Source organism: Citrobacter sp. MGH110 (assembly GCF_001037515.1).
GTDB lineage: Bacteria > Pseudomonadota > Gammaproteobacteria > Enterobacterales > Enterobacteriaceae > Citrobacter > Citrobacter portucalensis.
In genome coordinates this window covers 2233114-2290784 of the sequence record NZ_KQ089830.1, presented here as the reverse complement: position 1 = coordinate 2290784, position 57671 = coordinate 2233114, and the positions used below count along the sequence as shown (strand labels likewise).

Annotated in this window: 56 protein-coding genes and 7 tRNA genes (2 of these 63 only partly in view); 16 read left to right on the top strand and 47 right to left on the bottom strand. The window is 51.9% G+C overall.

Annotated elements, in window-relative coordinates:
• The 5 genes from ahpF to SK38_RS10995 form a co-directional block, all read left to right on the top strand.
• Positions 1-1319: the 3' portion of an alkyl hydroperoxide reductase subunit F gene (gene ahpF / locus SK38_RS11015; RefSeq protein ID WP_020996553.1), read on the top strand. 247 nt of this gene lie to the left of the window's left edge; the window shows 1319 of its 1566 coding nt (coding positions 248-1566); the start codon falls outside the window, past its left edge; its stop codon occupies positions 1317-1319.
• A 223-nt stretch (positions 1320-1542) separates the two neighbouring features.
• Positions 1543-2097: a TorD/DmsD family molecular chaperone gene (locus tag SK38_RS11010; RefSeq protein WP_008784072.1), complete on the top strand. Its 555-nt coding sequence runs from the start codon at positions 1543-1545 to the stop codon at positions 2095-2097.
• Positions 2094-4364, top strand: coding sequence for a molybdopterin-dependent oxidoreductase (locus SK38_RS11005; protein WP_048235898.1), 2271 nt, complete (start codon positions 2094-2096; stop codon positions 4362-4364). The genes SK38_RS11010 and SK38_RS11005 overlap by 4 nt, the downstream gene beginning before the upstream one ends.
• Positions 4361-4918: a 4Fe-4S dicluster domain-containing protein gene (locus SK38_RS11000; protein WP_048235897.1), complete on the top strand. Its 558-nt coding sequence runs from the start codon at positions 4361-4363 to the stop codon at positions 4916-4918. The genes SK38_RS11005 and SK38_RS11000 overlap by 4 nt, the downstream gene beginning before the upstream one ends.
• Positions 4918-5685 (top strand): dimethyl sulfoxide reductase anchor subunit family protein, encoded by a 768-nt coding sequence (locus SK38_RS10995; RefSeq protein ID WP_008784075.1) that lies wholly within the window; start codon positions 4918-4920, stop codon positions 5683-5685. The genes SK38_RS11000 and SK38_RS10995 overlap by 1 nt, the downstream gene beginning before the upstream one ends.
• 69 nt (positions 5686-5754) lie before the next feature.
• Here SK38_RS10995 and uspG read toward each other — a convergent pair whose 3' ends face one another.
• Positions 5755-6183 carry a universal stress protein UspG gene (gene uspG, locus SK38_RS10990; RefSeq protein WP_003022101.1) on the bottom strand — a complete coding sequence of 143 codons (429 nt, stop codon included), beginning with the start codon at positions 6181-6183 and terminating at the stop codon, positions 5755-5757.
• 183 nt (positions 6184-6366) lie between these two features.
• A complete protein-coding gene (rnk, locus tag SK38_RS10985; protein ID WP_003831264.1) occupies positions 6367-6777 on the bottom strand; it encodes a nucleoside diphosphate kinase regulator in 411 nt (136 codons plus the stop codon).
• 275 nt (positions 6778-7052) lie between these two features.
• Here rnk and SK38_RS10980 point away from each other — a divergent pair, with 275 nt between their 5' ends.
• Both SK38_RS10980 and SK38_RS10975 read left to right on the top strand, forming a co-directional pair.
• Entirely contained in the window at positions 7053-7883 is an 831-nt protein-coding gene (locus tag SK38_RS10980) for an alpha/beta fold hydrolase (RefSeq protein ID WP_048235896.1), read from the top strand.
• Between the two features lie 96 nt (positions 7884-7979).
• The gene (locus tag SK38_RS10975) at positions 7980-8603 is read left to right on the top strand and encodes a flavin reductase family protein (protein ID WP_003022109.1); all 624 of its coding nucleotides are present in this window, start codon (positions 7980-7982) and stop codon (positions 8601-8603) included.
• 41 nt (positions 8604-8644) lie between these two features.
• On the opposite strand, the gene rna is transcribed toward SK38_RS10975, so the two are convergent.
• From rna to citC, 8 genes are all read right to left on the bottom strand, one after another.
• The gene (rna, locus tag SK38_RS10970; RefSeq protein WP_048236469.1) at positions 8645-9451 is read right to left on the bottom strand and encodes a ribonuclease I; all 807 of its coding nucleotides are present in this window, start codon (positions 9449-9451) and stop codon (positions 8645-8647) included.
• A gap of 109 nt (positions 9452-9560) precedes the next feature.
• On the bottom strand, positions 9561-11024 hold the full coding sequence (citT, locus tag SK38_RS10965; RefSeq protein ID WP_003831271.1) for a citrate/succinate antiporter CitT: 1464 nt from the start codon (positions 11022-11024) through the stop codon (positions 9561-9563).
• 25 nt (positions 11025-11049) lie between these two features.
• A complete protein-coding gene (gene citG / locus SK38_RS10960; protein WP_048235895.1) occupies positions 11050-11955 on the bottom strand; it encodes a triphosphoribosyl-dephospho-CoA synthase CitG in 906 nt (301 codons plus the stop codon).
• Entirely contained in the window at positions 11924-12478 is a 555-nt protein-coding gene (citX, locus tag SK38_RS10955; protein ID WP_048235894.1) for a citrate lyase holo-[acyl-carrier protein] synthase, read from the bottom strand. The genes citG and citX overlap by 32 nt, the downstream gene beginning before the upstream one ends.
• 3 nt (positions 12479-12481) lie before the next feature.
• The gene (citF, locus tag SK38_RS10950) at positions 12482-14014 is read right to left on the bottom strand and encodes a citrate lyase subunit alpha (protein WP_003831274.1); all 1533 of its coding nucleotides are present in this window, start codon (positions 14012-14014) and stop codon (positions 12482-12484) included.
• Between the two features lie 9 nt (positions 14015-14023).
• Entirely contained in the window at positions 14024-14932 is a 909-nt protein-coding gene (locus SK38_RS10945; RefSeq protein ID WP_003831275.1) for an aldolase/citrate lyase family protein, read from the bottom strand.
• Positions 14929-15225, bottom strand: coding sequence for a citrate lyase acyl carrier protein (citD, locus tag SK38_RS10940; protein ID WP_003831276.1), 297 nt, complete (start codon positions 15223-15225; stop codon positions 14929-14931). The genes SK38_RS10945 and citD overlap by 4 nt, the downstream gene beginning before the upstream one ends.
• On the bottom strand, positions 15222-16298 hold the full coding sequence (gene citC / locus SK38_RS10935; protein ID WP_048235893.1) for a [citrate (pro-3S)-lyase] ligase: 1077 nt from the start codon (positions 16296-16298) through the stop codon (positions 15222-15224). The genes citD and citC overlap by 4 nt, the downstream gene beginning before the upstream one ends.
• A gap of 391 nt (positions 16299-16689) precedes the next feature.
• On the opposite strand from citC, the gene dpiB reads away from it, so the two are divergent.
• Both dpiB and dpiA read left to right on the top strand, forming a co-directional pair.
• Positions 16690-18351 carry a sensor histidine kinase DpiB gene (gene dpiB, locus SK38_RS10930; RefSeq protein WP_008784080.1) on the top strand — a complete coding sequence of 554 codons (1662 nt, stop codon included), beginning with the start codon at positions 16690-16692 and terminating at the stop codon, positions 18349-18351.
• On the top strand, positions 18320-19000 hold the full coding sequence (gene dpiA / locus SK38_RS10925; protein WP_003831279.1) for a two-component response regulator DpiA: 681 nt from the start codon (positions 18320-18322) through the stop codon (positions 18998-19000). Before dpiB ends, dpiA begins: the two co-directional genes overlap by 32 nt.
• Positions 19001-19116: 116 nt before the next feature.
• On the opposite strand, the gene dcuC is transcribed toward dpiA, so the two are convergent.
• Complete coding sequence (dcuC, locus tag SK38_RS10920) at positions 19117-20502, bottom strand: anaerobic C4-dicarboxylate transporter DcuC (protein WP_003022136.1); 1386 nt, start codon at positions 20500-20502, stop codon at positions 19117-19119.
• A 462-nt stretch (positions 20503-20964) separates the two neighbouring features.
• On the opposite strand from dcuC, the gene pagP reads away from it, so the two are divergent.
• Positions 20965-21528 (top strand): lipid IV(A) palmitoyltransferase PagP, encoded by a 564-nt coding sequence (gene pagP / locus SK38_RS10915; protein ID WP_003831280.1) that lies wholly within the window; start codon positions 20965-20967, stop codon positions 21526-21528.
• Positions 21529-21717: 189 nt separating this feature from the next.
• Entirely contained in the window at positions 21718-21927 is a 210-nt protein-coding gene (gene cspE, locus SK38_RS10910) for a transcription antiterminator/RNA stability regulator CspE (RefSeq protein ID WP_000034825.1), read from the top strand.
• Positions 21928-21979: 52 nt separating this feature from the next.
• On the opposite strand, the gene crcB is transcribed toward cspE, so the two are convergent.
• The gene (crcB, locus tag SK38_RS10905) at positions 21980-22363 is read right to left on the bottom strand and encodes a fluoride efflux transporter CrcB (protein WP_003831281.1); all 384 of its coding nucleotides are present in this window, start codon (positions 22361-22363) and stop codon (positions 21980-21982) included.
• A 90-nt stretch (positions 22364-22453) separates the two neighbouring features.
• Here crcB and SK38_RS10900 point away from each other — a divergent pair, with 90 nt between their 5' ends.
• Positions 22454-23242 (top strand): deaminated glutathione amidase, encoded by a 789-nt coding sequence (locus SK38_RS10900; protein ID WP_048235892.1) that lies wholly within the window; start codon positions 22454-22456, stop codon positions 23240-23242.
• Between the two features lie 128 nt (positions 23243-23370).
• On the top strand, positions 23371-23574 hold the full coding sequence (gene tatE / locus SK38_RS10895) for a twin-arginine translocase subunit TatE (RefSeq protein WP_003022699.1): 204 nt from the start codon (positions 23371-23373) through the stop codon (positions 23572-23574).
• A 98-nt stretch (positions 23575-23672) separates the two neighbouring features.
• Here tatE and lipA read toward each other — a convergent pair whose 3' ends face one another.
• From lipA to SK38_RS10845, 10 genes are all read right to left on the bottom strand, one after another.
• The gene (gene lipA / locus SK38_RS10890; protein ID WP_003022702.1) at positions 23673-24638 is read right to left on the bottom strand and encodes a lipoyl synthase; all 966 of its coding nucleotides are present in this window, start codon (positions 24636-24638) and stop codon (positions 23673-23675) included.
• A 206-nt stretch (positions 24639-24844) separates the two neighbouring features.
• Positions 24845-25486: a lipoyl(octanoyl) transferase LipB gene (lipB, locus tag SK38_RS10885; RefSeq protein WP_003831286.1), complete on the bottom strand. Its 642-nt coding sequence runs from the start codon at positions 25484-25486 to the stop codon at positions 24845-24847.
• Between the two features lie 114 nt (positions 25487-25600).
• Complete coding sequence (gene ybeD / locus SK38_RS10880) at positions 25601-25864, bottom strand: DUF493 family protein YbeD (RefSeq protein ID WP_003022706.1); 264 nt, start codon at positions 25862-25864, stop codon at positions 25601-25603.
• Positions 25865-25970: 106 nt separating this feature from the next.
• Positions 25971-27182 carry a D-alanyl-D-alanine carboxypeptidase DacA gene (dacA, locus tag SK38_RS10875; protein ID WP_003022711.1) on the bottom strand — a complete coding sequence of 404 codons (1212 nt, stop codon included), beginning with the start codon at positions 27180-27182 and terminating at the stop codon, positions 25971-25973.
• A 142-nt stretch (positions 27183-27324) separates the two neighbouring features.
• The gene (gene rlpA / locus SK38_RS10870) at positions 27325-28434 is read right to left on the bottom strand and encodes an endolytic peptidoglycan transglycosylase RlpA (protein WP_032942683.1); all 1110 of its coding nucleotides are present in this window, start codon (positions 28432-28434) and stop codon (positions 27325-27327) included.
• 10 nt (positions 28435-28444) lie between these two features.
• Positions 28445-29557, bottom strand: coding sequence for a peptidoglycan glycosyltransferase MrdB (gene mrdB, locus SK38_RS10865; RefSeq protein WP_003022718.1), 1113 nt, complete (start codon positions 29555-29557; stop codon positions 28445-28447).
• A 2-nt stretch (positions 29558-29559) separates the two neighbouring features.
• Entirely contained in the window at positions 29560-31461 is a 1902-nt protein-coding gene (mrdA, locus tag SK38_RS10860) for a peptidoglycan DD-transpeptidase MrdA (RefSeq protein ID WP_003831292.1), read from the bottom strand.
• A 30-nt stretch (positions 31462-31491) separates the two neighbouring features.
• A complete protein-coding gene (gene rlmH / locus SK38_RS10855) occupies positions 31492-31959 on the bottom strand; it encodes a 23S rRNA (pseudouridine(1915)-N(3))-methyltransferase RlmH (protein ID WP_003022725.1) in 468 nt (155 codons plus the stop codon).
• Between the two features lie 3 nt (positions 31960-31962).
• Complete coding sequence (rsfS, locus tag SK38_RS10850) at positions 31963-32280, bottom strand: ribosome silencing factor (protein ID WP_003022728.1); 318 nt, start codon at positions 32278-32280, stop codon at positions 31963-31965.
• A 254-nt stretch (positions 32281-32534) separates the two neighbouring features.
• Positions 32535-33146, bottom strand: a complete 612-nt coding sequence (locus SK38_RS10845) for an adenosylcobalamin/alpha-ribazole phosphatase (RefSeq protein ID WP_048235891.1) — start codon at positions 33144-33146, stop codon at positions 32535-32537.
• A gap of 96 nt (positions 33147-33242) precedes the next feature.
• On the opposite strand from SK38_RS10845, the gene cobD reads away from it, so the two are divergent.
• On the top strand, positions 33243-34337 hold the full coding sequence (cobD, locus tag SK38_RS10840) for a threonine-phosphate decarboxylase CobD (protein ID WP_048236468.1): 1095 nt from the start codon (positions 33243-33245) through the stop codon (positions 34335-34337).
• Here cobD and nadD read toward each other — a convergent pair.
• The 4 genes from nadD to leuS are packed head-to-tail and all read right to left on the bottom strand — an operon-like array spanning position 34312 to position 39182.
• The gene (gene nadD, locus SK38_RS10835) at positions 34312-34953 is read right to left on the bottom strand and encodes a nicotinate-nucleotide adenylyltransferase (RefSeq protein ID WP_100247219.1); all 642 of its coding nucleotides are present in this window, start codon (positions 34951-34953) and stop codon (positions 34312-34314) included. The two genes, cobD and nadD, sit on opposite strands and share 26 nt — an antisense overlap.
• Before the next feature lies 1 nt (position 34954).
• Positions 34955-35986: a DNA polymerase III subunit delta gene (holA, locus tag SK38_RS10830; protein WP_032942687.1), complete on the bottom strand. Its 1032-nt coding sequence runs from the start codon at positions 35984-35986 to the stop codon at positions 34955-34957.
• Positions 35986-36585: an LPS assembly lipoprotein LptE gene (gene lptE, locus SK38_RS10825; protein ID WP_048235890.1), complete on the bottom strand. Its 600-nt coding sequence runs from the start codon at positions 36583-36585 to the stop codon at positions 35986-35988. Before lptE ends, holA begins: the two co-directional genes overlap by 1 nt.
• 14 nt (positions 36586-36599) lie before the next feature.
• The gene (gene leuS / locus SK38_RS10820) at positions 36600-39182 is read right to left on the bottom strand and encodes a leucine--tRNA ligase (protein WP_156183255.1); all 2583 of its coding nucleotides are present in this window, start codon (positions 39180-39182) and stop codon (positions 36600-36602) included.
• A 235-nt stretch (positions 39183-39417) separates the two neighbouring features.
• Between leuS and SK38_RS10815 the strand changes: the two genes are divergently transcribed.
• Positions 39418-39900, top strand: a complete 483-nt coding sequence (locus SK38_RS10815; RefSeq protein ID WP_003022748.1) for a zinc ribbon-containing protein — start codon at positions 39418-39420, stop codon at positions 39898-39900.
• A gap of 106 nt (positions 39901-40006) precedes the next feature.
• Here SK38_RS10815 and rihA read toward each other — a convergent pair whose 3' ends face one another.
• The 10 genes from rihA to miaB form a co-directional block, all read right to left on the bottom strand.
• Positions 40007-40942 carry a pyrimidine-specific ribonucleoside hydrolase RihA gene (gene rihA / locus SK38_RS10810; protein ID WP_048235888.1) on the bottom strand — a complete coding sequence of 312 codons (936 nt, stop codon included), beginning with the start codon at positions 40940-40942 and terminating at the stop codon, positions 40007-40009.
• A 116-nt stretch (positions 40943-41058) separates the two neighbouring features.
• A complete protein-coding gene (gltL, locus tag SK38_RS10805; RefSeq protein ID WP_003022754.1) occupies positions 41059-41784 on the bottom strand; it encodes a glutamate/aspartate ABC transporter ATP-binding protein GltL in 726 nt (241 codons plus the stop codon).
• Positions 41784-42458 (bottom strand): glutamate/aspartate ABC transporter permease GltK, encoded by a 675-nt coding sequence (gene gltK / locus SK38_RS10800; protein ID WP_003831315.1) that lies wholly within the window; start codon positions 42456-42458, stop codon positions 41784-41786. Before gltK ends, gltL begins: the two co-directional genes overlap by 1 nt.
• Positions 42458-43198, bottom strand: coding sequence for a glutamate/aspartate ABC transporter permease GltJ (gene gltJ, locus SK38_RS10795; RefSeq protein WP_048235887.1), 741 nt, complete (start codon positions 43196-43198; stop codon positions 42458-42460). The genes gltK and gltJ overlap by 1 nt, the downstream gene beginning before the upstream one ends.
• Before the next feature lie 159 nt (positions 43199-43357).
• Positions 43358-44266, bottom strand: a complete 909-nt coding sequence (locus SK38_RS10790; RefSeq protein WP_048235886.1) for an amino acid ABC transporter substrate-binding protein — start codon at positions 44264-44266, stop codon at positions 43358-43360.
• Positions 44267-44678: 412 nt separating this feature from the next.
• Positions 44679-46217, bottom strand: coding sequence for an apolipoprotein N-acyltransferase (gene lnt, locus SK38_RS10785; RefSeq protein WP_048235885.1), 1539 nt, complete (start codon positions 46215-46217; stop codon positions 44679-44681).
• 24 nt (positions 46218-46241) lie between these two features.
• Complete coding sequence (gene corC / locus SK38_RS10780) at positions 46242-47120, bottom strand: CNNM family magnesium/cobalt transport protein CorC (RefSeq protein WP_003022770.1); 879 nt, start codon at positions 47118-47120, stop codon at positions 46242-46244.
• A 129-nt stretch (positions 47121-47249) separates the two neighbouring features.
• Entirely contained in the window at positions 47250-47717 is a 468-nt protein-coding gene (ybeY, locus tag SK38_RS10775) for an rRNA maturation RNase YbeY (RefSeq protein ID WP_003831323.1), read from the bottom strand.
• A complete protein-coding gene (locus SK38_RS10770; RefSeq protein WP_003022776.1) occupies positions 47714-48760 on the bottom strand; it encodes a PhoH family protein in 1047 nt (348 codons plus the stop codon). Before SK38_RS10770 ends, ybeY begins: the two co-directional genes overlap by 4 nt.
• Positions 48761-48966: 206 nt before the next feature.
• Entirely contained in the window at positions 48967-50397 is a 1431-nt protein-coding gene (gene miaB, locus SK38_RS10765) for a tRNA (N6-isopentenyl adenosine(37)-C2)-methylthiotransferase MiaB (RefSeq protein WP_003831327.1), read from the bottom strand.
• A gap of 145 nt (positions 50398-50542) precedes the next feature.
• Between miaB and ubiF the strand changes: the two genes are divergently transcribed.
• Positions 50543-51718, top strand: coding sequence for a 3-demethoxyubiquinol 3-hydroxylase (gene ubiF, locus SK38_RS10760; protein ID WP_048235884.1), 1176 nt, complete (start codon positions 50543-50545; stop codon positions 51716-51718).
• Positions 51719-51822: 104 nt separating this feature from the next.
• Here the strand turns inward: ubiF and SK38_RS10755 are convergent.
• The 11 genes from SK38_RS10755 to nagA form a co-directional block, all read right to left on the bottom strand.
• Positions 51823-51897 (bottom strand) — tRNA-Gln (locus SK38_RS10755).
• Between the two features lie 36 nt (positions 51898-51933).
• Positions 51934-52008, bottom strand: a tRNA-Gln gene (locus tag SK38_RS10750).
• Positions 52009-52051: 43 nt separating this feature from the next.
• Positions 52052-52128: transfer RNA gene (locus SK38_RS10745), tRNA-Met, on the bottom strand.
• Between the two features lie 21 nt (positions 52129-52149).
• Positions 52150-52224, bottom strand: a tRNA-Gln gene (locus tag SK38_RS10740).
• Positions 52225-52261: 37 nt separating this feature from the next.
• Positions 52262-52336 (bottom strand) — tRNA-Gln (locus SK38_RS10735).
• A 23-nt stretch (positions 52337-52359) separates the two neighbouring features.
• Positions 52360-52444 (bottom strand) — tRNA-Leu (locus tag SK38_RS10730).
• Between the two features lie 8 nt (positions 52445-52452).
• Positions 52453-52529, bottom strand: a tRNA-Met gene (locus tag SK38_RS10725).
• 223 nt (positions 52530-52752) lie between these two features.
• Positions 52753-54417, bottom strand: a complete 1665-nt coding sequence (gene asnB / locus SK38_RS10720) for an asparagine synthase B (protein ID WP_008784099.1) — start codon at positions 54415-54417, stop codon at positions 52753-52755.
• Positions 54418-54668: 251 nt separating this feature from the next.
• Entirely contained in the window at positions 54669-55421 is a 753-nt protein-coding gene (gene nagD / locus SK38_RS10715; protein ID WP_003022792.1) for a ribonucleotide monophosphatase NagD, read from the bottom strand.
• Positions 55422-55587: 166 nt separating this feature from the next.
• Positions 55588-56808 carry a DNA-binding transcriptional regulator NagC gene (gene nagC / locus SK38_RS10710; RefSeq protein ID WP_048235883.1) on the bottom strand — a complete coding sequence of 407 codons (1221 nt, stop codon included), beginning with the start codon at positions 56806-56808 and terminating at the stop codon, positions 55588-55590.
• Positions 56809-56816: 8 nt separating this feature from the next.
• On the bottom strand, positions 56817-57671 hold the 3' portion of the coding sequence (nagA, locus tag SK38_RS10705) for an N-acetylglucosamine-6-phosphate deacetylase (protein WP_048235882.1). The gene runs 294 nt beyond the window's last position; the window shows 855 of its 1149 coding nt (coding positions 295-1149); the start codon falls outside the window, past its right edge; it ends in the stop codon at positions 56817-56819.

Here is a 57671-nt window from a genome sequence, read left to right as displayed (position 1 = left end):
TGGGTCATGAGTTTACCTCTCTGGTGCTGGCGCTGTTGTGGACCGGTGGTCATCCGTCAAAAGAGGCGCAGACGTTGCTGGAGCAGATCCGCGATCTCGACGGTGATTTTGAATTTGAAACCTATTATTCACTTTCCTGCCATAACTGCCCGGACGTGGTGCAGGCGCTGAACCTGATGGCGGTGTTGAACCCACGTATCAAGCATACGGCGATTGACGGCGGTACATTCCAGAACGAAATCACCGATCGTAACGTGATGGGCGTTCCGGCGGTATTTATGAACGGCAAAGAGTTCGGTCAGGGGCGTATGACGCTGACTGAGATCGTGGCGAAAGTGGATACCGGCGCAGAAAAACGTGCGGCTGAAGAGCTGAATAAGCGCGATGCTTATGACGTGTTGATTGTCGGCTCTGGTCCTGCAGGTGCGGCGGCAGCGGTGTACTCCGCACGTAAAGGCATTCGCACCGGTCTGATGGGCGAACGTTTTGGCGGTCAGGTCCTTGATACTGTTGATATTGAAAACTATATCTCAGTACCGAAAACTGAAGGTCAGAAACTGGCAGGCGCGCTGAAAGCACACGTTGATGATTATGATGTCGATGTGATTGACAGCCAGAGCGCGAGCAAACTCATTCCAGCAGCGCAGGAAGGCGGTTTGCATCAGATTGAAACGGCCTCCGGCGCGGTGCTGAAAGCACGTAGCATTATCATCGCCACCGGCGCGAAATGGCGCAACATGAACGTTCCGGGTGAAGATCAGTATCGCACCAAAGGCGTAACCTACTGCCCGCACTGTGATGGCCCGCTGTTTAAAGGCAAGCGTGTTGCGGTGATTGGCGGCGGTAACTCCGGCGTTGAAGCGGCTATCGACCTGGCTGGTATTGTTGAACATGTGACGTTGCTGGAGTTTGCTCCTGAAATGAAGGCCGACCAGGTGCTGCAAAATAAGCTTCGCAGTCTGAAAAACGTCGACATCATTCTGAATGCGCAAACGACAGAAGTGAAAGGCGATGGCAGCAAAGTTACTGGCCTGGAGTATCGTGACCGTGTGAGCGGCGATGTTCACAATGTGGAACTGGCAGGTATCTTTGTTCAGATTGGTCTGCTGCCGAACACCAACTGGCTCGAAGGCGCCGTTGAACGTAACCGTATGGGTGAAATCATCATCGATGCCAAGTGCGAAACCAGCGTGAAAGGCGTTTTCGCTGCCGGTGACTGCACCACCGTACCGTATAAGCAGATTATCATCGCGACCGGTGAAGGCGCGAAGGCCTCGTTGAGTTCGTTTGATTATCTGATTCGCACGACAGTAGCATAAAAAAAGTAAGACTCACCTGCAATGCCAAAACCGCCAGTCATCCGCTGGCGGTTTTTTATTTCCATACACTTAAATTGTCAATTCTTGAAACAATAAACCGTTTAAAACATTCACTTAATTAGCCTGATCATTATTTTCATCAAAGAAAGAGAGGGCGTTATCTTTATTATATTAACCTGCATTATTTTTTCATTTGTTGTGTGAATAAATGGTTGGTTAATTCATGGGTGAAATATATGAAACCCTGACGATCTTTGAATCGACAGGGTTATTGTTACGTGATTTTTTTATCTCTCACGATAGTTACACGCTGAAAGCGGCTTATTCAGCTTTAGATACAAATGCCTCAACGCTAACAGAGCAGGAGTGGCTGGAGGCGGAGTACGACTTCAATGCACTATTTGTTGGGCCGCAGACGCTAAAAGCCCCGCCGTTCGCTTCGGTATACCTTGAAGAAGATGCCCTCGTAATGGGTAAATCAACCTTAAGCATTCGGGAATTCATGGCAAATATAGGTCTATCTATAAACCATGTAAATAATATCCCGGATGATCATATTTCCTGCGTATTGGAATTAGCAGTTTTATTATCGGCTAATGCCAGGATATCAGCAGAATACCAGATCGTTATGACTCGATATGTAATTGAGTATATAGCGATGTGGATGCCCGCGTATATAGAAAAAATACATATAAATGCACAAACCGTTACGTTGAAAAACGTCGCGGAAAGGTTGTCTTTTTGGCTTGATGAATTAAACACGAGAGTATCAATATGAGTAATGAACCGGGAGTTCTGAACAGACGTTCATTTTTGAAAGGGTTGATTGCCCTTGGAACGGTGGCTGCCCTGCCAGGGGGATTGCTGACTTCACGCTGTGCATTGGCGCAACCGCCAATTCCGTTTAATCCCAAAACCTACAAAATCTATCGTAACGCCTGTCCACGTAACTGCTATGACACTTGTAGCCTGAAAACCTGGGTGAAGGATGACGTCATCACCTTTGTGGAAGGCGCGCCTGAATCAACGTTTACGCATGGAACTCCGTGTGTGAAGGGATTGAGCTATCCACGTAGGGTATACAGCCCGGACCGCATTAAATATCCGATGGTTCAGGATGTTCGCGGCAGCGGTAACTGGCGTCGTATCTCCTGGGATGAAGCAATGCAGCGCATTGCGACCAAGATGCTGGAGATTAAAAAGAAAGATGGTTCAATGTTGGGTCTGGCGCTGACCAAGTACTCAGGCAAATTTGGTGTATTGAACTATGCCGTTGAAGGGATGATGTCTTCACTGGGTTACACCACCCGTTTTGCCGGAACACCTTGCTGGCCAGCCGGTATCGACGCGCAAAACTACGACATGGGCGACATGTGGTGTAACGACCCGGAAGATATGGTGAAAGCCAAATACATTATTATCTGGGGCGCTAACCCGGCCTGGTGCTCTATGCACACCATGAAGTACATCTATCAGGCGCGGGAAAAAGGCGCAAAAGTGGTCGTTATCGATCCACTGTTAACCCAAACCGCTGCGAAAGCCGATCTCTATTTACGCGTTCGCCCAGGATCAGATGGCGCTCTGGCGCTGGGCATGGCACGCCACCTGGTGGACAAAGGATTGGTTGATCAGGATTTCGTTAACAACTATTCCCATGGCTATGCTGAATTTGAAGAGTATTTGCGTAATAACGTTACCGTAGAGTGGGCATCTGAGATTTGCGGGCTGTCGGCGGATGTTATTCGCCAGTTGGCGGAAGAATTTACCGCGGTTAACCCTGCTACCGTGTGGATTGGCTACGGCATGCAGCGCCATGTCAACGGCGGCGCTAACGTACGGGCGATCGATGCCTTTGTGGCAATGACCGGCAATATTGGCATTGAGGGCGGTGGCGCTCGCTACGGTCATTTGCATACCTGGGGCTTTAACTACAATGCCATGTTGCAGAAGCCACCGGTAGGCTCCATCGGGATGCCGGGGGCGGCGGGCACAACCAGCGAGTTTGGTTCTGCGGGGGAAGTCGCACAGTATTCCGATCGCTCGTTGAATATCAACCAGACCGCAAAGGGAATTCTGGAAGCCAATGAGCCGCCTGTCCGAATGCTTTGGGTTGCCTGTAAGAACCCGTTTGCTCAGGATTTTGATCGCAGCAAGATGGAAAAAGCATTCGAAAAACTGGAAATGGTGGTGTGCGCCGACCAATTCTTTAACGAGACCGTCCAGCATGCCGATATCGTTTTGCCTGTCACCACAGCCTTTGAAGAGTGGAACGTAGACGCCTCATATTGGCACTACTGGCTCTCAATCAACCAGCCTGCAATTAAGCCAATGTATGAGGCAAAATGCGATCTGGAAATCGCCGTTTTACTTTCCCGCACAATCAACAAGCTGGAGCCGGGTTCTTGCACATTCCCGCAGGAGTTCGATCATAAGCGCTGGCTGGACCAGGAGTTCAATGACGGAATGGCCAAAATGTTTGGTATCTCCTCCTGGGATGATTTACTGGAAGGGCCGAAAAAAGCCATTCTGCCAAGTTCTGCGGCCTGGTATGACCGTAAGTTTAAAACGCCCTCTGGAAAGTTTGAGTTCAAATCTGAGCTGTGTGAGAAAAATGGTCATACGGCGCTGCCGGAATACAAACCGGAGGCAAAAAGCACGTTGCCATTCCACCTGTTTACGCCGCATGTCCAGTTCGGTATCCATTCCCAATTCATCAACCTTGACTGGATGCAGGTCTTCTATCCTGAACCGTTTGTTTATATGCACCCGGTTTCCGCCGGGAAAAGAGGCATCGCTGAAAATGACCTGGTGAAAGTGTTTAACACCGCAGGTGAGGTGGAGTTACGTGCGAAGGTAACCGCTAACGTTCCGGAGGATTTCCTGGTGATGTACGAGGCGTGGTTCCCGAAACGGAAATACAACGTTCAAAACGTTGTGGCGGATACTCCGGCCGATATGGGCTTGATGAAAACTGGTGCGCCAGGTGCGGCCATCCATAGTCAGTTTGCGGACATCATTTTGATCGATAAAGGAGCAGCGGCATGAGGCGCGCGTTTTTAGTTAATAGCGATAAGTGTATCGGCTGCCGTGGCTGTGCGATGGCGTGTAAGAGTTTTAACCAGCTGGAGCCAGAACGTTTCTGGCGCTACGTCTACCCGCTGGATAAAGAAATTTATCCGCATGAAGAGCGAGCGTTCTACTCGCTGGCCTGTAACCACTGCGAAAATCCGGCCTGCCTGGCAGCTTGTCCGGTAGAGGCGTACACCAAACGTGAGGATGGCGTTGTAGTGCATAACCCGGAACGTTGTATCGGATGCAAAAACTGTATTCGCAACTGTCCATACGGTGCGCCGCGCTTTAATGAAGAGACGAAAAAAGCGGAAAAATGCAGCATGTGCTATGAGCGTCTTGATGTTGGCATGCAGCCGGCGTGCGTGAATGCCTGTCCGGTAGGTGCGCTGACGCTTATCGATCTGGATGCCGATCCTATACCTGATAATGCGGTGCAGTATCCGCCGGGATACCCGCGTATGCCGCAGCTTAATCCTGGCACGCGTTTTATCCTTGCGCGTCAACCAAAGCAGCCGGAGGCCAAGTAATGGAAAAGTATGAACTTCCTCTGGTCATTTTTACCGTATTAAGCCAAATGTCGGTTGGGATCACGCTCATTCTGACGCTGCGTGTGCTGCAAGGAAAACTGGAGAGCAAGCGCCTGTACTGGCTGGTAAGTGGACTGGTTCTGGCGGCGGCGTCCGTGGCGGCGATATTACACCTTGCGCATCCGGATCGCGCCTACGATGCCTTGATCAACCTGCAGCACGCCTGGCTGAGCCGAGAGATTCTGGGCGCCACTTTATACGGTGCAGCTGTCGGAGTGACGTTTTTGGCAAAAGGGCACAAAGCACCAGCTGTTCTGGCCTCTGTTCTCGGTATCGCGCTGGTGGCGGTACAGGGGATGACCTATGCCGCCCCGGCAATGGTGGCGATCGCCAACGGTCTGACAATGCTGTTGTTCTTCATCACGGTGTGGGTGATGGGGTGTGCTGCGATTCCACTGCTTAACCTCGCACCTGCCGTTGCTGCATTGCGCCAGGGGATTGCCGTGTGTATGGCAGTCATGATCGCCGCACCCATTATCTGGCTAAGCGGTGGCACCATCATGCAGATGACGGCGCATGCCTGGCTGACGTCGCCACTTTATCTGGCGAGTCTGGTGTGTCTGGCGGTGGCCTTTGTGCTTAGCCGTCAGGGCGAGCGTCGCGCAAAAGCGCTTTTCGCCCTGCTGTTTGTTGGCGTATTCCTGAGCCGTCTGACGTTTTTTGGCGATACGATCAGCTCCATCGTGAATATCGGCCATTTGTATTAATCGTGAGGTAATAAAAACCCCTGTCAGGCGTTAACCTGGCAGGGGTTTTCTTTAGCAAATCAGTGGCTGTTAACGAACAACCAGCACTGGCAAAGTCGCGTGTCGAACAACGCTGGAAGCGTTTGAGCCGAGCAGATGGGTGCTGATTGATGGGTTACGCGACCCAATGACAACGACATCCGCATTCAACTCTTCACCCAACTCGTTGACCACGTCACGGACGCTGCCAAAGCGGACGTGTTGCTTAATACGGGAAGGATCGATGCTGAAGTGACCGACCATCGTTTGCAGACGGGTTTCCGCTTCGTGTTGCAGATGCTCTTCAAAACGACGGACATCGGCTGCAAAGCGGTGCAGGCTTAAGCTCGCTGAACCTGGCAGCACATGCAGCAGATGGATAACCCCTTTATCCTGGGCCAGAAATTCTGCATGGCGAATAGCCTTGTCACTCAGTTCCATTTCGAATACATCAACAGGCATTATGATTGTGTTGTACATAAACATTCTCCTTGTCATTACATGAACACATAACAGCATAGTATTAAAAATGATTCTGTCAGTCACGACACAGATTTATGTTTTGCGAACAGGAAAGAAAGCGAGGAGCAGGGAGATCTAACCGGAAAGAGGATGCGGATGCATCCCCTGTAAGATAAAGCGAGTGGCTTTGATAAGACAGAGTTAGCGCAGGTAGTCGCCTGCAGCTTCAGGCTGGTACTCAAGCTCGATAACTTCGAGGTGCGTTGAGGTCCCGCCTGGCAGTTCCCAGTGAATGGTATCACCAACGCGCAGCCCCAGAAGTGCAGCGCCGACAGGTGCCATTACCGAAAGCTGTGTGTTGCTGTCAGTCATAGTAGCCGGATACACCAGGGTACGCACACGGACTTCGCCATCACTCAGATTGCGGAATTTCACGCGGCTGTTCATGGTCACGACGTCGTGCGGCATGGTTTCTGGAGAACACATTTGGGCACGATCCAGCTCGGCGTTAAGGGCGTCGGCAATCGGTAAACCAGCAAACGCAGGTTGCTCCAACAGGCGGTCAATGCGTTCCGCATCGAGGTCGTTAATGATGATAGTTGGTCTGGACATTTATTACTCCATGTCGTCGATACTGCGGGTGCGCAGGTAAATAATCCCAAAAGAAAACCCTCACCGTCAGGCGGCAAGGGTTTAGCTTTTATGATGATACTGAGACTTACCCCATGTTTGAAGTGATTTAGTTCACATTCAGGTAAATCATCAACATTGTCGCATATGGTGTGATTTTAGCCGAAAAACGTGATCGTTCTCCAATTTGCATTATGCTTTTTAAGCGCTCGCTGCGGGCGCGTCAAACAACTCAGTGTTCCGCGACAGGAGATCTCATGAGCCAGTACGACAAACTTACCTTGAAAGACGGCAGCTATTTGCATTTTAAAGACTGGGGAAGTGGACAACCTATTGTGTTTAGTCACGGTTGGCCGCTGACGGCAGATGCGTTTGAAGATCAAATGCTGTTCCTTGGATCGAAAGGATTTCGTGTGATCGCCCATGACAGGCGCGGACATGGGCGTTCGGCCCAACCCTGGGATGGACATCATATGGATCAGTATGCTGACGACCTGGCTGAACTTACCGCGCATCTCAATCTTAAAGATGCCGTACATGTTGGGCACTCTACCGGCGGTGGGGAAGTGGCTCGTTATATTGGCCGGCATGGGACGCAGCGGGTGGCAAAAGCGGTGTTAATTGGCGCGGTGACGCCCATTATGATCAAGACTGACTTTAACCCAAATGGCGTGCCGAAAGAGGTATTCGATGGCATCCGTGAGGGGGTTGTGAACGATCGCGCCGCCTTTTTCTATGAGCTGACCGCTGCATTCTATGGCTACAATCGTCCTGGCGCAAAAGAGTCGAAAGCCGTCAGGGAAAGTTTTGTTGAACAAGGTTTACAAGGTTCCATCAAAGCGTTGTACGACTGTATACACGCGTTTTCGGAAACAGATCTGCGTGAAGACCTCAAAAAGATGACCATCCCGACGCTGGTGATCCACGGTGATGACGATCAGATTGTTCCGTTTGAAACCTGCGGAAAGGTCGCGGCGGAAATGCTGCCGGACTCGCAGTTAAAGGTATATGTCGGCGGCTCGCATGGCATCTGCACCACCCATAAGCAACAGATCAACGGTGACCTGCTCAACTTTATTCAGTCGTAATCGTTGGCAGATTGTTCTACGCTGATCTTCTTTTTCCAGGGGGATGAGCGAAGCATAATTTGTGCTGCGCTGACGTTAACTTCAACAGGGAACGCTATGTATTTCTATCAACCGTCACAGGGACACGGCTTACCGCATGATCCGCTAAATGCCATCATTGGACCGCGCCCGATTGGCTGGATTGCGTCGCGTGACGGCAACGGTCGGCACAATCTGGCACCATACAGTTTCTTTAACTGTTTTAACTATCATCCGCCGATTATCGGTTTCGCCAGCAGCGGCTGGAAAGACAGCGTGCAGAATATTATCGAAACCGGTGAATTTGTCTGGAACCTGACGACTCTTGAGCTGGCCACTGCGATGAACGAAACGTCAGCCAGCTTGCCGCACGGTGAGGACGAGTTTTTTGCCGCCGGGCTTAGCAAGGCAGATAGCCGGATAGTCAACGTGCCGCGCGTGGCGCAAAGCCCGGTCAATTTTGAGTGTCGCTTATCGCAAAGCCTGCAACTGACTACCGCTGATGGCTCACCGGTTGATACCTGGCTGGTGTTGGGGGAAGTGGTAGGCATTCACATAGATGAAACGCTCCTGGAAGACGGCATCTATCAGACGGCGAAAGCGAAACCGGTACTGCGTGCAGGTGGGCCAACGGCGTATTATTCGATCAGTGAAACACATCGTTTTGATTTAGTTCGCCCGGACGCCCGTGCAAAACGCTAAGTTTACGGACCGACGCCAGCTCGCAGCGTCGGTCGCAAGTTTCAGTATCCCACTTTGTCGATAATAAACTGTTTACCGCAGCTACCCGGATGCGGTTGCGGTAAGAATGACTGGGCAGATAACGTCTGGTTGATGTTGTCGGCTTTCAGGGATAACTGGATCTCAGTGAGATACGCTGGATTGCCGTGGCAGCTTAGCTTCACAGCTTTGACGTTTTCTTTGCCCCAGCTTTTGGCAACGGCGGCGTCAAATGCGTTACGGCTGACGGTTTTGCCGTAGTTTTCCGCCAGGAATTTGCCCACCTCGCTGTCCTTAACCTCATTATTCAGCCGCACCATCGTGCCGAAGTACGCGTCGGGATCAAAACCGAAACACGCGCCATGTTTGGCATACTCGTAACGTTCCAGACAGGATCTCCCTCCAGCGCCGGGCATTACGGCGCTGAGTTTTGCCGCGCTTTCCAGCGACAGCCCGGTTTCGGGGGCCGCGCATTTACGGCTGGCGCGGGCTTCAGGCAGGTTGGGAATAGGGCGAGTCGCGCAGCCAAAACGCATCCAACGGCGATTGTCTACTCCACGGGCGGCAATGGATTTAGGCAGGCTGGGCCATAAACCGTGAACGGTCAGGAAATCAGCTTTGTCTGCGCTCTCTTTTTGCAAACGACATTCGTCAGGCTCCTGACGATTACGCTCGTGTTGGCTCTGACAAAATCCGGTTTGCCAGGAGAGAGCCAGCACGTAGCTGTCAAAATCAGCGTACTGTTTTGCCTGAAGTTCATCGGCCTGAGCTGCAGAAACTGGTAGCAGGAGTGCTGCCAGCAACGAAGAATAACGCCATGTTGATGTCATGATGATTTCGGACACTTATATAAATTCTGAATATCATCTATTTAATCATAAAAAATGCCAGTCAGGTTTAGCTGACTGGCATCATTTTATCAGGCGTGAACAGGAATGATTAGCTCCACATTGCCAGAATCGGCCAACCGACCAGCAGAAGCATAGCGATGTAGATAACGCCGAAGATAGCACCCAGACGCCAGTAGTCTTTGGACTTCACATAACCACAGCCGTAGATGATAACGCCTGGGCCTGTTGCATATGGAGTCAGACAGCCCATGATACCGATGGACAGTACCAGCAGGATACACAGGTGTTCCATCGGCACGCCCGGGATACCTTTACCGACGGCCAGAATAACCGGCAGCATGGTGGCGGTGTGAGCGGAAAGGCTGGCAAACAGGTAGTGAGCAAAGTAGAACACCAGCACCAGAACGATCACGGTCGCGTTAGGCGAGAAGCCTTCCAGGTGCGTGCTCATAGTGTTGGCGAACCAGTCGATGAAGCCTGAACGGGTTAAACCATTCGCCATAACGACCAGCGTGGCGAGGTTAACCAGAGTGTTCCATGCGCTGTTATAACGGGTAATGTCTTTCCACGGTACAACGTGCAGCGCCAACATCAGGGAGACAGCCAGCAGGCCCACTGCGGTTGCATCAATCAGTTTACCACCGAAGACCCACAGGCCCAGGCTGAGCAGTACCAGACCGATCAGCGTTATCTCTTTACGGGTAAGTTTACCCATGCCTTTCAGTTCATCACCGGCCCAAGCGGCAACTTCAGCACTGTGAGTAACTTCTGGTTTGTACAGAACGTATGACAGCCACGGAGCAACGATCAGCAAAATAATACCGACCGGCAGGAAGCTGAGGAACCACTGCAACCAGCTGATTTGAATACCGGCAATTTTGTTGACGAATTCCAGACCCAGCACGTTAGGCGCAGCGCCGGTCACGAACATCGAGGAACTCAGGCTGGTACTGATGACCATCATCCACATCAAATATCCACCGATACGGCGCGCGGAAGGATCGTTCGGGAATGATTTAAACAGCGGCGGCAGGTTTTTGATAACCGGGAATACGGTGCCACCGGTACGCGCAGTGTTAGATGGAGTAAACGGTGCCAGCAGAATGTCGATGATAACAATCGCATAGCCCAGCGTCAGGGTACGTTTACCCATGAATTTCACCAGGAACAGCGCGATACGACGACCCAGACCGGTGACTTCATAACCCAGTGCGAAGATAAACGCACCAAACACCAACCACACGGTGGTGCTGGAGAAGCCAGCCAGACCCCATTTCAGCGCTTGCTTACCCGCTTTAAACGCCGGGTCGGCCAGTTCTGAAGCATCAAACAGCAGATAGTTGCTGCCGATAACGCAGATCGTTACGGCGATAAAGCTGATCGCTGTTGCCGGAATTGGCTCCAGGATCATACCGACGATCATCGCCACAAACACGGCAAAGTAGTGCCAGGCCTGTGGAGGCATTCCATCAGGGACGGGGATAAGAAACATGACACCCATGACGACCAGGGGGGCCAATAACTTCCATATTTTATCTTTTGCTAAAGACATGTGTGTGATTCTCCGGAAAGGATCTTTAATTGTGATAATGATGAACTTGTGAAATCTGAGCTAAGAACCAGGTGACGATCAGCAGATCGGCGCAGCCTCCGGGACTGAGGTTGCGTTCAATGCACTGTTGGTCGAACTGGTGTAGATATTCGAGATCGGCAGGGGTACGAATCCCCCCTTGCTGCATCAGGGCGGTGGCCTGCTGCTGTAGCCAACGCAGACCTTCTGCGCCGCCACGTGAAGCCACGTTGGTGTCGCCGTTGATAGACATCAGCAGCAATAATGTGTCGAGTAACGCCAGTTCAGGGTCGCGGCCCTGAGTCAGCAGTGCGCGGTAGTGCGGCAGGGCATGCTGGATGACTAGCGGATATCCCGCTTCGGCTTCGCCCCGTGCGCCGGTTAATCCCAATTGCTGATAAAGACGTTGGCCAGCCGTGAGTTGTTGATTGTTCTGGCGCAGTTCGCGCTCGGTCAGGCCACGGCAAAATGTTGCTGCCGTAGAGCAAATGGTTTCAGCGGTAACAGTGAGTTGGAGCTGGTGCAGGCGGCCAATGGCGGCGCACAGCAGTCCCAGTGAAAAGATACTCCCTTTATGGGTGTTCACCCCGGCGGTGGCGCGGAACATATCGGCTTCGCAGGCCATGCCCAGCGGGCGCAGTCCTTTCAATACATCCTCAGGCGACAGCTGTGCGCTAAACGCCCCATATTCAATAAAACGTGGTAGCCATGACTGAATCGCTTCAGCGCTGCGATGAAAATCTTCCAACGCCATATCTTTATGCGCGCCGTTGTTAATACGATCTACCAGACCGGGTTTGGGCGCCAGGTTGACTTCAGTCAACATGGCGCGCCACGCAAGCGTTGCGTAAGCATCAGGCAGATCCAGAGGAAGGACTGCGTTATTGGTTGATGTTGCGGGAATCGGCATCATGCAGCAGTGCCTCCATCTGAGTGAGTAAGTCGGAAAGCGCGTGGGTTTTACCCCGCGCACAGTCGGCAGCACTTTGCTCGCACAGCAGACAGCGGCGGGCAGGGAGTGCGAAATGACGCCGGGACAGAATTTCCCCTTCAGGGGTCAGGACATCGATATCCCATAGCCGTCCCAGCGGGTGTGAATGCTCAAGTTCAATCGTGGCGAGCTTGAGGTCGTGGGCCGGAGCCTCAATAGACAAAAGACCTTCTGGACCGCTGGCAGAAACCAGCGCTGTTTGCTCCCTGACAATCCAGGTGGATTGTTTCGCCAACGCGAGCAAGGCGGTTACGCCATGATTAAAGATGTGACGAGTTAATTCGCTGTCTTTAATCGGACCCGGTGCGACGACGGTAAACGAGACCAGCGGCGCAGAGTGGCGTGTCAGCCACTCCTGTTGCCTTGCCTGTCTCTCATCGCGGCTGGCTAGCAGCTCGGGAATGGAAACCTCGTGTCGGGTGGCGTATTCAGGGAGCAGGTGCATGGTTTATTCCTTCACCTGATGCACAACGTCAATCACTGAACCATCGCGGTAACGCACAACGGCAATCACGCGGTCAGTGAATTCGATAGCGCGTGGCTGACCGGTGAGCTGCTGTGCACGTTCGCGCAGCCATTCAATGGACACCACTTTCATACCGGCTTCTTTCAGACGTTCTGCCAGTTCCGGACGTGCAGGGTTGACGGCGATACCGTGGTCAGTGACCAGAATGTCAACGCTGGAGCCTGGGGTTACGCAGGTCAGCACGTTATCAACCAGGGTCGGGATGCGTCCGCGAACCAGCGGCGCGACGATGATAGACAGCGCAGCGGCAACCGCGGTATCGCAGTGACCACCGGATGCGCCGCGCAGTACGCCGTCAGAACCGGTCAGTACGTTGACGTTGAAGCTGGTATCAACTTCCAGCGCGCTGAGCACCACGACGTCCAGACGATCGACGGATGCGCCTTTTGAGCCCCAGTTGGCATACTGGTTGGCACTGATCTCAATGTGGTTTGGATTGCGGGCCAGCGATTCTGCGGCGTTACGGTCAAAACTCTGAACGTCCAGCAGTTTGCGAATCAGGCCTTTTTCGTGCAGGTCAACGATGGTAGCGGTAATGCCGCCCAGCGCGAAGTCGGCACGGATATCGCGGCTGCGCATTTTGTCTTCCAGGAAACGCGTAACGGCCAGAGAAGCGCCGCCGGTTCCTGTCTGCAGTGAGAAGCCTTCGTTGAAGTAGCCGGAATTAGCAATGACCTCAGCCGCGCTACGGGCGATTAACAGTTCACGCGGGTTGGTGGTCATGCGGGTCGCATCGGCACCAATTTTGTCAGCATCGCCAACCTGATCGATCTGCACGATCAGATCTACCTGATCCTGCGTAATGCTGGCCGGGTTATGCGGATAGGTCAGCAGCTGTTCAGTCAGCAGGACAACCTGTTTCGCGTTTTCGGCGTCTACGCGGGCATAGCCCAGTGAGCCGCAGCACGCTTTACCGGTATAACCGTTGGCGTTGCCAAACTGGTCGCAGGACGGCACGCCGAGGAACGCCACATCAATGCTGAGCTCGCCACTTTGCACCAGGTGCACACGGCCACCGTGGGAGTGAATTTGTACCGGTTCGGCTAGCAGGCCACGTGAGATTTCTTCCGCCAGCGGGCCACGCAGACCGGAGGTATAAATGCGGCTAACCACGCCCTGACGGATGTGCTCAACCAGCGGAGCATGGCAGTCGCTCAGAGAGCTGGAGGCCAGCGTCAGATTTTTAAAGCCCATATTGGCGATGGCGTCCATCACCAGGTTAATCGTCAGATCGCCACCACGAAAAGCGTGGTGGAAAGAGATAGTCATACCATCCTGTAAACCTGAACGACGAATAGCGTCTTCCAGGTTAGTGCACAGCTTTTTGTCGCGTGGTTTTTGCGCCTGCAATTCTACTTTTGCGGTGCTCTGATAAGCGGAAAGCTCACTTTCTGCATGACGGCTCCAGGTCGCCACGCGATCCTGGCGTTGAGACTGTTCGATTTTCTGCGTCATTTTTTTGCCTTATTCTTCGCGAATGCCGGAAAGTTCTGCACGGGAGATAACCAGAAGGGCGCGCTCGATAACCGGGCTGTCGACCATTTTGCCGTTCAGGGAAACTACGCCACGACCTTCGCGAGCAGCGGCTTCAGCGGCTTCCACAACCAGACGGGCGTGAGCCAGCTCTTTGCGCGTTGGGGCGTACAGGTTGTGCAGGAGTTCGATCTGGCGCGGGTTGATGAGCGATTTGCCGTCAAAACCCAACTGCTTGATGTGTGCGGCTTCGTGCAGGAAACCCGCTTCGTTGTTGGCATCGGAATACACGGTGTCGAACGCCTGAATACCGGCAGAACGTGCAGCCTGCAAAATAGAGCAGCGGGCAAACAGCAGTTCAGTACCTTCCGGTGAGCGCTCAGTGCGCAGGTTACGTACATAGTCTTCCGCACCCAGGGCAATACCGATCAGACGTTCGGAAGCATGGGCAATTTCTACCGCACGGGTAATGCCTAACGGCGATTCGATGGCGGCTAACAGACCGGTGCTGCCTGGCTCACGGCCACAGGCGTTTTCGATACGCAGAATTTCGCTTTCGATGTCGATGACATCCTGCGCGGTATCGGTCTTCGGTAAACGTACGATGTCAGCACCGCCACGTACCACGGCTTCAAGGTCGTTGATACCCCATTCGGAGTCGAGGGCGTTTACACGCACGATGGTTTCAACGTCGTGATACAGCGGATGCTGCAGCGCGTGGTACACCATGCGGCGAGCGGTATCTTTTTCACGCAACGCGACGGAGTCTTCCAGGTCGAACATCAGTGCATCTGCCGGGTAGATGAACGAGTTGCTGACCATGGCGGCATTGGCGCCCGGTACGAACAACATGCTGCGGCGAGTACGAGTTTTACGTTGTTGCAAAGATTCGGAAATCACTGGCAATCCTCCCATGGCAGTGCCGGAATACCGCCAGCGCGGGCCAGTAGTGCTTCCAGTCGCGCACGTAAAATGCAGTCCAGTGCGCCTTTATCATCAACATTCAATTGCACGCCGCGTACGTTGTAGCGGGACAGAACGTCCAGAATGGTGGCCCGGATGGCATCACCGAACTGCTTTTCGACGCTACTGTTAACCTGCAGGTCAATATCCTGCGAATCGAGTGGGGCGATGCGAATCATCACATCACCGGACTCGAGTGTGCCTGCGACGGCTGCCTGGTTTATTTTCATTTTTCACCTGTTGCTAATGCGGGGGTATTTTGGCGGACTGCCGCACCCGATGAGGCTCGCTCAACCATGCTTTGCAGATACTGCAGCGTGGCGTCAGGGACCAGGGATGCGATAGCCGTGAGATCTTTTTTAACCAGCAGCTTGCGCACCCAGGAGGCGGAAATCGGCATCTCCTGGAAGCACAGCCGCTCAATTTCCACCAGTTCAATCGGCGGGGCGGGAAGCGTTGGGGTCTCCAGCCAGTAACGCATGTCGTTGTTATACTGGGAGGTGACGGTGCAATACGGCTCAGTACCGACGAAGCGGTGCGTGACGCCGAGAGCCGGAGCCAGATACTGGCGGAAGATTTTCAGGTCTATTTCGGTGTAGCAGTGGTTAATAACGCTCTGCTCTTTGATGAAGTAACACGGGAATGTGGCGCGGGAAATGATGTACTCCGAACCGCGATGCACGGTTAAACGCGGAATGTCTTTTGTTCCTTTAAGCACCAGATCCAGGCGGTCTTCATACGGAAAACGTGAGGTATCTTCTTTCACCAAAAACAGATGCAGCCAGTCACATTGCGCGGCCGCCTGTTGGATCAGAAAACGGTGTCCGTTGGTGAAGGGGTTGGCGTTCATGACGATACAGCCAATTTTTTTCCCATCATGACGCTGTTTTGCCAGTGATTCGGCGTAGCGTTTCAGACGTGTGGTGCTGTTTTCCATCAATACCATAATGCCGGGAACGCTGGTGAGCGTAGAAAAACCGCACTGTTTAAACAGCGATTCGTACTCGGTTTTGGTATAGATGAAGAGGTGCGTACAATGGCGTTCATAGGCAAGGTTGATTAACTCGGTCGCCAGCATCAGCGCTAAACCCTCGCCGCGGACAGATTCACAGATTGCGACACACTTAATAATATTCCCAGCGATACCACCGCAGGCAATCAGACGGTCGTCACGGGTGACGGTGATAAATACTTCGACGGTCGTATCTACGCTCAAATCATTCTCTTTCAGAAATTGCGCGATAGCCGCCATCTTTTTATTTTCTGAGCGTTTAACTTGCGTGAATATATTATTACCGAACATAGTGAATAGAGCCCCGATGCTATATTTGTTACTGGGTTTCTGTTTTTGTTGCTCTGTTTAGCAACCTGATAACGTTTTGTTTGCAATTGAAGGGAATGGTTTTTTATTACGGAGTATTTCTTTTTTTCCCTGTTGCATACATCGTAAGGGGTATTTTGGAGGTGATTTTTGATTTATTTCACAATAAGTTAGAAGGTTTTAATGTGTTTTATGGTTTTAAGTTTTTTAATTAATTTAACCCTAAAATAAGGTGTGGTTTTAATTTGTTTAATTGATTTAAAGTGGGGAATCTGCAACGATCTTGTTTTATACCATAACGTGTAAATAGAACATTTTAATTACAACTACAATGAGAAATTAGTTTTAGTTAACGTCGGTGAGGAAAAATGTGATGGCAGAACAGAAAAATAAAACACGGTTTCCTTTTTTCCGCAGTCTGGCGTTTCCTTTACGTATCTTTCTGCTCATTCTGGTCGTTTCTGTTTTTATCATCGCCGCCCTGGCACAATACTTCACCGCCAGCTTTGAAGATTATCTGGCAACGCATGTCCGCGATATGGCAATGAATCAGGCCAAAATCATCGCCTCTAACGACAGCATCATCACGGCGGTTAAGCATCGTGATTACAAGCGGTTGGCGACGATTGCCGACAAACTGCAGAGCGGAACTGACTTCGACTATGTGGTTATCGGGGATACCAACTCCATTCGTCTATATCATCCGAACCCGGAAAAGATTGGCTATCCGATGCAGTTCACCAAACCCGGTGCGCTGGAAAAAGGCGAGAGCTACTTTATTACCGGTAAAGGGTCCATCGGGATGGCAATGCGCGCTAAAACGCCCATCTTTGATGACGATGGCAAAATCATTGGCGTAGTCTCAATTGGTTATCTGATCAGCAAAATCGATAGCTGGCGATCGGACTTCTTACTTCCGATGGCCGGCGTGTTTATCCTCCTGTTGCTGGTACTTATGCTGCTCTCCTGGTTTTTCGCTGCCCATATTCGTCGGCAGATGTTGGGTATGGAACCGAAACAAATTGCGCGTGTGGTACGTCAGCAGGAAGCGTTGTTCAGCTCGGTATATGAAGGATTGATTGCCGTGGATCCTGATGGATATATCACCGCAATAAATCGCAGTGCGAGGAAAATGCTGGGGCTGTCTTCACCTGGGAGAAAGTGGCTTGGAAAACCGGTGAGTGAGGTGGTTCAGCCAGCGGACTTTTTCACCCAACAGATTGCGGAAAAACGACAGGACGCGATGGTCAACTTTAATGGACTGAGCGTTATCGCCAACCGTGAGGCGATTCGCTCCGGTGACGAACTGCTTGGGGCAATCATCAGTTTTCGTAGTAAAGATGAAATTGCTACTCTTAATGCGCAGTTAACGCAAATCAAACAGTATGTAGAGAGCCTGAGGACGCTGCGTCATGAGCATCTGAACTGGATGTCGACTATCAATGGTCTGCTGCAAATGAAAGAGTATGACAAGGTTCTGGCCATGGTGCAGGGGGAATCCCAGGCGCAACAGCAACTGATTGACAGTCTGCGCGGCGCGTTTGCCGATCGTCAGGTAGCCGGTCTGTTGTTTGGCAAGGTGCAGCGCGCGCGGGAACTGGGTCTCACCATGACTATTGTTCCGGGCAGCCAACTGCATCAACTCCCCGAGGGGCTGGATAGCACAGAGTTTGCAGCAATTGTTGGCAATCTGCTTGATAATGCATTTGAAGCGAGCTTGCGCACCCAGCAAGGCAACAAGGTCGTCGAACTCTATTTGAGCGATGAAGGGGATGACGTGATCATCGAAGTTGCCGATCAGGGATGCGGTGTGCCGGAAGCATTGCGTGAAAAAATATTTGAACAGGGTGTGAGCACCCGTACCGATGAACCAGGTGAACATGGCATCGGTTTGTATCTTATTGCAAGTTATGTGAGGCGCTGTGACGGGGTGATTACGCTCGAAGATAACTCCCCCTGCGGCACCTTATTTTCTTTATTTCTTCCGAAAGTGAAAAAAAACAATGACGGAACCATTAACGCTATTGATCGTTGAGGATGAAACGCTACTGGCGGAAATGCATGCTGAATATATCCGCCATATACCCGGCTTCAGCCAGATATGGCTGGCGGGTAATCTTGCGCAGGCGAGGATGATGATTGAGCGTTTTAAGCCCGGTTTGATTCTGCTCGATAACTACTTGCCGGACGGCAAGGGAATTACCTTATTGCATGAGCTAACCCAGGCGCGTTATCCGGGCGGTGTGGTGTTTACCACGGCGGCCAGCGACATGGAAACAGTCTCCGAAGCTGTGCGCAGCGGCGCGTTTGATTACCTGGTCAAACCCATTGCCTACGAGCGGCTGGGGCAGACCCTGACGCGTTATCAACAGCGGCGACGCATGTTGGCGGGTAATGATAGCGCCAGTCAAAAGCAGATAGATGAGATGTTTAATGCCTACGCGCGGGGCGAGCCGAAAGGGGATTTACCGACTGGGATTGATGCCTTAACGCTGAATGCAGTGCTGAAATTATTTGCCGATCCGACGGTACACCATACAGCAGAAACGATCGCCCAGGCGCTCACTATCAGCCGAACGACTTCCAGACGTTACCTGGAGTACTGTGCCAGCCGACATTTGATTATTGCGGAGATTATTCACGGTAAGGTGGGTAGGCCGCAGCGTATCTATCACGGCGGCTAAATGCTGATTTCTGACGTAGGCCGGATAAGATGCTTTAGCATCGACATCCGGCAACGTTGCAGTCGAAATGCCGGATGCGGCGTGAATGCCTCATCCGGCCTACATTTCTCTGAGTATCAGCCGCCAACGACGGCTGAAGAAGAACCTGGTACCATCACTTCCGTTGCGATAATCACAACCAACAACCCAACCAGAACCGGAACCGAGGTACGTTTCACCACTTCGAACGGAGAAATCTTCGCCATACCTGCAACAGCAACCACCACGCCGGAGACCGGGGAGATTGTGCGTCCAAGGTTTGACGCCTGCAGCATCGGGATAACAAGGTAAGCTGGGTTAATGCCGGAGGAATGCGCCAGCTTAGGGATCATCTCAACGAAGGCATAGAACGGAGCGTTACCGGAACCCGTAGTCATTGCCGCCAGCATAGTCAGGATCACCAGCACCATCATCAGAATAATGCTCGCCGAACCAAACGAGGTGGCGATAGATATCAGACTCTGAATAAAGCCGATTGTGCTCAGGCCCTGGGCAAAAACACCCGCAGCGACTAACAACATCACCACGTTAGCAAAGGCATCCGCCATGCCACGGTAAGCGACTTCCAGACCAGAGAAAACCTTTTGGGTGTTGAACCCACGTACGAACTCCAGAATAGCCGCGATGAGCATGCACAGAACCAGAATCGTAATGATATGCAGCTGTGGACCCCATTTACCATCAAAAATCAGGACGCCAACAATCGGGGTAAACGGCAGAATGGCGTAAAATGACGGAGCAGTCGTGGTGATTTCAGCCACATCTAACATTTCATGAGAAATGTTCTCTTTTTTATCCAGAAAACGCTGCCAGAAAAAGTGGGCAATCGCCATAGCAATGATGGCGGCAATGGAAATTGGCAGCGTGGTTTTAAAGGCGAAATCGATCAGCGGCATTTCCGCAGCTTTTGCCGCCAGCACCACATCACCGGATGTTGGTGAAAGAATAATTGCAGCAGGGGAGGCACAAATGGCCGCTGCGGCGCCACGGCTGATCCCAACGTTAACCATGACCGGGAACAGTGTTGCCATCAGCAATACGCCCAGACCGGTTGCTGACGAAACCGCCAGTGACATCAGGCAGGCGACAAAATAGGCGGCAATCATTAGCAGATAAGGTGAGTTGATGTATTGCAGAGGCTTGGAGGCCAGCTTAACGACCATATCGTTCGCGCCAATGTGGGTCATATAAGCGGCAAAACCACACAGCATCATGATCATCATGCCGAGATCGCCACCACGGCTCATCAGCAAAATTTTAATATATTCAACAATGTCTGTTGCCGTATAGCCCGTTGATGCCGCGCTGGACGGCAAAACTTTATGCCCCATCAGCGCACTGATAATCAGCAAAACCAGACCACCAACAAACAGTACGCCTGTCGCGGAATAACCTTTAATGATGTAGCGCGCTACACCCACAATAACCACAACCCCAATAAGGAGTTCAATAAATGTCAACATCGTTTCCCCTGTCGCATTGCTGCCCAGAAAGTAAAAAAACTAAAAAAAGTAAAAAGTGGTGACAGAATGTGCCTAATAAACCGATAACTCTTGCTGATTAAAATCAATAAAAATACGGATTCAAGCGATGGTTAAGCCGTTTTTTCAGCATCGCGGTTTAAAAAAGAATCTCACAATAAGAAACTGTGAAGCGCAGCGCTGATGTGTGTGTTTTGTGGCGGTGATGAATATTAATTGTTAATTTATTGTGATGATATTTAACTTTTTTCGCAGGAAAGAACAATTTATTGGCAATAAAGAGAAAATAGTTCCTATTAGATGGCTCAATAAACTCATGGATAATTATCTTAAAAATTATAGGCTGAGGATTATTCTGATTTTTTAGCTGCGCATTTTTGTTAAGCTAACATTAAGGTTGGGTTTGCTACAATTAATAATAAATCCCAGGATGGTAATTAAGTTGTGATTGTCGCTAAACGATATTTTCTCATTTTTTCATTTCTTTTTATTCAGTTAGCTTTCATTCCCCAGGGCGCTGCTGAAGATAAAGGCTGGTTCGCTACTTTTAAAGACAACGTCAGTGAAACCTGGCAGCAGCCAGAACATTATGATCTGTACGTGCCGGCTATTACCTGGCATGCTCGTTTTGCTTATGATAAAGAAAAAACGGATCGCTACAATGAACGCCCATGGGGGGCGGGCTTTGGTCAATCCCGTTGGGATGATAAAGGTAACTGGCACGGGCTTTATATAATGGCCTTTAAGGATTCCTACAATAAATGGGAACCTATTGGTGGTTATGGCTGGGAAAAAACCTGGCGACCGCTGGCAGATGAAAATTTCCATACCGGACTTGGCTTTACCGCCGGTTTTACCGCGCGCGATAACTGGAACTACATTCCGGTTCCCGTGCTGTTACCGCTGGCATCGATAGGGTATGGTCCGGCAACGTTCCAGATGACCTACATTCCGGGAACGTACAACAACGGTAACGTCTACTTTGCATGGATGCGTTTCCAGTTTTGATGGACTACCTGTATTGTCAGGTGGATTATTAAAAAGTCTTTTAAAAACAGTGCGATATTAACTTTAACTGAAAAATAACGCGACATTTATCACTTTTTGATAAAGTTCGACTGGACAAAGTCCACCACAATTGTTGTACTGATACCCGACACAGCATTTGTGTCTATTTTTCATGTAAAGGTAATTTTGATGTCTAAGATTAAAGGTAACGTTAAGTGGTTTAATGAGTCCAAAGGATTCGGTTTCATTACTCCGGAAGATGGCAGCAAAGACGTGTTCGTACACTTCTCTGCAATCCAGACCAATGGTTTTAAAACTCTGGCTGAAGGTCAGCGTGTAGAGTTCGAAATCACTAACGGTGCCAAAGGCCCTTCTGCTGCAAACGTAATCGCTCTGTAAGCATACGACAGCAAGCATTCAAAACCCGCTTAATTGCGGGTTTTTTTTCGCTTCAGTGCGCGGGAGAGGCCGAAACCAGCCAGAATGCCAGGGCGGTCATCGCAAATGATCCCAACAGATTAACCAGTACATTCACCATAGCCCAACCAAAGCGTCCTTCCTGTAGCAAAAACACCACCTCAGCTGAGAAAGTGGAAAACGTTGTTAGTCCCCCGCAAAAGCCAGTGGTAATCAGTACCTTCCACATTGGATCAATGTTAGTCATGCGATTAAACCACGCCAGACCCATACCAATGATAAATGCGCCAAGTAAGTTTGCAGCCAGCGTACCGAATGGGATGGCCTGATGTAGCGGGTTAAACCTCATGCTCAACATCCATCTTGCTACACTACCTGTACCACCACCGATAAAAACCGCTAAAAGGAGTTGTAACACTGCATAATCCTGCTATTTGATTGTATATAGGATGAGTGTAACGCTGAATAATCGTGGTTGGCGAGCCTAACAATGTTTTCTGGAGGGAATATGTTCGTTGCAGCAGGGCAATTTGCCGTGGGACCTTCATGGGAAAAAAATGCAGAAACCTGCGTCTTATTGATGTCACAGGCTGCAGGAGAGGGGGCGTCGCTGCTGGTATTACCGGAGGCGCTTCTGGCCCGTGACGATCTGGACCCAGACCTGTCAGTGAAATCAGCTCAACTGCTGGAGGGCGGATTTTTGACGCGCTTGCTGCGAGAAAGCGCGCAAAACGAGATGACGACAATCCTGACGATTCATGTTCCTTCTGTGCCAGGCCGGGCGTTTAACATGCTGGTGGCGCTACGGGCAGGTCTGGTCGTGGCCCATTACGCTAAATTACATCTCTATGATGCCTTTTCGATTCAGGAGTCACGAAATGTGGATGCAGGGGACGCCATAGCGCCGCTGCTGGACGTAGACGGGTTAAAAGTAGGGTTAATGACCTGTTATGATCTGCGCTTTCCTGAGTTGGCGCTGGCGCACGCATTGCAGGGAGCGGAAATTCTTGTCTTACCCGCAGCCTGGGTTCGGGGATCGCTTAAAGAACATCACTGGGCTACGCTTTTGGCGGCAAGAGCGTTAGATGCGACGTGTTACTTGATTGCGGCGGGAGAGTGCGGTAACAAGAATATCGGCCAAAGCAGGGTCATCGACCCCTTTGGTGTGACCATTGCTGCTGCGGCAGAAACGCCCACGCTAATTATGGCCGAGGTTTCCGCCGAGCGGGTGAGGCAGGTTAGGGCACAACTCCCGGTGTTAAGTAACCGACGCTTTGCGCCACCGCAATTATTATGACGTTTTTTTAAACAAGGCTTGATTCACCTTGTTACAGATTGCTATTGTGTGCGCGCGTCGAAAGGCCGTTAATATTCTCAGGTTAATATGGCGCTTTATGCAGCCTGGTTTAAGTCAAGAAGGTATCTATGGGTGAGATTAGTATTACCAAACTGCTGGTGGTTGCCGCACTGGTTGTTCTGCTGTTTGGTACCAAGAAGTTACGTACACTGGGTGGAGACCTGGGAACGGCAATCAAGGGCTTCAAGAAAGCAATGAACGACGATAATGCCGATGCTAAGAAAGATGCTGATGGTAGCGTTCAGGCTGAGAAGCTTTCTCATAAAGAGTAATGTCAGGAGCATGATGCTCTTACTGCATACTCTGCATGAAAAAAAACCGGCAATTTGCCGGTTTTTTTATTGCTGATATGTAAGTGAGTATTACACGATTACTTCACTTCCAGCCCTTTGGCCTGCATGTCAGCATGGTATGAAGAGCGAACGAATGGACCGCAGGCTGCATGGGTAAAGCCCATTGCCATAGCTTCGGCTTTCATCTCATCGAACTCATCCGGGCTCACATAGCGTTGAACCGGCAGGTGATGGCGGCTTGGCTGTAAATACTGCCCCAGCGTCAACATGGTTACACCATGACTGCGCAGGTCACGCATGACCTCAATGATTTCCGCATTGGTTTCGCCCAGACCGACCATCAGACCTGATTTGGTCGGAATCTCCGGGTGCGCTTCCTTGAAACGTTCCAGAAGCTTCAGTGACCAGTTGTAGTCAGCTCCTGGACGAACATTGCGATAAATACGTGGTACGTTTTCGAGGTTGTGGTTAAACACATCCGGCGGGGTGGCCGTGAGGATATCCAGCGCACGATCCATACGACCACGGAAGTCAGGCACCAGCGTTTCGATTTTAATCGACGGGCTTTTCTCACGAATAGCGGTGATGCAGTCAGCAAAGTGCTGAGCGCCGCCGTCACGCAGATCGTCGCGGTCAACGGAGGTAATGACGACATAGCGCAGCGCCATGTCAGCAATCGTCTGAGCAAGTTTTAACGGCTCGTTAGCATCAGGAGCAACCGGACGGCCATGGGCAACGTCACAGAATGGGCAACGGCGGGTACAGATTGCGCCGAGGATCATAAAGGTTGCAGTTCCGTGATTGAAACATTCAGCCAGGTTAGGGCAGGAAGCTTCTTCGCAGACAGAGTGCAGGCCATTTTTGCGCATTGCCGCTTTGATGCCCTGGATGCGAGTGGAGTCCGCTGGCAGTTTTATTTTCATCCATTCCGGTTTACGCAGCAGGGCTTCACGCTCTGTTGCCACATTTTTTACCGGGATAAGAGCCATCTTATCGGCATCGCGGTATTTAACACCGCGTTCCATCACAATGGGTTTACTCATAGCTTGCGTGTTCCAGTTGCGAATTACGAAGGAAAGCGTTTCAATTCAAGGGAATGTTGCATTTATCAACTATTTTTGAATTAGTGATACGCAGTATATCATTGAAACGGGCCAGAAAGCAGCCTGACAGGCTGGCAAAATGTAAAATAGTTGTTGTTTTGTGCCATTTGCCACAACATATGCCGTGGCAAAGTATGCGCGTATTTTCAGTCCGCGATGTACTCGTGCGGTGGGTTACCCAACAGCGCCAGAATGTTGGCCAGCAGCCTTGGGCGAATGCTCTCGGTCGTGGCTGTGCTATCCCACTGCGATACCTTCGCCATTTCCATTCCGGCATAACCACAAGGATTGATACGCAGGAAAGGCGACAAGTCCATATCCACGTTGAGTGCTAAGCCGTGAAATGAACATCCTTTACGAATACGTAACCCCAAAGAGCAGATTTTCTTCTCTCCAACGTATACGCCTGGCGCATCGGCTCGCGGGTGGGCGTCAATACCGATTTCCGCAAGGGTATTCACAACGGTTTGCTCCAGCAGCGTAACCAGTTCGCGAACGCCAAGTTTACGACGCTTCAGGTTCAACAGCACATACATGACCTGCTGGCCCGGCCCGTGATAAGTCACCTGACCGCCACGATCGCTCTGGATCACCGGAATATCTCCTGGCATCAGTACGTGCTCTGCTTTACCTGCCTGACCCTGGGTAAAAACAGGATAATGCTCTACCAGCCAGATTTCGTCATAACTGTTTTCATCGCGGGTATCGGTGAATTCGTGCATGGCCAGAGAAACTGGCTCGTAAGGTTGAAGACCGAGCTGGCGGACAAGAATTTTATCCTGATACAAAACGGCATCTCCGTAGATACTCACATAGAGTAGAGAATATAAAAGAGGGGAAAAAGTATATCACAGGAGGGAGGGGTTACCCGAGCGGGGATGCAGCGGGTAACCAACAGGTTTTTACAGCACCATGCGAACGATATCGATATTGCCTAATTCTTCGTACAGCGTTTCAACCTGCTCAATGTGTGTAGCAGTAATAGTGATTGAGACCGAGTGGTAGTTGCCTTTGCTGCTCGGTTTTACCGTCGGAGAGTAATCACCTGGCGCATGGCGCTGTACCACTTCAACCACCTGATCAACCAGCTCAGGCAACGCCTGCCCCATTACTTTGTAAGTAAATGGAGTAGGGAATTCAAGCAGTTCGTTAAGTTTGGTTTTCATGTCAGCTCCGGCGTTACATCAATAAATAATAACTCCCACAGCGCGTGGGAGTTATCTGGATACCTAGTATATGGGGACGTAAATCACACTTTCAAGTGTTCGATTTTTAGCCAAACCAGTGATGGAACATTAATTTAATGTAATCAATGATTTTCCCAAAGAAGTTGCCTTCAGGGATTTCCTGCAGGACTACCAGCGGGCGCTGCTCAATGGTTTTGCCATCCAGCTGGAAGTTGATGGTGCCGACAACCTGATTTTTCTGCAGCGGTGCGTGCAGTTCCGTGGTGTTCAGCACATAGCTTGCTTTCAGATCTTTCATGCGGCCGCGCGGAATAGTCAGGTAGACATCTTTATCTACGCCTAACGATGCACGATCGGTGTTACCAAACCAGGCGGGCTCAGAAGCAAACTCTTTACCGACTTTCAGTGGGTTCACGGTTTCAAAGAAACGGAAGCCCCAGGTCAGCAGTTTTTTACTTTCGGTTTCGCGACCTTTATAGGTGCGGCCACCCATGACGGCGGAGATCAGACGCATCTGGCCTTCGGTTGCGGATGCAACGAGGTTATAGCCAGCCTTGTCGGTATGACCGGTTTTGATACCGTCGACATTCAGGCTGTTATCCCACAGCAGGCCGTTACGGTTTAACTGACGGATGCCGTTAAAGGTGAACTCTTTTTCTTTATAGATAGAGTATTCGTTAGGCACGTCGCGAATCAGTGCCTGACCAATCATCGCCATGTCGCGAGCCGAGCTGTACTGACCGTCAGCATCGAGACCATGAACGGTCTGGAAGTGGGTGTTTTTCAGGCCCAGCGCGTTCACATAGCTGTTCATCAGACCGACGAAAGCATCCTGGCTACCGGCTGCGAAGTCCGCCATTGCCACGCACGCGTCATTCCCGGATTGCAGGTTGATACCACGGATAAGCTGAGAAACAGGAACCTGCATTCCTGGCTTCAGGAACATCAACGATGAACCTTTAAAGACCGGGTTACCTGTAGCCCATGCGTCATTACCGACGGTGACCAGATCGGTTTCTTTGAATTTCCCGGCTTTCATCGCCTGGCCGATGACGTAGCTGGTCATCATTTTGGTCAGACTGGCGGGGTCGCGGCGAGTGTCAGCGTTCTGTTCTGCCAGAACTTTGCCTGAATTGTAATCAATCAGGATATATGACTCCGCATCGATCTGCGGAACACCCGGGATCATGGTTTTAATATTCAGGTCATCGGCATGGGCAGCAGAGAGAGAAGCTGCGCAGAGAGCCGCGGTGAGCGCCATACGCTGCACGAAACGAGCGGAAAAAGTGGTCTTCATGGTCTGAACTACGACGTCCGTGATGAAATTAAAAAAAGTGCCCTACTATAGCAAATGCAAAACGGGCAGGCATCTGACTTTCCGCGTGACTTTGTTAATGTCATTTACAGAAACTGACAGTTCAGATACCTGATTTACGTTATTACACGCCGGTGATGAAGGACTGTAATTGCGCCTCGGCTTGAAGACGCTGCTGCAATGTGGAGGCTTCAGCTTTGCTGGCGAACGGCCCCATCTGGATACGCCAGACTGCGCCGTTTTGTACCACCCGACCTGGGACGCCAAATTGCTGGCTTAAACGTTTTTGATACTGCTGCGCACGCGACTGCTCGCTGACTGCGCCAACCTGAACCACGTAGCGTCCGTTGGCTACTGCCGCTGGCGCAGGTGCAGCGACGGCGGCTGGTGTTGCTGCTGGCGCGGTTGGCGTTACCGGTGCGGTGGTGGTTGGTTGCGGAGCCGGAGTCGGCTCGCTACCTTCCAGCACGCCTGCAGCGAGTGTGGTCGGCGCACCGAGGAATCCACTGCTGTTCACTGGCGCACCGGTTGTATCATCGCTTTTCAACGTGGAATTGCTGATCGGACGAATATCGCCTTGCGGCTGACCTGCATCCGATGGCGCAGGCATGCTGCCCATATTGCCACCGCCGCTTAAATCAGGACGCGCGGGCAGGGCATAGGTTTGTTTCGCTACCGTGGTACAAGCCATTCCCGGCCCGGACAAGGAACCATCCTGGGCGACGATGATCGGGTCGATACGCACTTTGGTATTGTTGGAGGTATTCAGACGGTCGGCTGCTGCACGTGAAAGTGAAATCACGCGATCGTTGCCATAAGGGCCGCGGTCGTTAATGCGCACGACAATCATCCTGCCGTTTGCCAGGTTAGTTATTCTGGCATAGCTTGGGACTGGCAGCGTCGGATGCGCTGCGGTTAACTGCATCGGGTCGAACGCTTCACCAGACGCGGTTAAGTTGCTTCCGGGTTCCGCATCATAGATAGCGGCAAGCCCTGCCTGGCTAAAGCGGGAAGGGTCCTGGACGATTTTGTAGCTCTTACCATCACGCTGATAGTCCTGATTCGCCGTTGGGTTCAGGGGTTCAAAGCGCGGATCGGCCCCGCTGATTTCAACAATCGGACCATTACACACCGCAGGCTGCGGCGCGACAGCACCCTGTTGCTGACCATCATCACTCGAACACGCCGCGAGCATTCCTGCTGCGATGCAGATACCAAGCCACTGCTTACGCATTGCGTACCCCTTACACGCTTTTCGACAACATTTTTCTATGGGTATGGATCGACATAACAATCCCGAACCCAGCCATCAGCACGATAAGTGCCGAGCCTCCGTAACTAACCAGTGGGAGAGGAACGCCAACCACGGGCAGAATACCGCTCACCATACCAATATTTACGAAGACATAAACGAATAATATCAACATTAAACCACCCGCCATGACGCGACCAAAGGTGGTTTGCGCGTGGGCAGCGATCCATAACCCGCGCATAATCAGCAAAATGTACAGCGCCAGCAGAATTAGAATCCCTACCAGACCCAGTTCTTCCGCTAATACCGCGAAGATAAAATCTGTATGACGTTCGGGTAAAAACTCAAGCTGCGACTGCGTACCGTGTAGCCAGCCTTTACCACGTAGACCGCCGGAGCCAATAGCAATTTTAGACTGAATGATGTGATAACCCGCACCCAGCGGATCGGTTTCCGGATCGAGTAACATCATGACGCGCTGACGTTGATAATCATGCATCAGGAAGAACCACAGTATTGGGATAAACGCCGCAACCAGGACCACCGCAACACCGATTAAACGCCAGCTCAAACCAGAAAGGAACAGAACAAACAGGCCGGAAAGGGCGACCAGAATTGAAGTCCCGAGGTCTGGCTGGGCGGCCACCAGCAGGGTGGGCATAAATATCAGCACCAACGCAATGGCGGTATTTTTTAGCGATGGCGGGCAAACATCACGGTTGATGAAGCGCGCGACCATCAGCGGCACGGCAATCTTGGCGATTTCGGAGGGCTGAAAACGCACAATCCCCAAATCCAGCCAGCGCTGCGCACCTTTGGAGATTGCGCCGAAGGCATCTACCGCCACCAACAAAATGATGCAAAAGATGTAGAGATAGGGAGCCCAGCCTTCATAAACTCGGGGCGGGATTTGCGCCATCACCACCATGATGACCAGGCCCATTGCGATCTGACCGACCTTGCGCTCCATCATGCCAATATCCTGGCCGCTGGCGCTCCAGATGACCAGCGAGCTGTAAACCAGCAGCGCCAGCAAAATAAGCAACATCGTGGGATCGATGTGGATTTTGTCCCAGAATGTTTTTTTGTTCGGATTATCCGTCACGATTATTGGTCCTCCGCTGCTGCAACCGCGGGGTTTTCTGCAGGCAGATTGGTGTTATTGTCGCCCAACATAATGTGGTCAAGGATCTGGCGCATAATGGTACCCACAGCCGGGCCCGCGCCACCGTTTTCAAGGATTATGGCGACAGCAACCTGGGGCTTATCATAGGGTGCGAAGGCCGTCATCAGCTTGTGGTCACGTAAGCGCTCGGCGATCTTATGTGCGTTATAGGTTTCATTGGCTTTCAGGCCAAAGACCTGTGCAGTACCGGATTTCGCCGCAATTTTGTAAGGTGCGCCAGCGAAATATTTGTGTGCAGTACCGTTAGGACGGTTGGCTACACCGTACATGCCGTCTTTTGCGATTTCCCAATAACCGGAATGAATGTCACCAACGGGTGGTTCGTGTGGCTGAATCCACGGCACTTGCTTGCCGTTTTCTGCTGTGCTCATCAGCAGATGCGGGACTTTTACCAAACCGTCGTTGATAAGGATCATCAGCGCTTTACTCATCTGGATAGGGGTTGCCGTCCAGTAACCCTGACCGATGCCGACCGGAATGGTATCACCCTGGTACCATGGCTTTTTGAACCGTTTTTGCTTCCACTCGCGGGTTGGCATGTTTCCGGCGCGCTCTTCGGCAAGATCGATACCCGTATATTGACCGTAGCCAAACTTGCTCATCCACTCTGAAAGGCGGTCTATCCCCATATCATAGGCGATTTGATAGAAAAACGTATCCGCCGACTCTTCCAGAGAACGGGTGATGTTCAGATGGCCGTGCCCCCATTTTTTCCAGTCGCGGTAACGTTTTTCAGAGCCCGGTAATTGCCACCAACCCGGATCGAACAGACCAGTATTGCGGGTGATGACGCCTGCACTTAATGCAGAAACCGCGACGTAAGGTTTAACCGTCGAAGCAGGAGGGTAGACACCCTGAGTTGCGCGGTTAACCAATGGGGTATTCGGGTCATTGAGCAACCCGGAGTAATCTTTACTCGAGATACCATCGACAAACAGGTTCGGGTCGTAGCTCGGCATGGACACCAGTGCGAGAACGCCACCGGTACGCGGGTCGGTGACTACCACCGCGGCACGACTGCCCGCCAGCAGCGTTTCGATGTACTGCTGGAGTTTCAGGTCAAGGGTGAGATAGATATCGTGCCCGGCCTGCGGCGCCACTTCTTTCAGTTGGCGAATGACGCGGCCACGGTTGTTCACTTCAACTTCTTCATAACCCGTCTGGCCGTGAAGTACGTCTTCATAGTAGCGTTCAATACCCAATTTACCGATGTCGTGCGTCGCCGCGTAGTTGGCCAGCTTGCCGTCTTTGTCCAGGCGGTCCACGTCTTTATCGTTGATCTTCGATACGTAGCCAATGACGTGGGTCAGCGCAGAGCCGTAGGGGTAATAGCGGCGTTTATAGCCTTTAACTTCGACGCCGGGAAAGCGATATTGATTAACGGCGAACCGTGCCACCTGCACTTCACTGAGGTTAGTTTTTACCGGAATGGAGGTGAAGCGGTGTGAACGGGCGCGCTCTTTTTTAAAGGCGGCAATGTCGTCGTCCGTCAGGTCTACGACGTTACGCAGCGCGTCGAGGGTATCCTGAACGTTGTCGACCTTTTCCGGCATCATTTCTATCTGATAAATGGTGCGGTTAAGGGCGAGCGGAATTCCGTTACGGTCATAAATGATGCCGCGACTGGGGGCGATAGGCACCAGTTTGATGCGGTTTTCGTTCGAGCGGGTCTGATAATCAGTAAAGCGAACGATTTGCAGATTATAAAGGTTGGCGATCAGCACGCCGGTGAGCAGCAAAATCCCCAAAAAAGCGACCAGCGCCCGGCGCACAAACAGCGCGGACTCAGCCGAATAGTCGCGAAAAGAATTCTGTAGTTTCATCCGCTGCTTAATCTACTCAAGAATCAATGATCACTCACGGTGATAAGGATGGTTGGTGGTGATGCTCCACGCCCTGTACAGACTCTCCGCGACCAGAACCCGAACAAGAGGGTGAGGAAGGGTTAACGCAGAGAGTGACCAGCTTTGTTCCGCTGCCGCTTTACAGGCAGGGGAGAGACCTTCCGGCCCGCCAATCAATAGACTGACGTCACGACCGTCCAGTTTCCAGCGTTCCAGTTCAGTCGCCAGCTGCGGCGTGTCCCAGGGTTTACCAGGGATATCAAGGGTGACGATGCGGTTTTTGCCTGCGGCAGCCAGCATCTGCTCACCCTCTTTGTCGAGAATGCGTTTAATATCCGCGTTCTTGCCGCGTTTCCCTGCCGGGATTTCGATCAGCTCAAAGGGCATATCTTTCGGAAACCGACGGAGATACTCCGTAAACCCGGTTTGCACCCAGTCAGGCATCTTCGTACCCACAGCGACAAGTTGCAGCTTCACGCATTAACTCCAGAGTTTTTCCAGTTCATACAGGCGACGGCTTTCTTCCTGCATCACGTGGACAATCACATCACCGAGGTCAACGACGATCCAGTCTGCAACGTTCTCGCCTTCTACGCCGAGCGGCAGCAGGCCAGCTGTGCGGGACTCCTGAACAACGTGGTCTGCGATAGACATTACATGACGGCTGGACGTGCCGGTGCAGATAATCATGCAATCAGTGATGCTGGATTTGCCCTGAACGTCTAAGGCGATGATGTCTTGACCTTTCAGGTCATCAATTTTGTCGATTACAAAATCCTGAAGTGCTTTACCCTGCAAGTGTTCCCCCTGGGTGAAAAGAGTTAAAAACGTCTGTTAGTATACCTGAACCAGAGGCGATATCGGGACAAATGTCTCCGAAAGCGCTTTTGAAGTGCGCTATCATCCCACCCCACGCCGCAGAATGCATCGCCATTTTTGTAAAACAATTTCTGCAAAGCTCTGAAGGGCGGGAAAAGTCAGGTTGCGGAGAATAACAGCCTGTCATGGGGTGTCAATGGGAGAGAAGCCCTTCGGCAGAAAAAACAGGGCTTTCACTCCCCGTCGTGCCATACAGCCCGGCTGTTGAGCACTTTAAGAACCGCAAAATCGTCGCAAAAATCAATTGCGCTCCAGCAACCTTGTTCGACGCGAAAATGCCACATTGCTGTAGCCGGCATGGACAGCAGACGGGCGATCAACACGCTCAGAACACCCTGATGGCTCACCACCAGTAGGTTTTGGCACGTTTTGTAATCAGCGAGCTGAGCAATAAAGCGTTCCACGCGCAGGGAAAACGCCTGAAAACCTTCACCATTGGTTGGCGTCGCATTCTGCCAGTCGTTACACCACACGGCGTAGTTTTCGGCGTCTTCTCGCGCCAGATCGCGATGATGGCGCATTTCCCAGTCACCAAAAAACATCTCATTGAGCTCAGGCATGTTGCGCACAGGAACCTCGCGATCGCCTAAGATCAACTGCGTTGTATGGCGGGCACGTTCCAACTCGCTGCACAGAACGTTGTCGACAGGCACATTGCGTAACAGCGTACCCAGTGTTTGCGCCTGAGCGATACCCCGTTCCGTTAGCGGTGTGGGGGCGTGGCCGCTGTATAAACCAGCGACATTGGCTTCAGTTTCTCCATGACGTACTAACCAGAGTCTCATTTTTTCCTCTTGAGGTTATTCGCACAAAACATGATGTTTGCCCTGATTGCGCAGAGTTTTTTCACTAAAATACCTTTTTTTGCGTGGAGCGGCACGATGTCTTTATTGAAGAGCGCGCATGGTGGCAATACCCGAGAAGCCGCCGTACTGTTGGGCATCTCGCCTGAACAATTGTTGGATTTTAGCGCGAATATTAATCCGCTGGGTATGCCGGCAAGTTTAAAACGCGCGATCGTCGACAACCTGGACTGCGCGGAGCGTTACCCGGATGTTGATTACGCTAAATTGCATGCGGCGCTGGCGGAGCATCATCAGATTCCTGCCTCATGGATACTTGCCGGAAACGGCGAGACTGAGTCGATTTTCACTTTGGTGCAAGGACTTAAACCACGCCATGCGATGATCGTGACGCCCGGGTTTGCTGAATATCGTCGGGCGCTGCAATGGGGAGACTGTACGATCCATGAGTTTGCGCTGCGCGAAGACGATGGCTGGCAGCTTACCGATGCAATCCTCGATACGTTAACCTCAGAGCTGGACTGCCTGTTTCTCTGTACGCCCAACAATCCCACTGGCTTGCTGCCCGATAACCGCCTGCTGCGCGAAATAGCCGCGCGTTGTGAGTTGCTTGGGATCAATCTGATCCTTGATGAAGCGTTTATCGATTTTATTGCCGGGGAGCAGGGGTTTATTCCGCTGCTTCGGGATAACCCGCATATTTGGGTGCTGCGCTCGCTAACCAAGTTCTATGCGATACCGGGGCTGCGGTTAGGGTATCTGGTCAACAGTAATGAACAGGCTGTTGCACAGATGCGCCGTCGACAAATGCCGTGGTCAATTAACGCATTTGCTGCACTGGCAGGCGAGATTATTTTACACGACAGCGCATATCAGCAGGCAACATGGAAGTGGCTGGAGCAAGAGGGCGCGAGGTTTGATCGGCAGTTGAAAGAACTGCCCGGCTTGACGGTGTATCCTGGCAGGGCAAATTATCGCTTATTGCGCTGCGATCGGGCGGATTTTGATCTGCAACGCGCAATGCTGGAACAACATGTCTTGATTCGCAGTTGTGCTAATTATCCGGGGCTGGATGCGCGCTATTATCGGGTAGCCGTTCGCAGCCAGGAAGAGAATAACCGCCTGTTGGCGGCTCTACGCAAGGTGCTTAGCGGTACAACCCCTGCTGATTGATATAGTCAAGCACTGCAGCTGGCATCAGGTCGTCGCACGGCTCGCCTTTTTCCAGACGCTCACGGATGAGCGTGGCGGAGATGTTAAACCACGGCGTTTCAGCCAGATAAATTTTCCCGCAAGGCAAGTTGTGCAGGTCATCTGGCGAATGGGTCAGATGATCCTCCAGCCACTGCTGGTGCTTTTCCTGCGCCATTTCGAGCGGATAGCCCGGACGTCGGCAGACAATGAGGTGGGTGTTACCCAGAATCGTGTCGTAGTCATGCCAGGACGGAAAGGTAAGCAGTGAGTCCTGGCCAATAATAAACGCTAATGGCACGTCCGGTCCTTGCTCCTCGCGCCACTCTTTGAGCGTTTGCGCGGTGTAGGAGGCGGTATCGCGTTTCAGTTCGCGTTCATCAAGGGAGAACAGCGGCTTATCGGCAATGGCCAGTTCAACCATGCGTTGACGTTGTTCGCCGGACGCTTCGGGTTGCGCACGATGCGGCGGCACATTATTGGGCATGATAATAACCCGGGAAAGGCCAATCAGATTCGCCAGAATTTCAACCGGTTTAAGATGACCATAATGCACCGGATCAAAGGTGCCACCGAACAGAGCCTGCAATGATTTCATATCAACCATCAATAAAAACATCGGCCAGCGATTTATGGCAGAGCAACAGGGAAAGCCCCTCAAGTTCCGCCCACACTGACTGACCATAGTCTTGTTTAAGCGTAATTTCCGTACGCGTTAACAGCGTTACCGCCTGACGCAACTGCGCAGGATTCAGCCGGTTTAGCGCGTCTCCCATCATACCCCGGCGATTTTGCCACACCCGGTGTTTATCAAACAACGTGCGTAAAGGCGTATGGGCTGACTGCCGTTTTAAGTTGACCAACAGCAGTAATTCACGCTGTATCGTGCGCAGCAAAATAACCGGCTCACTGCCTTCCAGACGTAACTGTTGCAGAATGTGCAGCGCGCGTTTGCTTTTGCCCATCAGCAGCGCATCCACCCAATGGAACGGGGTAAAGTGCGCGGCATCGTTAACGGCTTTCTCCACGCGAGGCAGCGTTAGTTTGCCATCAGGCCAAAGCAATGCTAGCCGTTCCAGCGCTTGCGCCAGTGCTAACAGATTACCTTCATAGCAATAACACAACAGCTGATTCGCTGCGTCATCCAGTTGTAGATTGTTAAGCTTCGCCCTGGCGGCGACCCAACGAGGAAGCTGTGCTTGCTCCGGCGTCTGGCAGCTTACCTGCACCGCATTATTGGCAAGTCCGGTATACCATGCGGCGTTTTCCTGCGCTTTAGTCAGTTTGTTGCCGCGAACGATCAGCAGCAGGTCGTCATGTAGCAGTGTGACGAGTGAAGCGAGCTGTTCGTTAATGGCGGCATTGGGGCCATTTTCAGGCAACTGCAAAAGTAGGGTTTGACGGCTGGCAAACAGGCTCATTGCCTGGCAGAGTGAAAAAATCTCTCCCCAGTCGGTGCTATTGTCCAGGGTGAAAGCGTGGTGTTCTTCGAACCCTTGTGTGGCGGCAGCCTGACGGATAGCGTCCTGGCTTTCCTGCAACAAGAGAGGATCGTTACCTAAGAGCAAATACGCCGCGCGCAGCCCCTCATTGAGCTGTGCGCGGAGTTGTTCAGGGTACAACTTGAGCATCAGTTACCCAGCGTGGTGGAAACACGCGCCGGAGATGACGCAGGCTCTGCGGCTTTTGTCGCCGCTGGCTTAGCATCATCATCAGCATTGGATGACAGAGTATCGGCCAGATGTACGCTTGGCAGCTTACGAATTAACTGTTCAGCCGCTTTGTCATACATCTCTTTGATGATCATCTCTTGCTCGTTATCCTTCGCCAGTGCAGCCTGTGGGTTGTCAAAGAACGAACGATAAACTTTGGCGCTGATTGGATAAATATCATGACCCGGAATCAGCACAGTAGCACTTACGGACATCACCATCTGGTATTCAGCCGTTTGACCGTTCTGGAATACCGACGCCGTATCCTGCGATATGCTGACCGCGCCAAGACGCAAGGACGTCACATCTTTACGCATTGAGCCGTCCTCTAGCAGCGTAACGCCGTTCAGACGCAGCTGATTACGAACCGCGCGGCTTAATGGGCCGTTTGGATCCCCAGAGTCCAGAATCATGGTTTTCATTGAGGGTGGGACCTGCGTAGTATTACGCAGATGCCATCCACATCCGGCGGTGACAAGCACCGCCAGAGATAACAACAATGTTGTCAGAAGTCGCACGCTTCCTCCCGCGCTTAGCCAACGACCAGATTGAGGAGTTTACCCGGTACATAAATCACTTTACGTACGGTAACGCCATCAAGATATTTTGCTACCAGATGCTCCTGGCCAGCACGCTCACGAACCTGCTCTTCAGTGGCGTTTACCGGAACGGTGATTTTGCCACGTACTTTGCCGTTTACCTGAACCACAACCAGCGTTGAGTCTTCAACCATTGCCGCTTCGTCCGCCACCGGCCACGGTGCGTTGTCGATATCGCCTTCGCCTTTCAGTGCTTCCCACATCGTGAAGCAAACGTGTGGGGTGAACGGGTTCAGCATGCGAACGACGGCCAGTAAGGCTTCCTGCATCAGGGCTCTGTCTTGTTCGTCTTCCTGCGGTGCTTTCGCCAGCTTGTTCATCAGCTCCATAATCGCCGCAATTGCGGTGTTAAAGGTCTGACGACGACCAATATCATCGGTAACTTTAGCAATGGTTTTATGTACGTCGCGACGCAGCGCTTTTTGGTCTTCGCTCAACGCATCAACGTTCAGGGCAGCAACATCGCCTTTGGAAGTATGTTCGTAAACCAGCTTCCATACACGTTTCAGGAAGCGGTTCGCCCCTTCAACGCCGGACTCCTGCCATTCCAGCGTCATATCAGCCGGAGAAGCGAACATCATGAACAGACGTACCGTGTCAGCGCCGTAACGTTCAACCATAACCTGCGGGTCGATACCGTTATTTTTCGACTTGGACATTTTGCTCATGCCGGTATAGACCAGTTCATGGCCTTCTGCGTCCTGAGCTTTGACGATACGACCTTTTTCGTCGCGCTCAACGATGGCATCAACCGGAGAAACCCAGTTACGCTCGCCGTTTGCACCAACGTAATAGAACGCATCAGCCAACACCATACCCTGGCACAGCAGCTGTTTGGCCGGTTCGTCAGAGTTGACCATGCCCGCATCGCGCATCAGCTTGTGGAAGAAGCGGAAGTAGAGCAGGTGCATGATGGCGTGTTCAATACCACCAATGTAGATATCAACTGGCAGCCAGTAGTTTGCGGCTTCTGGATCCAGCATCCCTTCGTTGTACTGCGGGCAGGTGTAGCGCGCGTAGTACCAGGATGATTCCATAAAGGTATCGAAGGTGTCGGTTTCACGCAGGGCGGGCATGCCGTTAACGGTGGTTTTTGCCCACTCCGGATCGGCTTTGATTGGGCTGGTGATGCCGTCCATAACCACGTCTTCCGGCAGAATAACCGGCAACTGATCTTCTGGCGTCGGCAGCACGGTACCGTCTTCCAACGTCACCATCGGAATTGGCGCACCCCAGTAACGCTGACGGGAAACACCCCAGTCACGCAGACGGTAGTTCACTTTACGCTCACCCACGCCTTTCGTTACCAGCTTGTCAGCAATGGCGTTGAAGGCAGCTTCGAAGTCGAGGCCGTCAAACTCGCCGGAGTTAAACAGCACGCCTTTTTCGGTCAGAGCTTGTTCGGACAGATCCGGCTCTGCGCCTTCAGCGGTCAGAATTACTGGCTTGATGGTCAGGCCATATTTTGTCGCAAACTCGTAATCGCGCTGATCGTGGCCCGGAACGGCCATGACTGCGCCCGTACCGTATTCCATCAGGACGAAGTTTGCTGCCCAAACGGGGATTTCTTCGCCAGTCAGCGGGTGAACAGCTTTAAAGCCCGTGTCGACGCCTTTCTTCTCCATGGTTGCCATTTCGGCTTCAGCAACCTTGGTGTTGCGGCATTCGTCAATGAAGGCGGCCAGTTCTGGGTTATTTGCAGCAGCTTTCTGCGCCAGCGGGTGACCTGCGGCAACGGCCAGATAGGTCGCACCCATAAAGGTGTCCGGGCGGGTGGTGTAAACGGTCAGCGTGTTATCGTAACCGTTCACATCGAAGGTGATTTCCACGCCTTCAGAACGGCCAATCCAGTTGCGCTGCATCGTTTTCACGGTGTCAGGCCAGTGATCCAGGTTATCCAGGTCACGCAGCAGTTCGTCAGCGTAAGCGGTAATTTTGATGAACCACTGTGGGATCTCTTTACGCTCGACTTTGGTATCGCAACGCCAGCAGCAGCCGTCGATAACCTGTTCGTTCGCCAGTACGGTCTGGTCGTTCGGGCACCAGTTGACCGCAGACGTTTTCTTGTACACCAGGCCTTTTTTGTACAGCTCGGTGAAGAATTTCTGTTCCCAACGGTAGTATTCCGGGGTGCAGGTCGCCAGCTCACGGCTCCAGTCGTAACCGAAACCCAGCATTTTGAGCTGGTTTTTCATGTATGCGATGTTGTCGTACGTCCACGGTGCTGGCGCGGTATTGTTTTTAACCGCAGCGCCTTCTGCAGGCAGACCGAACGCATCCCAGCCAATTGGCTGCAGTACGTTTTTGCCCAGCATGCGCTGGTAGCGGGCGATCACGTCACCGATGGTGTAGTTACGTACGTGGCCCATGTGTAGTCGACCAGAAGGATAGGGAAGCATAGACAGGCAGTAATACTTCTCTTTGCTCTCGTCTTCGGTAACTTCAAATGTGCGCTTCTCATCCCAGTGAAGCTGTACTTTGGATTCTATCTCTTCCGGGCGGTATTGCTCTTGCATGGCAGCCAGTGGTCCTGTTTTCAATACAGCTACAAACGTAGCTTTAGATGTGGTGTTTCAGATCCGCATAGCATAGCCCAAACGCCCGCGCCAAAACAGCCTTTCGCGCATTCAGCGTTGAATTCCCGCAAGGATAATTCTTGCACGAATTTACACACTCTGTGGACAGTCTTGCAAAGCGTAGCGTAAATAACGTCTATTATTATAGACAGTTAACGACCCAGGAGGCGAAGCGATGAACAAGGTTGCTCAATATTACCGTGAACTGGTGGCTTCACTGAGCGAACGTCTGCGTAATGGCGAACGCGATATTGATGCGTTGGTGGAGCAGGCGCGTCAACGAGTTATGCAGACCGGGGAGTTAACGCGAACCGAGGTAGAAGAGCTCACCCGGGCCGTCAGACGTGACCTGGAAGAGTTTGCTCTGAGCTATGAAGAAAGTCTTGATGAGGAGACAGACAGCGTCTTTATGCGGGTTATCAAGGAGAGTATCTGGCAGGAACTGGCCGATATTACCGATAAAACGCAGCTCGAATGGCGCGAGGTGTTCCAGGATCTCAGTCATCACGGGGTTTATCACAGCGGTGAGGTGGTCGGATTAGGTAATCTGGTCTGCGAGAAGTGCCACTTCCATTTAGCGGTTTACACCCCGGATGTGCTGCCACTGTGTCCGAAATGCGGACACGATCAGTTCCAGCGCCGACCGTTTGAGCCGTGATGATTAGGCGTGCCAGAAGTTATTTGTAGGCCTGATAAGATGCGCCAGCATCGCCATCAGGCAATATGCCGGATGGTGGCGCAAGCGCCTTATCCGGCCTACAGTTTTACGCGTAATATCTTAAACGTTCTGCCAGCAAATCGACAAACCCTTGACGATCCACGTCTACCATTACGGTGGCGTTTGGCTTATTGCCGCTCAGGAAGTAGTAATCCACCACGGTCATTCCCTGGGTATATTTACCCTGAGTTTCCACGCCGACCCAGCGTTCAACGGTGGTAAACAGTTCAGGTTTCAGCAGCCAGGCAATGGTGCATGGATCATGCAGTGGCGCGCCGATGAATCCCCATTTTTCATCTTTATGATACTCAAAGAAGAAGTCGAGTAGTTCAGCCACGATCGTCGAAACAGGGTTGCCGATAGCGCGGAACCGCTCGGTATCTTCGCGATGTATTTGCGCTTTATGCGTGACGTCCAGACCAGCCATCACCACTGGAATGCCAGACTGGAATACGATTTCAGCGGCTTCAGGATCCACGAAAATATTGAACTCGGCGGCGGGCGTCCAGTTTCCGAGGCCCATCGCACCACCCATAATTACGATACGGGCGATTTTGGCGTGCAGCTCAGGATGGCTATTCAGAAGCAATGCGACGTTAGTCTGCGGCCCGGTGGAGACAATGGTCATCAGTTCCGGGCTTTCACGCAGGGTTTTCGCCATCAGTTCCACGGCGGTACAGTCTTGTGGCGCAAAAGCGGGTTCCGGCAGCGCCGGGCCATCCAGCCCACTCTCGCCGTGAACGTTATCGGCGATAATCAGATCGCGCATTAGTGGTTTCACTGCGCCACCAGCCACTGGGATATCCGTACGGTTGAGCAACGTTAACATGCGCAACACGTTACGCAGCGTTTTGTCAGGTGTCTGGTTACCGGCTGATGAGGTTATCGCTTTCACATCCAGTTCTGGTGAGGCGAGGGCGAGCACAATTGCGATAGCGTCGTCATGACCCGGATCGCAATCAAACAGGATAGGAAGTGCCATTGTTGCTCCTTGTAAGTGGGACTTTGTGACAAGGTTAACGCTGGGCTGTATGTGTTTCGAGAGGCGAAGGGATAAAGCGTGAGGTGGCGCGCACATGGAGGTGCGCGCCAGCAAGATTAGTGCAGTATTTTCGCGAGGAAGTCTTTGGCACGGTCCGATTTCGGATTAGCGAAGAACTCTTCTTTCGGTGAGTCTTCAACAATTTTCCCTTCATCCATGAAGATCACCCGGTTCGCCACTTTACGCGCAAAGCCCATTTCGTGGGTTACCACCATCATGGTCATCCCTTCATTGGCCAGTTCAACCATAACGTCCAGTACTTCGTTGATCATTTCAGGATCAAGCGCCGACGTTGGTTCGTCAAACAGCATGGCGATAGGATCCATGCACAGCGCCCGGGCGATAGCGACACGCTGTTGCTGGCCCCCTGAGAGCTGAGCTGGAAACTTCTCCGCATGTGCTGACAGACCAACGCGTTCCAGTAACTTTTGCGCTTTGTCGCGGGCCGGCTTTTTATCGCGCTTGAGCACTTTTACCTGCGCCAGAGTCAGGTTCTCAATGATCGACAGGTGAGGGAACAGTTCAAAGTGCTGGAACACCATACCAACGCGAGAGCGCAGTTTGGCCAGATCGGTTTTTTTATCATTCACCACGGTACCATCAACGGTGATGACGCCTTGTTGTACCGGCTCCAGCCCGTTCACCGTTTTTATAAGCGTTGATTTACCTGAACCTGACGGGCCGCAGACCACCACCACTTCACCTTTTTTCACTTCCGTGGAGCAGTCGGTCAGCACCTGAAAGTGACCATACCATTTAGAAACATTTTTCAGGGTAATCATTAAACTGTCCTTTTCTTCAAATAGCTGACCAACAACGATGCGCTCAGACTGAATACAAAATAAACGGCGCCAGCAAACAGGATCATTTCAACCTGCGTGCCGTCACGCTCGCCAATGGTAGAGGCGGTACGGAAGAAGTCTGCCAGACTTAATACGTAGACCAGCGAGGTATCCTGGAAGAGTACGATGCCCTGGGTTAGCAGCAGCGGTACCATCGCGCGGAATGCCTGCGGCAGAATAATGAGCTTCATCGACTGCCAGTGGGTCATCCCCAGAGCCAGCGCGGCGCTGGATTGCCCACGAGAAATACTCTGGATACCGGCACGGATAATCTCGGAATAGTACGCGGCTTCAAACATCGAAAACGCGACCATTGCTGAGATCAGGCGAATATCGGTTTTTGGCGACAGACCCAGTACGTTTTGCAGGAAGCCGGGCACAATCAGGTAGAACCACAGCAGCACCATGACCAGCGGAATAGAACGAAATACGTTGACGTAGCCTTTCGCAAACCAGGCAATCGGCGCGAAGCTGGACAGACGCATTACTGCAAGGATGGTTCCCCAGACAATACCAATGACTACCGCCGTAACGGTGATTTTCAGCGTGATGATTAACCCATCCAGCAGATACGGCAGGGAAGGGATGATAGAACTCCAGTCAAATTCGTACATTATTTGCCTCCCAAATTGCCAGGCAGGCGGATTTTACGTTCAACGAGATTCATCATCAGCATGATGACGGCGTTAATCAGGACGTAAGCCAGAGTGATAGCGGTAAACGATTCCCATGCGTGGGCGGAGTAATCCAGCAATTTGCCCGCCTGTGCCGCCATATCGACCAGGCCGATGGTGGAGGCGATCGCGGAGTTCTTCACCAGGTTCATCATCTCTGAGGTCATTGGCGGAACAATCACGCGGTAAGCGTTTGGCAGCAGCACATAGCGGTAGGCCTGCGGTAGCGTTAGCCCCATCGCCAGTGCGGCGTTTTTCTGCCCACGAGGCAGAGACTGAATTGCGGCGCGAACCTGTTCGCAGACGCGCGCGGCGGTAAACAGCCCCAGACAAAGCATTGATGAGAGGAAGAACTGGATGTTGGGATCCAACTCAGCCTTGAACCACATCCCAATGTTTTCCGGCAGCAGTTCCGGAATAACCAGATACCAGGTAAAAAACTGGACGATGAGCGGAACGTTACGAAATAGCTCAACGTACAGCGTGCCGATCCCAGAAAGGAAACGATTTGGAACGGTACGTAAGATGCCGAATAAAGAGCCTATGAGGAAAGCGATAATCCAGGCGGTGATGGATAACGCGACAGTGACCTGGAAACCACTCCAGAGCCAGCCGAGATAGGTGGTGTTGCCGAACGGGGCTTGTTGTAAAAAAATACCCCAGTTCCAGTCTATAGACATAAATCTACTCCAGAAAAAAAAGGGTAGCAGCGCTACCCTCGAAGATTGTTATTCGGCGTTTTGCGGTTTTCAGGCCTGATGGGGAACGACCATCAGGCTTATAGTCTGTCCGTGCCGAGTAACAATCGAGAGGGAGGGGAAGCCTCCCATTTATTTTAGTTAGTTAAGCGCTTTATCATTTGGTTCTTTGAACAGAGCTTTCATCTCGTCTGACAGTTCGAAATTCATGTTCAGGTTCTTCGGCGGAATTGGGTTTTTAAACCACTTATCAAACCATTTCTCAGCTTCGCCTGAGGTTTGCGCCTTGGCGATAGTGTCGTCCATCAGCTTTTTGAACTCAGGATCATCTTTGCGCAACATACAGCCGTAGGCTTCCTGAGACTGTGGCTTGCCGACGATCTCCCAGTTGTCTGGTTTCTTCGCTTTCGCGCGCTCGCCAGCCAGCAGGGCGTCATCCATCATAAAGGCAACGGCACGACCGCTTTCCAGAGTACGGAAAGAGTCACCGTGGTCTTTAGCGCTGATGATGCGCATATCCATTTTTTGTTCTTCATTCAGCTTGTGCAGCAGAACTTCGGAGGTGGTACCCGAAGTCACGACTACGGCTTTACCTTTCAGATCGGCGAAATCTTTGACGTCGCCGCCTTTTTTCGCCAGCAGACGGGTGCCGACAACGAAAATGGTGTCAGAGAAAGCGGCTTGTTTTTGGCGCTCGACGTTGTTGGTGGTGGATCCACATTCAAAATCGAAGGTGCCGTTTTGCAGCAGCGGGATACGGTTTTGTGAAGTAATCGGGATCAGTTTTACCTGCAGATCAGGCTTGTTCAGCTTTTTCTTCACGGCGTCAACGATCGCGTTGGAGTAATCCTGTGAATAACCGACCACTTTTTGCTGATTATCGTAGTAAGAAAACGGTACTGATGATTCACGGTGGCCGACAACGATCACGCCATTTTTGGCGATCTTATCCAGCGTGCTGCCTGCCGCTGGTGCTGAGTCTTCTGCGTGCGCCAGACCGGCGGACATTCCCATGACCAGCATGGCAGTGGCGAGCTTACGTAATTGCATATCCAACTCCTTTATCGTCTGCGCCAGGGACGCATTGATACCCATTGTGATGTTGTTATTGTTTGCTACTAAAACGTGCAGTCTTGTATGTGTTTGTTAACATTTAGTTTGGATGAATGTAAAGAATTTGCTGTGTTATTGTTTATTTTTGCGAAGTGCGCCGCACCATTTGGGGGCAAAAATATCTTGTTGCACTTTTCAGGTGCTACCGGCGCTCAACTTTGGTGCGACCAGGTTGCACATTCAGCCAAAACAGCGTTTGCCTTGTAGAACAAAGCAATAGACGTGCCAGAATGGTCTTTTGGAGGGGGGAAGTAGGCCTGATAAGCGTAGCGCCATCAGGCACGATGCTGCACAACTGCCGGATGGCGGCGTACCGCCTTATCCGGCCTGCATTTGATGGGGCACTGTTTTACTTACGACGTTGACGCAGACTCATTACCACTGCGCCAAAGCCAAACAGCGCGGTTAGCAGCCAGAGCGGCCAGTTTCCGGTACGGGCATAAGGGGTTAAGCCCGTCGTTGGCGTCACGCTGGTGGTCAGCACCTGACGGGTAAACTGCGGGATCATCGCCTGAACTTCGCCCTGCGGACCAATCACCGCCGTAATACCGTTGTTGGTGCTACGCAGCAGAGGTCGCGCCAGCTCCAGGGAACGCATACGCGCCATCTGGAAGTGCTGCCACGGGCCAATAGATTTACCAAACCATGCATCGTTAGAGATAGTCAGCAGGTAGTCCGTATCCGGGCGGAAGTTATCCCGTACCTGTTCGCCAAGAATGATTTCGTAGCAGATGGCAGCGGTCAGCTTAAAGCCGTGTGCATGCAACTGTGGCTGTACATAAGGACCGCGGCTGAACGAAGACATTGGCAGATCAAAGAATGGCGCTAGCGGGCGCAGGATAGATTCCAGCGGGACAAATTCGCCAAACGGTACCAGATGGTTTTTGTTGTAGCGGTTGCTGGAGTCGTAGCTGTATGGGCTGTCTTTACCCAGTGTGATGATGGTGTTGTAGGTGTCGTAACGATTCTGCTTGTTCAGACGCGCGTCTACAATACCGGTAATCAGCGTGCTGTTTTTCGATTTCAGCAGGTCATCCATCATGCTCAGAAAACGCTGCTGGTTAATTTCCAGGTCCGGAATAGCGGATTCTGGCCAGATGATGAGCTGTGATTTGCCCATCTCAGGCTGGGTGGCGTCGAGATAAATCTTCAGGGTGTTGAGTAACTGGCCTTCATCCCATTTGAGCGACTGCGGGATGTCACCCTGCACCATCGAGACCTGGGTGGTTTTTTCCGGCTCCAGCGTGTACCACTGAATATAACGTAGCGGAAAGGGCAGAGCGAAAAGAACTGCGGCGGCAGCCAGCGGCTTCCAGTTACGCGTTACCAGTGCAAGTGCCAGCAGGCCGCTAACCATCATCAGCAGGAAGTTTATCGCCTCAACGCCCATTACCGGCGCCAGCCCTTTTAACGGACCGTCGATCTGGCTGTAGCCGAATTGCAACCACGGAAAACCGGTCAGTACCCAGCCGCGTAGAAATTCAGTGATTTGCCAGACTACCGGCGCGGCAATCGCTACACGTATCCAGGTAGTTTTCGGCCACAGACGCGCCAAAACGCCGGCAAACAGGCCAGTGTAGAGGGAAAGGTAAGCAGCAAGCAGAACCACGAGGAAGACGTTAACGGGGCCCGGCATACCGCCAAACTGCGCGATACTGACGTAAACCCAGTTGATGCCTGAGCCAAACAGTCCCAGTCCCCAGAAATAGCCGATAGCGGCAGACTGGAGCGGACGGCGGTTGAAGGTGAGAGCCTGCAGGCCCATCAGCGAAACAATCGCAGCGGGCCAGATGTCATACGGTGAGAAAGCCAGTGTCCCGCAGGCACCGAATAATAACGCCAGCAGCAGGCGAATGCGCTGGCGTTCAATTAAAGGGGCAAATGCCATGTAGTCTTAGATCCAGTTTCGGGTTTATTCGTCCAGTTTGGGCTGGGGTGAGTCGTCCGGAATTCTGACATGAACCTGAATAATACGACGGCTGTCGGCCATTGCCACTTTGAACTGGTAACCATCAATGTCGATGGTCTCTCCACGCGCGGGCAGATGACCGAAGGCCTGCATGACCAACCCGCCAATGGTATCCACTTCTTCATCGCTGAAATGCGTGCCGAAAGCTTCGTTGAAGTCTTCAATCGGCGCCAGTGCACGAATAGTCCATGTGTGGCGACTGAGCTGACGGAAATCAATATCGTCTTCTTCGTCGTACTCATCTTCAATTTCACCGACAATCAGTTCAAGGATGTCCTCAATGGTCACCAGACCTGAGACACCGCCAAATTCGTCGATGACGATAGCCATATGATAACGCTGGGAGCGGAACTCTTTCAGCATGCGGTCAACCCGCTTGCTTTCAGGGACGACAACCGCCTGGCGTAACACTTTCTCCATGCTGAAGGCTTCGGCATCGCTACGCATAAACGGCAGCAGATCTTTGGCCATCAGAATCCCTTCAATGTGATCCTTGTCTTCGCTAATTACCGGGAAACGCGAGTGGGCAGACTCGATAATGACATCGAGGCATTCGTCCAGAGTTTGGTTGCGTTTCAGGGTAATCATCTGGGAGCGAGGGATCATGATGTCGCGAACACGCTGGTCCGCAATATCCATTACCCCTTCGAGCATATCGCGCGTATCTTCATCGATAAGGTCGTTTTGCCCGGAATCACGGATCAGCTCCAACAGTTCGTCGCGGTTTTTCGGTTCACCGTGGAAAAGTTGGCTCAGTAACAGGGAAAAAAATCCCTTTTTGCTGTTTAAGGTGTCACTACTGTGTGAATTGTCGTCGCTCATGGCGTCGTATGGGTTCTCATGTTAGTTAATACAAAGCGCGTCATGCGTTTACTCAGCTGTTGACGGCATATCTCTTCATTGTACTTCAAACCAGGTAGGCCTTATCAGGCCTACAAGATGTCGAAATGCTTACTCTTTCTCGGCAATGTACGGATCCTCATAGCCCAGAGCAAGCATAATCTCTGTTTCGAGGGATTCCATTTCTTCCGCTTCATCGTCTTCAATATGGTCGTAGCCGAGTAAATGCAGGCTACCGTGCACCACCATGTGCGCCCAGTGGGCCTCAAGCGGTTTGCCTTGCTCCTGCGCTTCTTTCTCAACCACCTGACGGCAGATGATCAAATCGCCCAGCAGCGGCATCTCAATGCCCGGAGGAGCCTCAAACGGGAAAGAGAGCACGTTGGTGGATTTATCTTTCCCGCGATAGGTCAGGTTCAGGTCGTGGCTTTCCGCGTCATCGACCAGACGAATCGTCACTTCAGACTCTTCCTGAAACTGCGGGATCACCGCATCCAGCCAGCCCTGAAACTGACTTTCTGTTGGCAGACCGGATTCGTCTTCACATGCCAGCTGTAAATCGAGGATAACCTGACTCATTTTTGTTCCTGCTCCTGAGCTTCGCGCTTGCGTTCTGCAGCCTGCTCGGCTTTGCGTTTCTGTTCTGCTTCTTCCCAGGCTTCATACGCCGTGACGATACGGGCAACCACCGGGTGGCGCACCACGTCTTCGCTATGGAAGAAATTAAAACTAATTTCGTCGACTTCAGCCAACACTTCAATGGCATGACGCAGACCGGATTTGGTGCTACGCGGCAGGTCAATCTGGGTGATATCGCCAGTGATGACCGCTTTGGAGTTAAAGCCGATACGGGTCAGGAACATTTTCATCTGTTCGATGGTGGTGTTCTGGCTTTCATCAAGAATGATGAACGCATCGTTCAACGTACGACCGCGCATATAGGCCAGTGGCGCAACTTCAATGACGTTACGCTCAATCAGCTTTTCAACCTTTTCAAAGCCGAGCATTTCGAAAAGCGCGTCATACAGCGGTCGTAAATACGGATCGACTTTCTGGCTGAGATCTCCTGGCAGGAATCCCAGTTTTTCGCCCGCTTCCACTGCCGGACGGGTCAGCAGAATGCGACGGATCTCCTGACGCTCAAGCGCATCAACCGCAGCGGCAACCGCGAGATACGTTTTACCCGTACCCGCAGGGCCAACGCCAAATGTGATGTCGTGGTCGAGGATATTCGCAATGTACTGTGCCTGGTTCGGCGTGCGCGGCTTAATTACTCCACGCTTGGTTTTGATGTTCACCGCTTTGCCAAATTCAGGCACGCTGTCTGCGCTTTGCTCAAGTACTCGCGCTTCTTTGATCGCCAGATGAATTTGTTCAGGCTCGATGTCCTGCGTCTGACCGCGCATTGGGGCGGTATCGACGTACAGGCTACGTAAAATATCTGCCGCAGCGGTGACGCAAATTGGACGACCGGTCAGTTTAAAGTGGTTATCACGGCGGTTAATTTCGATGCCGAGGCGACGTTCCAGCTGTTTGATGTTGTCATCAAATGGGCCGCAAAGGCTCAACAGGCGGGCGTTGTCTGCGGGTTCAAGGGTGATTTCGCGAGTGTCTATGTTCAAACTGTTCCTCTTATGCATGTCTCGCCGGACGCTGAACATTTACCGGCATCTAAGGAAATTATTCACGCCATGGGGGAAAGGCGCAAGCATTGCAGCAAATATGGGGATGATAGGGCAGATTACAAGACCCGCCGGGACAGCGAGCCCAGGATTGTAGGCCCGATAAGTGTAGCGGTATCGGGCCTTTTTTACGTTTTTCAGCAGGATTAAGGCTGATAAATACCGACGCCCAGATCGTTTTCTTTACGGGTACGCGCAATGACCGATTCAGGGGATTCTGCGATACGCAGACCCATTTCATCTTCGGTACGCACCACTTTACCGCGCAGGGAGTTAGTCCAGACATCGGTAATTTCTACGTCTACGAACTTACCGACCATATCCGGGTTGCCTTCAAAGTTCACCACACGGTTATTTTCGGTACGGCCTGACAGTTCCATGATGCTCTTACGCGATGTGCCTTCAACCAGAATGCGCTGGGTCGTGCCGACCATACGGCGGCTCCAGGCCATAGCTTGCTGGTTGATACGCTCCTGTAGAATGTACAGACGCTGTTTCTTCTCTTCTTCCGGTACGTCGTCAACCATATCGGCGGCAGGGGTGCCAGGACGCGCAGAGAAAATAAAGCTGTAGCTCATGTCAAAATTGACGTCAGCAATCAGCTTCATGGTCTGCTCGAAATCCTGCGTGGTTTCACCCGGGAAGCCAACGATGAAGTCGGAGCTAATCTGGATATCCGGACGCGCAGCGCGCAGCTTGCGGATGATCGCTTTGTATTCCAGCGCGGTATGGGTGCGCCCCATCAGGTTCAGTACGCGGTCTGAACCGCTCTGTACCGGCAGATGCAGGAAGCTCACCAGCTCTGGCGTATCGCGATAAACTTCAACGATATCATCGGTGAATTCAATCGGATGGCTGGTGGTGAAGCGGATACGATCAATACCGTCGATCGCTGCGACCAGACGTAACAGATCGGCAAAAGACCCGATCGTGCCGTCGTAGTTCTCACCACGCCAGGCGTTCACGTTTTGCCCCAGCAGGTTCACTTCACGCACGCCTTGGGCTGCAAGCTGGGCGATTTCAAACAGAATATCATCCGCCGGACGGCTGACTTCCTCACCGCGGGTGTAGGGCACCACGCAGTAAGTACAATATTTATTACAACCTTCCATGATGGACACAAACGCGCTTGGACCTTCAGCACGCGGTTCCGGCAGTCGGTCGAACTTTTCGATCTCCGGGAAACTGATATCAACCACCGGGCTACGGGTCGTGCTTCCACGCACTTTGTTGATCATTTCCGGCAGGCGGTGCAGAGTTTGCGGCCCAAAAATAATATCGACGTAATGCGCGCGCTGGCGAATATGATCGCCTTCCTGAGACGCAACACAGCCACCGACCCCAATGATGAGCTTGGGGTTTTTCTCTTTTAACAGTTTCCAGCGGCCCAGTTGATGGAACACTTTTTCCTGAGCCTTCTCACGGATTGAGCAGGTATTCAGCAGCAGCACATCCGCTTCTTCCGCCACGTCAGTCAGTTGATACCCATGAGTGGCATCCAGCAGATCGGCCATCTTCGATGAATCGTATTCGTTCATCTGACAGCCCCAGGTTTTAATATGGAGTTTTTTGGTCATCGACTTGCTCTTGCGAAATTGTGGCTGAAATGCAGGGCGCATAGTGTACTGCTTTGGCGCGGTTGTGACCAGTATGACGGATGTCAGCCTCAAGGGGTAAAAAATCCTGTAAACTTACACAATACATGTAACTGGATAATTGACCATGACAAATCAACCAACGGAAATTGCCATTGTCGGCGGGGGGATGGTCGGCGGCGCGCTGGCGCTTGGACTGGCGCAGCATGGATTTACGGTAACGGTCATTGAGCATGCCGTTCCCGCGCCGTTTGTGGCTGACGGACAGCCTGATGTCAGAATTTCTGCCATAAGTTCCGCATCGGTGTCGTTGCTAAAAGGGCTGGGCGTCTGGGATACGGTGCAGGGGATGCGCAGCCATCCTTATCGTCGACTGGAAACGTGGGAGTGGGAAAATGCCCATGTGATGTTTGATGCCGCCGAGCTTAAGCTGCCTCTGTTGGGCTATATGGTGGAAAACACGGTCCTGCAACAGGCGCTCTGGCAGGCGCTGGAAGCTCACCCCAAAGTCACGCTGCGCGTACCGACGTCCCTGATTTCTTTGCATCAACATAACGATCGACATGAGCTTGAGCTGGCAGGCGGCGAAACCATTAGCGCGAAGCTGGTCATCGGCGCCGATGGTGCCAACTCTCAGGTGCGAAAAATGGCCGGGATTGGTATCCATGCCTGGCAGTACGCGCAGTCCTGTATGTTGATAACCGTGCAATGCGAAAATTCACCGGGAGACAGCACCTGGCAGCAATTTACGCCTGACGGCCCGCGCGCGTTTTTACCGCTGTTTGATAACTGGGCCTCGTTGGTGTGGTACGACTCACCGGCTCGCATCCGCCAATTGCAAGCGCTGAATATGCCGCAATTGCAGACGGAGATTGCTAAACATTTTCCATCGCGACTCGGTAAGGTGATGCCAGTGGCTGCGGGGGCGTTCCCGCTTACGCGTCGTCATGCGCTGCAATATGTGCAACCGGGGCTGGCGCTGGTAGGTGATGCCGCGCATACCATTCATCCGCTGGCGGGGCAGGGCGTTAATCTGGGCTTTCGTGATGTTGATGCGTTGATTGATGTGCTGGTGAACGCGCGCAGCTACGGTGAATCCTGGGCCAGTCAGCCGGTGCTCAAGCGCTATCAGAATCGCCGTATGACTGACAATTTCATCATGCAAAGCGGTATGGATCTGTTCTATGCCGGATTCAGCAATAACCTGCAGCCGCTGCGCATCATGCGTAATCTCGGGCTCATGGCCGCAGAGCGCGCTGGCGTACTGAAACGTCAGGCACTGAAGTATGCGTTAGGATTGTAATTCAGGCAGGCCTACGGGGAAAATACGTAGGCCTGATAAGCGGAGCGCCATCAGGCGATAAATGCAGAAAAGCAAAAAGCTCGCCGAAGCGAGCTTTTTTAATATGGCTGGGGTACGAGGATTCGAACCTCGGAATGCTGGTATCAGAAACCAGAGCCTTACCGCTTGGCGATACCCCAACGGGTGCACCCACAGAGTGGACGACTTTTTGAAATTGGCTGGGGTACGAGGATTCGAACCTCGGAATGCTGGTATCAGAAACCAGAGCCTTACCGCTTGGCGATACCCCAACAATTTTTTGGATTTACCGAACGAGTCGATACGTCCTTAATATGGTGGCTACGACGGGATTCGAACCTGTGACCCCATCATTATGAGTGATGTGCTCTAACCAGCTGAGCTACGTAGCCAAATACTAACATTTTCTTCGATGGCTGGGGTACCTGGATTCGAACCAGGGAATGCCGGTATCAAAAACCGGTGCCTTACCGCTTGGCGATACCCCAATGACCGTTGCGGTGAACCGCTATATCGAAGAAAAAATGGCTGGGGTACCTGGATTCGAACCAGGGAATGCCGGTATCAAAAACCGGTGCCTTACCGCTTGGCGATACCCCATCCGTGCAACGCTTACGGGTGAATGGTGCGGGAGGCGAGACTTGAACTCGCACACCTTGCGGCGCCAGAACCTAAATCTGGTGCGTCTACCAATTTCGCCACTCCCGCAAAAAAGATGGTGGCTACGACGGGATTCGAACCTGTGACCCCATCATTATGAGTGATGTGCTCTAACCAGCTGAGCTACGTAGCCATCTTTTTTTCGCGTAACCTTATCGGCGTTGCGGGGCGCATTATGCGTATTGAGCCTTGAAGCGTCAACCCCTTTTTCATTGAAAATAGCTGGAATGTGACTGTTTGGTTAGGTTGCGAACAGCATGACGCAATATTCGGCAATTATTAGTTATTAATTGTTTTTTTGCACAGAAAACAAACATAAAAAAAGAGCCCCGCAGGGCTCTTATCTAAGGATTAACTTATTTATAAGCGGACTGGTGTACGCCAACGGCACGGCCAGATGGATCGTTCATGGTTTTAAACGCCTCATCCCATTCGATCGCCTTGGCAGAAGAACAGGCAACCGACGGCCCGCCAGGCACGCATTCGGCAGCGCTTGCTACCGGGAACAACTCTTCGAAAATCTCACGGTACAAATACGCTTCTTTTGACGATGGCGTGTTGTACGGGAAACGGAAGCTGGCGGTTTCCAGTTGTTGGTCTGAAACTTGTTCTGCAGCCACCTCTTTCAGCGTGTCAATCCAGCTGTAACCGACACCGTCAGAGAACTGCTCTTTCTGACGCCATGCGACGCTTGCCGGCAGGTAGGACTCAAAACATTCGCGCAGAACGTGTTTTTCCATTTTGCCGTTGCCGCACATTTTGTCCTGCGGGTTGATGCGCATCGCCACATCAAGGAATTTCTTATCCAGGAAGGGCACGCGAGCTTCTACACCCCAGGCCGACATGGCTTTGTTGGCACGGGCGCAGTCGAACATATGCAGCGCTTGCAGCTTGCGCACGGTTTCTTCGTGCAGTTCTTTTGCATCTGGCGCTTTGTGGAAATAGAGATAGCCGCCAAACACTTCGTCCGAACCTTCACCCGACAACACCATTTTAATACCCATCGCTTTAATTTTACGCGACATTAAGTACATTGGCGTCGAGGCGCGAATCGTCGTGACATCGTAAGTTTCGATGTGGTAAATCACGTCGCGGATCGCATCCAGACCTTCCTGCACGGTGAAGTGGATCTCATGGTGCACGGTCCCCAGATGGTTCGCCACCTCTTGCGCAGCTTTCAGATCCGGAGCGCCTTCCAGGCCGACGGCGAAGGAGTGCAGCTGTGGCCACCAGGCTTCGCTACGTTCCTGATCTTCAACACGGCGTGCCGCGTATTTTTTAGTTATCGCGGAAATGACAGATGAATCCAGACCACCGGACAACAGAACTCCATAAGGAACATCTGACATCAGGTGACTTTTCACCGCATCTTCCAGCGCCTGGCGCAGCTCGTTTTTATCGGTAACGTTGTCTTTGACGGCATCGTATTCAAACCAGTCGCGCTGGTAGTACTGACGAATTTCACCGTCTTTACTCCACAAATAGCTACCGGCCGGGAATTCTTTGATTGTGCGGCAGACAGGAACCAGCGCTTTCATCTCAGACGCAACGTAGAAGTTACCGTGCTCGTCGTAACCCATATACAGCGGGATGATCCCGATATGATCTCGACCGATCAGGTAGGCGTCCTGCTCGCTGTCGTACAGGGCAAAAGCGAACATCCCTTGCAGGTCATCGAGGAACGCGGGTCCTTTTTCCTGATACAGCGCGAGGATAACTTCGCAGTCGGAACCGGTCTGGAACTGGTAGCGATCGCCGTATTCAGCACGCAGCGTCTGGTGGTTATAAATTTCACCGTTAACCGCCAGGATATGTGTCTTCTTCACGTTGTACAGCGGCTGAGCACCGGCATTGACGTCGACGATGGACAGACGTTCGTGCGCCAGAATGGCGTTATCACAGGCGTAAATACCTGACCAGTCCGGGCCGCGGTGGCGCATCAGACGAGACAGTTCCAGGGCTTTTTTACGCAGTTCAACTGCGTCAGTTTTAATATCGAATACGCCAAAAATAGAACACATAACCTTCTCCGTTAACCTGTTGCGTGATGCTTTTTATGTTTGCTTGATAAAGAAAATGCCGCAAAGCTGGAGAGGGCGCAAGCGAATTACGGGTCAGAAAATAAAAAACGCAATGGTCATTGTGGATTGATGAAAAAAGATTATGTAATGAGCGCTATTATTGATGAATCAGCAGTGAAATGGTGATTTTGTTGAATGTATGTATTTTTCAGGCCGGATAACTTGCAGATGTTGTTATCCGGCTAAAGAGATTAAATGACGTCTATTTCAGCAACGGACGGGTAAATCCAGCTTGGTCTGAACGGCATGTTGTCAATATCATCAAGCTTGGAAACGCCAGACAGTACCAGGATAGTTTCCAGACCCGCCTGAAAACCTGCCAGAATATCGGTACGCAGGTTGTCACCAACGATAACGGTTTCTTCCGAGTGCGCCTGCATTTTGTTGAGCGCCGCGCGAATAATCCACGGGCTGGGTTTGCCGACATAAAACGGTTTACGGCCTGAGATCTTCTCAATACCGGCACAGAGTGCTCCACAGGCGGGATAAAAGCCGCGACCGTGGGTATCCGGGTTAGTGGCGATAAAACGAGCGCCGTTGGCGACAAAATACGCCGCTTTATGCATCATGTCCCAGTTATAGGAACGTGTCTCGCCAACAATCACAAAATCGGGGTTCACGTCGGTAATGGTAAATCCAGCTTTATACAGTTCATGTATTAACGCGCCTTCACCCACCACGTAGGCCTTTTTTCCTTCCTGGCGACGAAGAAAATCAGCGGTAGCCATCGCGGAAGTATAAAAGACGCTATCAGGGACATTCACACCCGCGGTGGCGAAGCGGTTTGCCAGATCTTGCCCGGTCTGCGAAGGGTAGTTAGTCAGCAGGACTAACGGCAGGCCTTTTTCCAGGATCCCAGTCAGAAATTCTGCCGCACCCGGTACAGCAACATTGTCGTGCATCAGCACGCCGTCGATATCACAAATTACATTCTTAATGGCCATGGACAATCCGACATTAAAAAAAGAAGGCATTACTATACACAAAATACACTACATCATTCGAGTTGCATCAAGGCGGCAAGTCTGCGAACCCCTGGAGCTTACTGAAGTAAGTGACCGGGGTGAGCAGATGCAGCTAACGCAGAGGCAGCTCGAAGGATGACGTGTATTAGTTTTCCAGCAAACGTTGCAGCAGTGTGCCGTTGAGCATTGCGCGCTTCACCAGCGCAAAGGCGCCAATGGCGGAGCGGTGATCCAGCGTGGACCGAACCACCGGTAAATTATGGCGAAACGCCTTTAACGCCTGCGTGTTGATACAGCTTTCTATTGCAGGCAGCAGCACCTTATCCGCCTCGGTAATTTCGCCCGCAATGACGATTTTTTGCGGGTTAAACAGGTTGATGGCAATGGCGATAGTTTTACCCAGGTGGCGACCAACGTGCTCAATAACTTCTGCTGCCAGATTATCGCCTTTATTTGCTGCCTTACAGATGGCTTTGATGCTGCAATCATCCAGCGTGAGTCGACTTGGATAACCCTGCTTCAGTAAGTTTTGCACGCGATGTTCAATAGAAGCATTGGCGGCAATGGTTTCCAGGCAGCCGAAATTACCGCAGTGACAGCGCTCACCCAGCGGCTCTACCTGAATATGACCAATCTCGCCGACGTTGCCATTGCGACCGATGAAAATTCGGCCGTTGGAGATGATACCCGCGCCGGTTCCGCGGTGCACTCGCACCAAAATGGAGTCTTCGCAATCCTGGCTTGCCCCGAAATAGTGCTCAGCCAGCGCAAGGCTGCGAATATCATGACCAACAAAGCAGGTGACTTTGAAGCGTTTTTCGAGCGCTTCGACCAGTCCCCAGTTTTCGACCTGAATGTGTGGCATATAGCGGATGACGCCGCTTTCAGGATCGACAAGGCCTGGCAGGATGACAGAAATTGCGATCAGCTCACGGATTTTCCGCTGGCAGCTCTCAATAAAGATGGCAATGGTGTTGAGCAGCGCATATTCCAGCGTTTCCTGGGTGCGCTCCGGGAGGGGGTAATGCTCTTCGGCGACAACTTTACTGCTCATATCATAGAGCGTGAGCGTTGTGTCGTGGCGACCCAGTCGTACGCCAATGGCGTGGAAATTGCGGGTTTCTGTGACGATAGAGATAGCGCGGCGGCCCCCGGTGGAGGCCTGCTGATCGACTTCTTTGATCAGCCCGCGTTCGATCAACTGACGCGTAATTTTGGTTACGCTGGCGGGGGCAAGCTGGCTTTGCTCGGCAATTTGAATTCGCGAGATTGGCCCATGCTGGTCAATCAGGCGATAAACCGCCGCGCTGTTAAGCTGTTTTACGAGATCAACATTACCTATTTGAGCTTGTCCGCCTGGTGTCATTCTTTCTCTTACTCAGTATCGACCTCGTTGCCATTAACGATGGTCTTGATAATTTTAAAGTCGTGCGTGAACGCAGTCAGGTTGGCTACTTTGCCTGGCGCGATGCTGCCGAGTTGTTTGTCGACGCCGATGGCGCGAGCAGGGTAGAGCGTTGCCATGCGTAAGACTTCGTCGAGGGCGATATTTGCATGCTCGACCAGATTGCGTACGCCTTCAATCATGGTTAATGATGAACCGCTCAACGTGCCGTTCTCATCAACACACAGTCCATTGCGGTAGTATATTGTTTTACCAGCGAAAATGAACTGTTCAATGTTTGCACCTGCTGGCGCGGTCGCGTCAGTAACCAGGCACAGCTTGTCGCCTTTCAGGCGCTTAGCATTACGAATGTTAACGTAGTCAACGTGCAGGCCATCGGCGATGATACCGCAGTAGATATCGGCTTCATCCAAAATAGCGCCCGCCAGACCGGGTTCGCGGCCGGTAATGTACGGCATCGCGTTGAACAGGTGCGTTGCAAAGGTAATACCTGCACGGAATCCGATTTTTGCTTCTTTTACCGTTGCATTGGAATGACCCGCAGAAACCACGATACCCGCATTCACCAGTTTGGTGATGACCTCTACCGGGACCATTTCTGGTGCCAGTGTGACTTTGGTGATCACATCCGCATTATCGCACAGGAAATCAACCAGTGCAGCGTCCGGCTGACGGACAAATCCCGGATTATGGGTGCCTTTTTTAACAAGATTCAGCCACGGGCCTTCAAGATGAAGTCCTAATGCCTGATTCGGGTGTTTCGCCAGGTATTCACGCATCACGCGAACACCTTGTTTCATCAGGTCATCGCTGGTGGTGATAAG

Excerpts from the sequence above, each read along its gene's own strand:
- gltL (WP_003022754.1), bottom strand. The coding sequence starts at position 41,784 with ATGATTACCCTGAAAAATGTTTCTAAATGGTATGGTCACTTTCAGGTG.
- SK38_RS10995 (WP_008784075.1), top strand. The coding sequence starts at position 4,918 with ATGGAAAAGTATGAACTTCCTCTGGTCATTTTTACCGTATTAAGCCAA.
- citT (WP_003831271.1), bottom strand. The coding sequence starts at position 11,024 with ATGTCTTTAGCAAAAGATAAAATATGGAAGTTATTGGCCCCCCTGGTC.
- ybeY (WP_003831323.1), bottom strand. The coding sequence starts at position 47,717 with ATGAGTCAGGTTATCCTCGATTTACAGCTGGCATGTGAAGACGAATCC.
- gltJ (WP_048235887.1), bottom strand. The coding sequence starts at position 43,198 with ATGTCTATAGACTGGAACTGGGGTATTTTTTTACAACAAGCCCCGTTC.
- SK38_RS10815 (WP_003022748.1), top strand. The coding sequence starts at position 39,418 with ATGAACAAGGTTGCTCAATATTACCGTGAACTGGTGGCTTCACTGAGC.
- uspG (WP_003022101.1), bottom strand. The coding sequence starts at position 6,183 with ATGTACAACACAATCATAATGCCTGTTGATGTATTCGAAATGGAACTG.
- citF (WP_003831274.1), bottom strand. The coding sequence starts at position 14,014 with ATGACGCAGAAAATCGAACAGTCTCAACGCCAGGATCGCGTGGCGACC.
- corC (WP_003022770.1), bottom strand. The coding sequence starts at position 47,120 with ATGAGCGACGACAATTCACACAGTAGTGACACCTTAAACAGCAAAAAG.
- rnk (WP_003831264.1), bottom strand. The coding sequence starts at position 6,777 with ATGTCCAGACCAACTATCATCATTAACGACCTCGATGCGGAACGCATT.
- SK38_RS11000 (WP_048235897.1), top strand. The coding sequence starts at position 4,361 with ATGAGGCGCGCGTTTTTAGTTAATAGCGATAAGTGTATCGGCTGCCGT.
- dcuC (WP_003022136.1), bottom strand. The coding sequence starts at position 20,502 with ATGTTGACATTTATTGAACTCCTTATTGGGGTTGTGGTTATTGTGGGT.
- SK38_RS11005 (WP_048235898.1), top strand. The coding sequence starts at position 2,094 with ATGAGTAATGAACCGGGAGTTCTGAACAGACGTTCATTTTTGAAAGGG.
- leuS (WP_156183255.1), bottom strand. The coding sequence starts at position 39,182 with ATGCAAGAGCAATACCGCCCGGAAGAGATAGAATCCAAAGTACAGCTT.
- tatE (WP_003022699.1), top strand. The coding sequence starts at position 23,371 with ATGGGTGAGATTAGTATTACCAAACTGCTGGTGGTTGCCGCACTGGTT.
- nagC (WP_048235883.1), bottom strand. The coding sequence starts at position 56,808 with ATGACACCAGGCGGACAAGCTCAAATAGGTAATGTTGATCTCGTAAAA.
- ubiF (WP_048235884.1), top strand. The coding sequence starts at position 50,543 with ATGACAAATCAACCAACGGAAATTGCCATTGTCGGCGGGGGGATGGTC.
- SK38_RS10845 (WP_048235891.1), bottom strand. The coding sequence starts at position 33,146 with ATGAGACTCTGGTTAGTACGTCATGGAGAAACTGAAGCCAATGTCGCT.
- mrdA (WP_003831292.1), bottom strand. The coding sequence starts at position 31,461 with ATGAAACTACAGAATTCTTTTCGCGACTATTCGGCTGAGTCCGCGCTG.
- dpiA (WP_003831279.1), top strand. The coding sequence starts at position 18,320 with ATGACGGAACCATTAACGCTATTGATCGTTGAGGATGAAACGCTACTG.
- holA (WP_032942687.1), bottom strand. The coding sequence starts at position 35,986 with ATGCTCAAGTTGTACCCTGAACAACTCCGCGCACAGCTCAATGAGGGG.
- cobD (WP_048236468.1), top strand. The coding sequence starts at position 33,243 with ATGTCTTTATTGAAGAGCGCGCATGGTGGCAATACCCGAGAAGCCGCC.
- citC (WP_048235893.1), bottom strand. The coding sequence starts at position 16,298 with ATGTTCGGTAATAATATATTCACGCAAGTTAAACGCTCAGAAAATAAA.
- gltK (WP_003831315.1), bottom strand. The coding sequence starts at position 42,458 with ATGTACGAATTTGACTGGAGTTCTATCATCCCTTCCCTGCCGTATCTG.
- SK38_RS11010 (WP_008784072.1), top strand. The coding sequence starts at position 1,543 with ATGGGTGAAATATATGAAACCCTGACGATCTTTGAATCGACAGGGTTA.
- miaB (WP_003831327.1), bottom strand. The coding sequence starts at position 50,397 with ATGACCAAAAAACTCCATATTAAAACCTGGGGCTGTCAGATGAACGAA.
- SK38_RS10790 (WP_048235886.1), bottom strand. The coding sequence starts at position 44,266 with ATGCAATTACGTAAGCTCGCCACTGCCATGCTGGTCATGGGAATGTCC.
- citX (WP_048235894.1), bottom strand. The coding sequence starts at position 12,478 with ATGCACCTGCTCCCTGAATACGCCACCCGACACGAGGTTTCCATTCCC.
- SK38_RS10900 (WP_048235892.1), top strand. The coding sequence starts at position 22,454 with ATGTTCGTTGCAGCAGGGCAATTTGCCGTGGGACCTTCATGGGAAAAA.
- rlpA (WP_032942683.1), bottom strand. The coding sequence starts at position 28,434 with ATGCGTAAGCAGTGGCTTGGTATCTGCATCGCAGCAGGAATGCTCGCG.
- SK38_RS10975 (WP_003022109.1), top strand. The coding sequence starts at position 7,980 with ATGTATTTCTATCAACCGTCACAGGGACACGGCTTACCGCATGATCCG.
- nadD (WP_100247219.1), bottom strand. The coding sequence starts at position 34,953 with ATGAAATCATTGCAGGCTCTGTTCGGTGGCACCTTTGATCCGGTGCAT.
- citG (WP_048235895.1), bottom strand. The coding sequence starts at position 11,955 with ATGATGCCGATTCCCGCAACATCAACCAATAACGCAGTCCTTCCTCTG.
- cspE (WP_000034825.1), top strand. The coding sequence starts at position 21,718 with ATGTCTAAGATTAAAGGTAACGTTAAGTGGTTTAATGAGTCCAAAGGA.
- lnt (WP_048235885.1), bottom strand. The coding sequence starts at position 46,217 with ATGGCATTTGCCCCTTTAATTGAACGCCAGCGCATTCGCCTGCTGCTG.
- rihA (WP_048235888.1), bottom strand. The coding sequence starts at position 40,942 with ATGGCACTTCCTATCCTGTTTGATTGCGATCCGGGTCATGACGACGCT.
- dpiB (WP_008784080.1), top strand. The coding sequence starts at position 16,690 with ATGGCAGAACAGAAAAATAAAACACGGTTTCCTTTTTTCCGCAGTCTG.
- rna (WP_048236469.1), bottom strand. The coding sequence starts at position 9,451 with ATGACATCAACATGGCGTTATTCTTCGTTGCTGGCAGCACTCCTGCTA.
- ybeD (WP_003022706.1), bottom strand. The coding sequence starts at position 25,864 with ATGAAAACCAAACTTAACGAACTGCTTGAATTCCCTACTCCATTTACT.
- SK38_RS10980 (WP_048235896.1), top strand. The coding sequence starts at position 7,053 with ATGAGCCAGTACGACAAACTTACCTTGAAAGACGGCAGCTATTTGCAT.
- lipA (WP_003022702.1), bottom strand. The coding sequence starts at position 24,638 with ATGAGTAAACCCATTGTGATGGAACGCGGTGTTAAATACCGCGATGCC.
- citD (WP_003831276.1), bottom strand. The coding sequence starts at position 15,225 with ATGAAAATAAACCAGGCAGCCGTCGCAGGCACACTCGAGTCCGGTGAT.
- asnB (WP_008784099.1), bottom strand. The coding sequence starts at position 54,417 with ATGTGTTCTATTTTTGGCGTATTCGATATTAAAACTGACGCAGTTGAA.
- nagD (WP_003022792.1), bottom strand. The coding sequence starts at position 55,421 with ATGGCCATTAAGAATGTAATTTGTGATATCGACGGCGTGCTGATGCAC.
- dacA (WP_003022711.1), bottom strand. The coding sequence starts at position 27,182 with ATGAAGACCACTTTTTCCGCTCGTTTCGTGCAGCGTATGGCGCTCACC.